The organism is Streptomyces sp. NPDC094034 (genome assembly GCF_040303865.1).
Taxonomy (GTDB): Bacteria; Actinomycetota; Actinomycetes; order Streptomycetales; family Streptomycetaceae; genus Streptomyces.
The window spans coordinates 1-56060 of sequence record NZ_JBEOUD010000002.1; the positions used below are offsets into that span (position 1 = coordinate 1).

A 56060-nucleotide genomic window follows, 5' to 3' on the forward strand; every position below is an offset into this window, starting at 1 on the left:
GGCGCGGATGACGACGACGAACTGATGATCGCCGTTGCCGAACGCTGGCAGGCACTCACCCGCCCCGAAGAGACACAGGAGATCAAGGACGCGCGGGCGGAACTCAAGGCAGCGCAAGCCAAGCTGGACAAGTTCCACGCGGACGATGCCGCAGACTTCTACACGGGCCGCTCCGCGCGCTACCGCATCCCCCACAAGGTCGCTGCGGAAAAACGGCTCGACAACGCCGAAGCGCGCATCCGGGAACTCACCGGAGACACCCGGATCGACGTCTCGTTCGTCGTCAACGGTCACGCGCTGAAGGTGTGGGAGGAAGCAGACCCCGGAATGCGCCAAGACCTCCTGGCACTCGCCATCGACCGTGTGACCGTGACCAAGTCCCCCAAGCAGGGAGGCGCGTTCAAAGGTGATGAGCGCGTGACCATCATTTGGGCAACCCCGGAGGGCGCGGAGCCCGGCGCAGACGAGTTCGAGCAAGCGGCGTAACAGCCCCCTGCGGCCCGAGACAGCCCCGGCTGGTCCCCGTGACCGCCGGGGCTCTCTGCTGCCCGCCCTCGGCCGACGAGCGGCCCAACAGCGGGGCGGGGTGGTGTCAGAGTGACGGTTCCAACCACTTTTTTAGAACACGTAGAAAAAATAGAAGAGAAGAGAGACCGGACCACTGTTCGGCACACCGCCACGAATCGGCACTCCGGGAAACCTCCGCTCTCCACTACGGCTCGGAAGAGAGCACGACGAACCTTCCTGAAAGCCCCTCGGGGCTCCAGGAAACCTCCGCTCTCCACATAGACCGGGAGCGAGAACAGCCCGACCGTCCGACAGGACGCGGGAAACCTCCGCTCTCCACTGATTCCGAGAGCGGGATTACCGCGCACCCACCCAACACGGGGGCAGTCGGCGGACTGAGTGCCCGACTCTCGGAACAAGCGTTGCCCGTGCACCACGCACCCCGCGTTACCGGGGTGGTCGCAGGGGTCGTGAGGCAACGCGCGGGGACCGCACCGCCCATGAGTAACCGCCCCTTGACCGGGGGCGCCGAAAGGGGTTGCCAGCGCGTGCGGTCCCCACCGTGTCCGGCCCCGAGCTGGACGCCAAGCCCGCTGGCCCAACGGCAGAGGTGCGCGGTACCGGCCCCAACTCGGGGATACCGGCCGCAGAGTTCCCCGGTTCGAGTCTGGGGGCGGGCACGCAACAACAGGTAGACGTCCCTCGGGCCTACTCGGCGGGGCGTAGTGCCTCGCGCACGGGGTCCAGCCCTACGCGCCGGATCAGCGGCGCAACGGGAACGCTGAACTTCACTCCGGGGTCGTCGCCAACGTCGAATACCCGTTCCGGGAACAGCCCCTCGCGGGCTTGGACCAACGCGTCCGCGGGGTCTATGTCGAGGATTCGGGCCGCTGTGTCGAGCGGCACCGTGGGCGGTAGTTCGTAGTCCGGCGCGTTGCCGTTCTGGTCTCCGCGCACGGTTAACACGATGTCGCCGAGGGGGTCCATTCCTCCGCTGACGGTGGGCCGTTCATCACTGGTCATGGCGTCAACGCTACTGACCGCGGGGACCACCCGCACCGCACTTGCCGACCCCTTCGGGGGCAGTGACCAGAACTCAGCCCAAGGGGGCGCACATGCGTTGTATTGACTGCACCGAGCCCGCGACCCATCGGGGCCGCTGCAAGACGCACCACGGGGCGTACGAGGGACGGCCGAGTGTCCGTTCCCGACGTGCACGGGGCAGGCGACGGGCGAACCGCCGGGACGCTGCTGCGAGGCTCCGCCGGCGAGTGCAGGAACGGGGCTCGGCCTGGTGCGACTGGTGCTTGGGCGACTTCCCCGCGGACGGGGTGGACGTGGACCATGTACGCCCGCTGTCCCTCGGTGGCGAGGACGTTGACAGCAATGTGCAAGTGCTGTGTCACGGGTGCCACGCGTTGAAGACCCGCACCGAGTTCGGATTGTCAGTGCGAGAACGCGTCGCGTCCCTCGGCGCCGAGATCATCACTCCCGCGCCACCGCGCGAGAACGCGCGGCAGTCCTTCCACCAGGTCTCGCACGTCCGCTTCCGTCAAGTACAGGCTTGAAGGCTGTCCGTCCTCGCTGTGTCCCTCCAAACGGACCGTGTGCCATGGGGTGTAACCGATGCGCGTCAGGTTCCGGGCGGGCTGTTCGGGCTTGGGAGTCATGCCGTCAGAACTACCCCACCCGCCGAAAGGTGACCCCCCATGCCCCGAAAGCCCCGCCCCCCGTGCTCGGTCCCCGGGTGCCCCGAGCTGACCACGGGTGGCCGCTGTGCCAAGCACCAGCGCGAGGCCGAGCAGCAACGCGGTACGGCTGCCGTACAGGGCTACGGGACACGGTGGCAGCGCACGCGTAAGGCGTATCTGTACCGGAATCCGTGGTGTCTGCTGTGCGGTCGCGCGGCTACGGTTGCTGACCATTTCCCTTTGTCTCGGCGTGAGTTGGTGGCGCAAGGGGTGAGCGAGCCGGACGCGTTCAATCGGCTCCGTCCTTTGTGCACGCAGTGTCACAACAAAGAGACCGCTAAGCGGCAACCGGGCGGTTGGGCATCGGCAAATGCGAAGCCAATTCGGTCATAGCGCACGGCTTTACCAGGGGGGTGCCCCCCTTCCCTCCGTCTCTAGAGCGGCAGGGAGGCTAAAAACTCGCGTGGCTCATTGGGCCGTTTCGGTGGGGGTGACTATGCGTAATGCTGCTTTGCTCGACCCCCGAGACCTGAGCCGAATGGAAGTCCAATCGGCCGTTGGTGAAAACGGGGCTCCGTGCATCCTCTGGGCCGGTGCACTTGACGGCGGTGGTTACGCCGTTACGAATCGAAAGGGCCGTCTCTCCAAGGTGCATCGACTCATGTACGAGTCGGTTATGGGTGCCATTCCACGTGGACTCGTCCTGGATCACCTCTGTCGGGTTAGGCACTGTGTAAACCCGGCACACCTAGAGGCGGTATCCAATGCTGAGAACGTCCGGCGAGGAGCCAACACCAAACTGACCATGGCGGACGCTATAGCGATACGCCACGAGTTCACACAGCCCAACTCTCGTACCAAGACAGCGATAGCGGCAGCCTACGGCGTGAGCCGGACAACGATAAGCCTACTGCTGGCGGGTACAACGTGGGTTGCCGAGTGAGACAGAGGGGGACCGCATGGCAATTCCCGGGCAGAAACCCAAGCCCCACATTCAAGCGGTCCGCGAGGGCACGTTCCGCCCCGACCGCAATTCCGAGGGCGCGACGTTCGCCCCGCTGTCCCCTGTCGAGCCGGATTGGTCCGAGCTGCTGCCTGGGGACGGAGCCGAGGACGTGCGGGGAAAGGCCGCGGACGTGTGGGCGAGGACGATTCCCGCCCTGGTGCACTCTGCTGGTCTTACCGACGCGCAGAGAGAAACAGCAATTGAGTATTGCGTGACGGTCGCCCGACTCTGGCAGGCCGAACGCGAGTTGAGCCGTATTGGCCTGGTGGTCGAGACGGAGCGCGGGAAAGTTAAATCTCCGTGGGTGACGATTGCGGGTCAGTACCGGTCGCATTTCCGGTCACTGGTCGGTGAGTTGGGGCTTTCGCCCGCGTCAGCCACGAGGATTACCCCGCCGGAAAGCGGGGGCGACGATGACGGGATCTTTGACTGACGAACTTCCGGTCCCGTATGACGCGCTGCTAGAACTCGGGCTGACCGAGGACGAGATAGCCGACGCTGTGCAGTCGCGTCCGCTCGTCCTCGCCCACCAGGCACCGCAGCGTGAGGGCGCCTATTTCGATGTGCCTGCCGCTCGCCGAGCCATTGCGGCTATCGAGTCCATGAAGCACACGAAAGGCCGATGGGGCGGGACTCGGCTCAAGCTCGCACCGTGGCAAAAGGTCTGGATCATTGCGCCGATCTTTGGATGGCTCTGGTTTGACCCGGAGTTGGGCCGAGCGGTTCGAGTCGCCCGGACGGTGTGGATTGAGGTTCCCCGTAAGGCGGGCAAGAGCACGCTTTCCAGCGGTATCGGCCTGGTGTTGCTGCTCGCTGACCGCGAGATTGGCGCGGAGGTCTACGCGGCAGCCGGCTCCCTGCCACAGGCTGAAAGAGTCTTTGACGACGCTAAGCGTATGGCGCTGACTTCCCGCGCCATTCGGGGCCGCGTTGAAGTGCTGCGCGGGCTCATTCGGGTACCGCGGACCGGTGGTGTCTTCCGGGCCCTTTCGAAAATCGCCGAGACCGCCCACGGTCTGAACGTCTCGGGTGCCATCGTGGATGAAGTCCACGTGCACAAGCGGCGAGACCTTATCGACGCTATCGAGACCGGTACCGGCGCCCGCGATCAACCGTTGGTCGTATTCATCACGACCGCAGATGAAGGCGTCGAAGGCTCGATTTACGACGAGAAACACACGTACACCCGCCGCTGTGCGGACGACGTGATCTCAGACCCCGGGCATTACGGGGTCATATGGGCTGCCGAGGAAGGCGACGACCCTTACACCGAGGAAACGTGGCGTAAGGCTAATCCGGGGTTGGGTGTCTCGCCCTCGCTCGCCTACATGCGCCGTGAGGCTGCCAAAGCCAAATCGACCCCGAGCTATTTCCCGACGTTCTGCCGCTTGAGCCTGAATCGCCGTATGCGCTCGTCCTCGCGGTGGCTGCCGCTTCCGGTGTGGGATGCGAACGCGGGGGCCGTGGACGAGCAGCGGTTCCGCTACCGGCGCGCTTGGGGCGGGGTAGACCTGTCCGCGGTCAGCGACCTTTCGGCGTGGGTGCTCGCTGTCGAGTCCCGCAAACCGGGGGTCGAGTTGGAGTTGGTCAGCCGCTTTTGGCTGCCCGAAGAGCGCATAGACGAGCTACAGGCACAGCTACAGGTACCGCTTAGGCAGTGGGCCGACGATGGTCTGTTGACGCTGACCGAGGGCGACGCAATCGACTACGGCGCGATCGAAAAGCAGATCATCGCGGACTGTCGCCGGCTGGACGTGCAGCGGATTTCGTACGACCGGATGTTTGCCGGGCAGCTCGTCCAGCGTATCGAGCAGAAAACCCGCGGCGTGGACGTGGTTCCGGTCGCACAGACCTATCTAGGAATGAGCCCCGGCAGCAAGGAACTTGAAAGGCTGTTGCGTGAGGGCCGCATACACCACGGCGGTAACCCGATCCTGCGTTGGAACGCGTCGGTAGTTGAGGTGTACCGGGATGGAAACGACAACTTGCGCCCCGTGAAACCCGACCGGGGAAAGTCGAGCGCCCGCATTGACGGTATCGCCGCAACGGTTATGGCGCTGGACGGGTATGTCCGCCGACCGTTCAAACGGCCCCGTGCTGCGAGCGCGTGAGGGGGGAAAGCATGGCGGAAACACCGCTACAAATGACAGAGCGGATGTACAGCAAGCTACAGCGTCGCAGACACCACGCTAAGAAGTGGTCGGATGCGTACGAGGGGGACCGCCCACTGTTGTTCGCGTCGCCGGAATTCAGCACACAATCCGGCGGGCTCTTTGACGAGTTCTCCGACAACTGGTGTGCGGTGGTGCCCGACGCGACGGTTGAACGGCTTATGCCGCTCGCGTTCCGGCTCGATGACGGGACCGTTGACAAGGATGCGGGGACCGCGTGGCGTCGTTCCGAGGCTGATGTAGAGATTGGCCTAGCGCTGCTTGAAGCTCTCATTACGGGGCGCTCGTTCGCGCTGGTCTGGAACAACGCCGATGCCGGTTGAGATCACCTTTCAGCACTCGTCCAATGCCATAGTCGAGTACGTTCCCGGTCGTCGCCGGCTCCGTAAGGCGGGGCTCATGACGTGGCGGGACTGGGATACCGAGTTCGCAACGCTGTTCACCCCGACCATGGTCTACCGGTGGCAGCGTCCGACCCGCGAGGGCGGACAATGGACCGGACGTACCGCGGGGCTTTCGAGGGGCGAGCCGAGCCACATACCAAATCCCCTCGGGGTAGTGCCGTTGGTCGAGCTGCCCAACCGCTCGCGGTTGCACGGGAAGCCCCGCAGCGAGATTTCGACGGTCCTTCCGCTACAGGATGCGGTGAATACCCTTTGGGCTCACCTCATGACCGCGAGCGATGGTCTCGCGCTGCCCGCCCGTGCGGTGCTCGGCATGGATCGGCCCGTCCGGGAAATTGTTGACCCGGAGTCGGGGGAAGTGGTCGGGGAGGAAGATCTACCGCTAGACCAGTTCCGGAAAGACCGCCTTCTGTGGCTTGAGAAACAGGGCGCGTCCATTGCCGAGTTCTCCGCCGCTGACCTACAGAACTATTTGAAGGTCATTGAAGTTGCGGTGCAGCACATCGCCGCGCAGACGCGGACCCCGCCGAGCTATCTAGCGGGGCAGCTCGTCAACGTGAGCCCCGATGGTGTCGCCGCGAGTGAGGCGGGACTAGTTGCAAAGGTGACGGAGAGGCAGCGCCATTTCGGCTCGGCGCTCCGCGAGATCATGCGGCTAGAGGCTTTAGCACAGGGTGAGGCCCGACGCGCGGAAGCTCTCGCGCTCGGCTCGGTGGTCTGGCGTGACCCGCAGTTCCGCAGCGACTCGCAATATTCCGATGCGCTGGTGAAGTTGAAGGCAATCGGGGTGCCGGATGAGGCCCTTTGGGAGCGGATTCCCGGGGTCACTCCGGACGAGATCGAGCGTTGGAAGTCCATGCGCACGGATGCGGTGGGCGCGATCCTCGGCGGGGACGTGTCCGCGCTGTTCGGGGTCAAGCCCGACCAGGCCGAGGACGACGACCAGGCCGACGAGCCCGAGGACGCCGAGGGGGCCGCGTAGTGACCGGTCCGGCCGAGTTGTCCGCGGCCCGGTACACCGAAGTCCAGAGCATTTCCCGGGCCGTTGTGGAAGCGATCCAAGCCCTTTGGCGGGACGTTCCCGCCGACCGGCTCTTGTCTGCGATGACGGGCGAGACCGGTCGTCAGATTCTCGCCGCGGTGACCGCGGGGCAGCTCACGGCAGCACAGGGAGCACAGATGTTCATCGGTGCGTCCATGGCTGCACAGGGGGCGATTGCGGCCCCGCTCGGCGTGCTCGCCCCCGCGGCCCTGGTGGGTATCGCGTCGGACGGTCGCCCCCTCGCCTCGCTGCTGCAACTGCCCGCCATCACCACGGCTCGGGCACTGGCAGCCGGCGAGAGCGCCGAACTCGCGGCCGTTCGCGGGCTTACCCAAATGGCGATGCTGGCGAGCACGCAGATAGCGGACACGTCCCGTACGGCTACGTCCGTCGCCATGGCTGCACACCCGCGCTGTATCTCGTACGTCCGTGTTGTGCGGCTGCCCGCGTGTGTCCGGTGCATCGTGCTGTCCGGTCGTCAGTACAGCTACTCAACCGGGTTCAAGCGGCATCCGCGTTGTGACTGCGGGATGGAGCCGATGACGGATGCCAAGTGGCGAGAGACCAAGACCCCGGAAGCGCTGTTCCGCGAGATGAGCCCCGACGAGCAGCGGAAGCGGCTCGGACCGAACGGGGTCAAGGCACTTGAGCGCGGGGCCGATCTCGGGCAGCTCGTCAACGCGCGCCGAGGAATGGCAACCGCGGTGACCGGTCGGGGCCCGATGAAAGTCACGACCGAGGGCACGACCAAACGCGGACTCGCCGCACGTGCGATGCAAAGCGAGTTCGAGAAAGTGCCCGGCAAGCGGTATCAGCGAGCCAAAGAGGCACGCCTTATGCCCGAGACCATTTTCAAACTCGCGGGTGACAACCGCGAGCACCAAATAGCCATGTTGAAGAAACACGGATACATCGTGTGAATCAGGGGGGACCACAGATGGCAGACGACACGCAGAACACCCCGGGTAACGGCCCGGCGGACGAGCACCAGGGCCTGACCGGTACAGGTCCCGGAACCGCCCCCAAGGTCGAGTCGGGCAAGGGGGCCGAGGGCGACCAGGCCGACGCGGTGAAGACCGCCGAGACCGCCCGAGCGGCTGCCGAGAAGCGAGCGAGCGAGGCAGAGCAGGAGGCGGCGCGGCTCCGCCGTTCGAACGCAGCGACCCGGGGCACCGACCTTGACGCGCTCCGCGACGAGGTGCGGGCGGAGTTCACGGAACAGCTCGTCCGTGCCGAACTCCGCGCGGCTGCTGCGGGCAAGCTCCGCGATCCGGCGGACGCTCTCGCGCTGCTGGACGTTTCGGCCCTCACCGGCTCCGGGGGCGATATCGACGCTGCCGCGGTGGCTGCTGCGGTGGACCAGCTCGTCAAGGACAAGCCGTATCTTGCGACGGCCGACCCGTCCGCCCCCGCTCCGGTGTGGGGCGACGTCGGCGCCGGACAGCGGGAGAGCAACGACAAGCCCGAGCCCGCCACCCCGCTTGACCGGCTCCGCCGCGCGTACGGCTCGTAAGCCCTAGCAGGGTCGATCCTGCACCCATTCCAGGGGACGCACCGAAATGGTGCCGTCCTTTTTTCATGCCCAAAATCAGGAGGAATTCAAGCAATGGCACTGACTCTCGCCGAGGCGGCCAAGCTCTCGACCGACGACCTTCAGCGGGGCGTTATCGAGACGTTCGTACAGGAGTCGAGCATTCTCGACCGCATCCCGCTGCTTACCATCGAGGGAAATTCCTACAGCTACAACGAGGAAGCGACCCTTCCGGGCGTTCAGTTCCGGTCGGTGAACGAGGGATATTCCGAGTCCACTGGCACCGTGAACCAGAAGTCCGAGAGTCTTGTGATTCTCGGCGGTGACGCTGACGTGGATAAGTTTATCGTCAAGACCAGGGGCAACCTGAATGACCAGAGGGCCATTCAGACGCGCATGAAGGTCAAGGCCGCGGCGTACAAGTTCCAGGACGCATTTTTTAACGGTGATATCGCCACCGAGCCCAAGGGCTTTGACGGTCTGCGTAAGCGGCTGGTCGGCGCTCAGGTGATTTCCGCGGGCACCAACGGCGCCCCGATCGTCGGTGACGGCTCGGCGGACTCGCACGCGTTCTTTGACCTGCTCGACCGGCTGATTGCGCAGGTCCCGGGCCTGAACTCGTCTAACGGTGCGCTGTACGCCAACGCTGGTGTCATTGCGCGGGTTAAGTCGGCTGCCCGCCGGATCGGCGGATACGAGATGGTCCGCGAGGCTCTTACCGGAAAGGTGGTCGCCACCTACAACGGTATTCCGCTGCTCGACCCGGGCCAGACTGCCGCGGGCGCGGACATTCTTCCGCAGAGCGAGGCGCAGGGTACTGCAACTGACGCGTCGTCCATTTACGCGGTGCGGTTCGGCCAGGCCGAGGACGACCGCGCGGTGACCGGTCTCACCAACGGCGGAATTCAGGTTGACGACCTGGGCGAACTGGAGACGAAGCCCTCTTACCGCACCCGGATTGAGTTCTACACGGGTCTCGCAGTGTTCGGCGGCCGTGGTGCTGCCCGCCTTAACGGCGTTCTCGCCAAGTAATCCGAAGGGGGATACGGAATGCCACCGCGTAAGCGGGCAGCGTCCGCCCCGAAGATTCCGCACACGGATTCATGCGGTGCCCCGGAAAGGGTCGAGAGCTTTCCCACTCTCGATTCCTCCGGGGCCCCGCGAACCGTACTGCGGTGTCTGGCGTGCGGTGCTCAGACAGTCAAGTGACAAGGGGAGGTAACGCGTAATGGCACTCCCCGCACTGGCGACCGTGGACGAACTCGCGGCGTGGATGCAGCGCGAGCCGGACGAGCTGCCCCAAGGGGCTGCCCTGGTGCTCGACACCGCATCCGCCATCGTCCGGACGGAAGCTCGACAACGCTTCACCCGGGGGACGACGACGGTTGCTCTCGACCCCCGGGAACGGGTGGTCCGGTTGCCCCAACGCCCGGTTATCTCAGTCGAGTTGGTCCGGGCGGGGGCGCGGGTTCTCGACCCGGAGGAGTACCGCGTGTGGCGTGACGAGCTGTGCTTCCCGCTCGCTGTGTTCGGGCCCGTGGTCGTCACCTACACGCACGGGTACGCCGAGGTTCCCGGGGACGTGCGCGCCATCGTGCTCACGCTCGCCGGCCGAGTGCTGACCAACCCGTCCGACCTACGGCAAGAGTCGGTCGGTTCGGTGAACGTGACCTACGCGGCCGAGACGATCGGGGCGAGTCTCGCGCCCATCGAGCGGGACCAGCTCGCCCGGTACCGGCCCCGCGCTGCGGTGGTGGGGCTCCGGTGATGCTTCGGGCATCAGGCAGCTTCCGAGCGTGGGGCGTTCTGCCAGACGTATAGGGCCGCACGACACTCCCGCGTGGTGCATGGCTTCCGGTGCTTTTTCACTTCGCCCTCCAGGCGGGGCATAAACTGCTTCGGGTTGCCCCGCTGAACGTGTCCGCAGTTCTTCGAAAAATGGTAAATCTCCGCGTCATCCGGGTTGCTCGGCCTGACCCACACCAGCGGATCGTTCATCCAGTCCAACAAGAGTGCTTGACGTTCAGGTAGCTCTTTGTCTGATTCTCCCACGGTCAAGACCCGCTCCCATTTCGCGGTTGCCAAGGCGTGATCTCCGCATTCGATGGCGTTTCGCGCTTGCCGCAATAGCTGGTCCCGGTAGTTCGCCATGAACTGTTCCGCATTCTTCCTCTTGTCGGCATGTTCTTCCACAAGTTCTCGAATGCGTGCATCGCGTGGATTCATGGTGAATCACCCTCCCTGGTGATAGGTATGCAGATTAGCCGGGGAGGGATGGCACGAGGAAGCGTTCCGCACAACTGCACACAGCGTTAGGAGTCGCCCATCCACTACACACAGACAGTCGTGGTTCTCCGGGCCCCGTTCCTGGTGGACCGGTACGGCAACACCACGTCGGAACGCGACTGGTCGAGCGCCACCAGGACCACGGTCCGGCGGGTGTCGGTGCAGCCGGATGCGACGAGCGAGGACGACGGGGACCGCCCCGCGGTGACGAGCGGACTACGGCTGATCACACGCCGCGGTGTCGATGTCGACCTGATCCCGGGTGACCGGGTGGTTGTCATGGGCCGGCTACTCGACACCGATGGGGAACCCGCGCGGTATGTCGTCGACGGGCGCCACCACCACACCGAGGCACGGTTGAAGGAGGTGGCGGGGTGAGGTTCCGACCGAACATGCGCGGTATCCGTTCGCTGATGAAGACACCGGAAGCGGGGCGGGAAGTCGAACGCATCGCGGCCCGCATCGCGTCCTCGGCCGAGAGCGCGACAGGGGGCGAGTTCCGCACCGACTCGGCGTTGGGCACTCGCCGTTGGCGTGCTGCGGTCATCGGCGATTACCAGAAGCAAGGAGATGCCGAGGGCACCCGTTCGGCACTGCTGCGGGGCATGGACGGTGCCGGGGATGAATAGACCGGTCGTCGTCATGCCGGATGCGGTAGCGGTCGTGACCGGGTATCTGCGGGACGTTCTCAAAGCCCACGGCCAAACGGTCCCGGTCGTCTCCCGTATCCCCTCTCCACGCCCCTCGGCGTTCGTCCGAGTGCAGCGCATCGGGGGCACACAGCAAACCCCCGTATCGGACCGCCCACGGCTCGATATTCACTGCTGGGCCGAGAGCGAGTCCGCGGCCCATGATCTCGCGGCGCTCACGCGCGCACTGCTCGGTGACATTCCCGGGGTGCGCGACGGAGTGACCGTTTACCGGGTGTCGGAAGTCGGGGGCCCGATGTGGCTGCCCGACGACCAGACCAGCACCCCGCGCTATGCGTTCGCCGTGGAAATCCATATGCGCGGATGTGCACGCTAAGGATTCTTCAGCTCGTATTGCCTTGGGTGCCGTCATCATCTAGCACCGCTTGTGCTATTTCTACGAACCTGATCAACTCTTCGTTAAGGTTGTATCTGAGTTCGCGCCTCCGGTCTCCATATTCATGGCGGCTGTGGTAATCCTGCATATCGTCTTCGTCAATAGGTGCTCGCAGGGCCTCCAAAAGACTCAAATAGCCATAACTCATACGTTCAAGCTTGGTGGCAACATCAGAAACCCGTTTCGGCCCTGACAGCACTAGCTCAATCCATTTTTCATTGAGCGCAAGATGGAGCCTTTTCGCTGTCTCGGCGAATTCATCTCCAGGGTGGAACGACAGACCTTCCGCGTGGTCACGAATGTCCGACACGGCAGAAATGAACTCCTTGTATACCTGGTGCCTTGGCTCTCTGCGTTGACTCCTGTGTTCTGACCGTGCCGTAATTCGCGCGCCTTCGCGCTGAGCCCATCCGGTGGCCAAGGCTGCGCCGATAGTAGCGACTGACCCCGCCAATGCGCCGCACACAGCGGCCAATCCTGCGTCCATGACGCGCAATCTTACAGCCACCCCACGTACGGCGTGGCTGATTCCACCAAATCAACTCCGAAGGGACACCTATGCCTCTTAACGCTAACGCGGTCCGCGTTGCGGTGACCGGTGCGGCTTATGTGGCTCCGCCAAAGGCCACGTTGCCGACCGACGCAATTACCCCGTGGCCCGACACCGCTACCGACATCGGATGGATCTCCGATGACGGCATTACCGAGTCCAACTCCGCGGACACCACGGAAATCAAGGGATGGCAGGGCGGGCAGACCGTCCGAAAGGTCATCAGCTCGTCCGAGATGACTTTTGCGTTCACGGCCATCGAGACGAGCAAAACGGTTCTTGAGCTGTACCACAAGGGCTCGAAGGTGGAAACCACATCCGGTAAGAGCGTGCTTGCCATTAAAGCGCCGGGCCCGGACCGCCGGACATTCGGATTCGACGTCATCGACGGTGACTCGCACATTCGTATTGCGATCCCGGACGGCGAGGTCACCGAGACCGGAAACATTACCTACAAGGGCGACCAGGCAGTTGCCTACGAGCTGACCATTACCGCCTATCCGGGCCCTGACGGAACCGTGGCGATCAAGTACAGCGATGACCCTGCTTGGGGTTCCGCACCCGAGTAGTAATCCCACGGCGAAACGTTCCGTCTACACAGTAAGAGGCACAGCACGTGAGTAATGCATTCGACCTTGACGTTTGGGTCCAGGAAGCCCGCCAGGAACCTTTCCGTTTCACGCTGTCCGGTCTGGTCTTCACCATGCCTGCCGCGGGAGAGCTGGACAAGTCCGTCCTTACCACGGTGAACATCGAATCCCCCTCGGCACGCGATATTGAAACGCTGCTTAAGTCGGGGCTGGGCGACCAGTGGGCACAGTTCGACGCCATTCCCGTACCGCTCGCTGCTCTCGGCGAGCTGTTCCGGCAGTGGCAGAAGCACGAGGGTGCGCCCCTGGGGGAATCCTCGGCCTTGTCCGACTCCTGAGTGAGTATGGCGAGGCCATAGAAGCGGATTTGCAGCGGTATTACGGTATCGATCTGCGCGACCTTTTCCGCCCCGGATCGGGTCTCACCTGGCGCCGGCTGCGGGCCCTGGTGGTAAATTTGCCGACCGAATCGGCATTGGCCCGGACCATAGCGGGTCCCGATTCTGTTTGGACGCTGGAAACGCAGCTACTCGCCGCGGTACACGACCGCTTGAGCGAGGCGAATTGGCAGCGCGGTAACGCGGGCTCGAAATCGCCGAGTCGGCGCCCGCAACCCATTCCCCGACCCGGAGTCCGTTCGGACCGAATCGGCGGTACCGACCGTGACCCGCGCGAAGTCGCCGGGTATCTCGCTGCCTTCCATCCGGAAAGCGGGGGGTGATCCCGGATGGCTGTTGAAGTGGGGATGGGCTATGTGTCCGTCGTCCCCGAAGTTGAAGGGTTCGCGGCCGAGCTGCAAAGGCAGGTCACGGGGCCCGCGGAAAGCGCAGGACAAGAGGGCGGGCAGGCAGCCGGCGAAGGTTTCACCGGCAAAATGGGCGGTCTGCTTAAGGGCGGTCTTGCGGCTATTGGTATCGCTGCTGCGGCGGTGCTGACCAAGGGATTTATGGACGCGCTCGACCAGGGCGCTATTAACGGCGAGATTCAGGCGCAGTTGGGGACGACCCCGGAGGAAGCGGCCCGGTACGGAAAGGCCGCGGGGCAGCTCTATGCCCATGGGGTTACAGACTCGGTGGAGGGAGCGGCCGAGGCTATTTCCGGGGTCATGCGCTCCGGAATCCTTCCGCCCGACGCGACAAACGCGCAGATCGAGGAAATATCCAGCGGTGTAGCAAACCTCAGTAAGACCTTTGAGCTGGATCTAGGCCAGACGAGTAATGCCGTTGGGCAGATGCTCAAGAACGGTCTAGCCAAGGACGGTACAGAAGCGCTCGACATTCTGACCGCCGGAATGCAAAAGATGGGTCCGCGTGCCGATGACATGGCGGACACTATGAATGAGTATTCCACCAAGTTTCGCGACTTGGGGTTGTCCGCCGCAGATGCCATGGGGCTCATGTCCCAAGGAATGCAGGCAGGCGCACGGGATACAGATATCGTCGCCGACGCGCTCAAGGAATTCCAGATCCGGGCGACGGACGGAAGCAAGACCAGCGCGGATGCCTATAGGGCAATCGGGCTGAACGCCGAGGAGATGACCCGCAAGATTGCGGCGGGTGGCCCTGGTGCTCGCGAGGGACTGCGACAGGTCCTAGACGGACTGAAATCCATTAAGGATCCTGCCGAACGCAGCGCCGCGAGCGTCGGGCTTTTCGGTACTCAGAGCGAGGATTTGGGCCAGGCTCTTTATGCGCTCGACCCGAGAACCGCTGTAAAAGCACTCGGTGACACTGCCGGGGCAGCCGACAAAATGGGCGACGCGCTGCACAACAATGCAGGTGCCCGGATCGAGCAGTTCAAACGTTCCCTTCAAGTCGGTCTGTCCAACTTCATTGGCGACAACGTGATTCCCGCGCTGACCTCTTTCGGGGGTTTCGTGGGGAGCACGTTCGGGCCCGCGCTCAGTCAAGGTAAGGAACTCGTCTCCGGTTTTTTCGGAGTTTTCTCCGGCTCGGCGGGCGGGTCTTCTATCAACGCATTCGGGCAGTCGCTCGTTTCTGCGGGAACGACTCTGCGAAACGAATTCCTACCCGGATTGCAGGGGCTCGGATCGACTGCCCAAACGACCGTACTTCCTGCCCTGAAGGGGCTCGGAGACGTTCTGTTCAATCGGCTCGTTCCCGCGTTCATGACGTTCTATACGAGCGCCACGGACGCCGTGGTTCCCATTCTGTCGGCGCTCGGGCGCATTCTGCTGGAGGTCATTCAGCCTGCCGTAATGCGCGTCTATGCGACGGTGGCCGAGAATCTGCAACCGATCTTTGCGGCTCTTTCGGATTTCATATCGAAGCGCGTAGTGCCTGCCGTTCAGATGATCGGCGAGAAACTGCGCGGTGTGGTCGAGAAAGCCCGTCCGCTTATCGAGGTTGTCACGTCTGTTTTGTCGTGGCTGGCTCGTCTCGCGGCTGACATTCTCGGCGTGGTGATCCCGATTATCATTCGTCTCGCAGGACCGGTTCTTTCCCTTCTGTTCTCTGCCCTGGGAACTGTGATCGGCTGGATTGGTGACGCGATTGGCTGGCTGTCCAAGGTGGCAACCAGCCTGCGCGACGGGGGCAAGGCTGTTGGCGATTTTGCGTCAGCAGCTAAGCGCAAGTTCGGCGAATTCATAGAATGGATCCGGGGACTTCCTAAGCGTGTCAAGGATTCGCTAGGCGACTTCGGAGAACTACTCGTCACTAAGGGTGCAGACCTCGCCCGGGGGCTTTGGGAAGGCATCAAGGGCATGGGCGGATGGCTGAAAGAAAAGCTGTTCGGTTGGGCCCGTGAGTACATTCCGGGGCCGATTGCTGATGCTCTCGGGATCAACAGCCCGTCAACTCTGATGCGTGATGAGATCGGCCGTTGGCTGCCCCCCGGTGTTATGGAAGGTGTGGAGGACGCACAGCCCGAGCTAGATGCACGTCTGCGGTCCATGGTCAGAATCCCCGAGATTGACCCCGTACGGTCCGCTGGGCCCGTGCGGGTGCCCGACCATCCCGCGCATCGGGATAGGGCTCTAGAGGCGATTCTGCGGGCTTTGGAGGACGACCAGGGGCGGGAAATCGTAGTGCGTGTCGGAGAGAACGAAATTGCCCGTGCGGTGGAGTCTGGAACTCGTCGTCTCGCAAGGAGGTGAGAGCGGTTGAACATGTGGATCGGATTGCCGGGAACCATGCGGGAGATCGTTGACGGTGCTGCAAGTTTCGACCGGTCACCGGACCTTTCCGTGACGGAGTTCCGAGCCCTTTCCGGAGGTGTCACCACGTGGGCGCCCCCGGTCCAGCCTCGCCGGCTGAAGCTCGGATGGTCCGCCATGGCAGCGGGGGACGTTGCCCACCTTGACCGCCTCGCGCGGCGCATCGACGCTCCGGGCCCGGTCGCCCTGGTGGACCCGCTCGCCCGGAATCTGCTGTCCGGTGCTCAGGGGGCGGGGCTCGGGGCATCGGCGAAGTGGGCATGGTCCGGCAACGACATCATCTTGTACGGCGGGGACTTCGGTGCCCACGTACCGGTCACGGTGTCTGTCGAGAACGTGCCCGCGAGTCTGGGCCCGGACCTGTATTGGCAACACCCGGTGTGGCCCGGGTACCCGGTGACTCCGGGCATGGTCGTCACGTGGTGGGCTCCGGGGTTGGTAGCGAACGGCGCTCCGATTGCTCAACACCGGATGCAGTGGATCGACGCAACGGGAACGACGACCAGTACGGCCACAAGCACCGGTGCCGCGCCGATCGTGCGCACCGTGCCCGCTGGTGTTGCGTTCGTCCGTCCGGCCGTGCGGTTCTCGGCAGTTGGGTTGTGGATACTCGGCGCGTCGATCTTTGCTACGAGCGACGTGTCCGCGGAGCTGGTGCGCGGGGCCCCGGTGACAGTCGGGGAGGGATGCCCCGCTTTCAGCATCACCCGTTACAGCCATGCAGCCTCGCCCGGGGACGGGCGGTATCGGGACATCGGTCTAGAGCTGGTGGAGGTGACTCGGTGAAACCCGCAGACAGCCGGCTGACAGCAGCACTCGCCGAAGGTGAGCGGTCCGCCGCGCAGACGACCAGGCTCGGAGGACGAGACGTCTCAACTCAAGTGCAGACATGGGCACTTGACCAGACATACAGCACCGACCTACCGCCCGCTATGCGCGCGTTCTCTGGGGTGTCGTCCGCAGAGCTGGAACTGTCCCTTGGCGGGACCGGGGACAAGTCAGCTGCCGCTCTCTACGGCCCGTGGGCTCCGAGGGCAACAGGTGACGTGGTCCGTCCCGGACAGTCCGTGACCCATGAATGGGGACTGAACGCGCAGACCCTCGGCACGTTCCGCGGCACAGTCCGTTCGCGTGAGGCTGCATCCGGTGCGGATCAGGTGGCGGTCACCGCGCTGGACGGAGCCGAGCGACTGCGGCACCCGGCCGAACTGCCCCGCCCCGACGGAGCCCTGAGCAGCGCTGCTACATGGGCTTCATGGGTGGCATCCCCGGTGTGGGTGGTTGACCACCTGTTGCGCGGTGCGGGAATCCACACATGCCCGCCCCCGCGAGAGACCAGCATTCTCTACGCGTCGTTGCACGGGGGTGCCAACGCCAACATCGGATATCTGGAATGGATGTACGGGGACCTGTCCAAATGGGGAAAGGCCAACGCCCCATTTGAATCAGGGATCATCGGCGGTCTGGCATCTCCGAGCGTGATCACCTACATTCCCGAGCTGTTGCCGGTCAACCGGCACGCAGACGGTCTCTGGTTTGAATTCTGGACGGACACCCGACAGGGCACCACAAGCAAAGTCGTACGCATCAACACCGAGTTGTGGACGGTCGGAGTTCCCCATTTCGTCACGATGGAAGTGGACTTCATAACCGGGAAGATCACAGCGTGGAGCGGCGCCAACTCAGACCACACGAAGAATCAGGCTCTCCAATGGACATGGAACCCGGTGACCGTTCCGGGCCGCTTCCATATCGGATGGTGGCTCACATGGTCGACCGTAGGGGTTGCCACACTCGCACCCGTCATCACCGGGCCCGATAATATTCCGGCGTACCTGAGCAACGGGGTTTTCAGTACCACTCCTGCACCAGCCGGCCACGTATATCAGGTGACGTTGACCGTGGTGAACACAGTCGCGGAATGCTTTCAGGTGAGCCAACGTGCAGCCAAACCGGCCAGCCTCGCCGAGGTAACGCAATCCGGGACATGGAAACGCACAGCGGGACTCGACCAACCCATGTTTCCTCTACGGTCTGTTCCGGCAGTGACTGGCTCCGCATGGGACGTGATCAACGAGATAGCAAGAGCGACACTGGCCACCGCCGAGTTCAACGCGGACGGTCATTTCCTGTGGCGCAACCACACCCGGTGGACCACCGTACCGACCACGGCGGCGCTGACTGTCAAATCCGCTCGGGAAATCAGCTCTCTGAAGGTGCGAGAGGAAATCGACGCGTGCCGGAATCACTGCCGTGTGCGCTGGGAAGACTGGGCATTTGTCATCTCGGCGGGACCCGAAAGATTCGATGACTCACCCGCCCCCATTGCCATTGCCGGGGGGACCACCCTCACCCGGACAGTCACAATCGGCGAGGACTTCCGGGACCCACGCACCCCGAGGACATCGACAACCGAAACCGTGGGCGGGCCCAACCGGATCACGTTCCGCGTTGGCGCAGGAACGACAACATCCCTGGCACATGGCGCCGTCGACGTACGTGTTACCCGCTCGGGAACCACGGCCACCATCACCGCCCACAACCGCAGCACCACCACACTCTATTACCACGGAGCCTCGCTGATCTCCCTTGTTCAGGCGGAGTACAGCAAACCCGTTCCGTCGAGCTGGACAGCGTGGAACACCGCCAGCCAAAGGCACTACGGCATACAAACGCTGGAACACGACGTAAAGGGATGGGTACAGGATTCCGCCTCCGGGCGGTCCCTCGCCGAGGCACTGCGCGACGCAGGGGCATTCCCCCCACCGCTGTTGCAGTCGGTAGAAGTGCTTCCCGACCCGAGAATTGAACTTGGGGACGTGGTGCGGGTGGTCGACACCACGGGCGCAACACTTGACACTCTTGCGTGGGTCATCGGAAACCGTGTGTCGGGGGACAGCGGAGTCATCAAACAATCACTGACACTGCGGGGAACCCAGACCAACGGATTGCCCGCCGATGCGGGGCTTACTCCGGACCCGCCGACCCGTCCCAATGCGCCCCCGCCATCGTGACAGACCGAGGGGGAGAAATGGACGAGACCGATGAGCCTTTGGGTGTGCGTATCGGGGCCCGTGAAATCTATGACGAAGTAGTGGGGCTCCGGGGCGACGTTCAACGGCTCGGACAACAAGGGGAATCCGTGGACGAGACGCTAGAGGATCACGAGACCCGTATCCGTGGGCTTGAAAGCGAGCGGGGGCGATTCGTTCTTCCCGTCGCGCTGATTACCGCGGTGGCGACTGTCGTTGCTGCGGGACTGACCGTCGCACGCCTCGCCGGCTAGAGCCGAGCGACCGAAAGACTAGCCCCGTTCGGGCTTACTGGGCGGGGCTTTCTCATGCCCAAAACAAGGGGGAACATGTCAGGCATTGACGCCATGCTGTCCGCTGCTGCGGCGGACGTTGGCTATAAGGAAGGCCCCAACAACAAGACCAAGCACGGTGCTTGGTACGGGCTGGATCACAACCCGTGGTGCGACATGGCGGTGAGCTACTGGGCGCACCGAAGCGGGAACGCGGGTGCAGTCGGACGGTTTGCCTACTGCCCGTCGCACGCGAATTGGTTCCGTACTCGCGGTCAGTGGTTCGGCAAGAACGCGGCCGTTAAGCGCGGGGACATCGTGTTCTATTCGTGGGACGGCGGACCTGTTGCCGATCACGTCGGCATCGTCACCGAGAACTCTGCCGCGGGCGCGAGCATTCGCACGATTGAAGGCAACACGTCCTCGGGCAACGCGGGCAGTCAGGGCAACGGGGACGGCTGCTATCGGCGCGTCCGCACACGTTCGCAGGTTCTCGGGTTCGGGCGCCCCGCCTACTCGGGCAGCTCGTCCGGGGGCAGCTCGTCGCCCTCGCGGGCCCGGGTGACCATCGGCGGACTGGCCTACGGCTACGGCGCCAAGGGCGACCACGTAACGCGCGTCGGTCAGGCCCTGGTGAAGCGCGGGTTCGGCAAGCACTACACCGTGGGTCCGGGCCCGACGTGGACGGATGCGGACACGCTCAACTACGGGGCATTTCAGCGGTCGTTGGGTTACACGGGTGCCGACGCGGACGGAGTGCCCGGACCGGACAGCCTCGCGCGGCTGCTCGGCTCGACCCCGGGCAAGCCCGCTCTTGCCCCGTTCCCGGGGACCGCGTGGTTCAAGAAGAACCCGCGCTCTCCGCTGGTCACTGCCATGGGTCGCCGGCTGGTCGCCGAGGGGTGCGGGCGCTACACGTCAGGCCCGGGGCCGCAGTGGACCACGGCGGACCGCAACTCGTACGCGGTGTGGCAGCGAAAGCGCGGGTTCTCCGGGGCCGACGCGGACGGCTGGCCCGGAGCGATGACCTGGGACGCGCTTAAGGTCCCGGCGGTCTGACCACGCCCCGTGACTGTTTACGGCTCGGCGTGGACCAGCTCGGGAATGCAAACGCCCGACCGTTCACAGACAGCAACACAACACACCGAACACACCGACACAACAGGGGGAACCTCTATGCCGTTCATCCACACTCATCCGGCCCGTATCTACGCCGTGGCGGTCGCCGCTCTCGCACTGGTGGCGCACTACGTGCCCGAGCTGCCGAGCGCGCTTGTCCTCGGCCTGGTCGCCGCGGTGCTCGGTACCGGTGAGGCGGTGCAGCGCGCCGAGGACAACAAGACTGCTGCGGCCGGCGAGCACCAGGCCGACGAGCACCAGGGCGACGACCAGGCCGACGCGTGAGCTATCGGCACGTCGCTCTGATGGGCCGAGCGGGGTCGGGGAAGGACTCGGCAGCCGCTCGGCTCGTCTCGGCCTATCAGTTCGTGCGGGTGGCGTTCGCGGACCCGCTCAAGGAATCCGCCCTACGGCTCGACCCCATCGTTGGGGCCGAGGGCACGTCGTACGGGGCGCTTCCGATCCGTCTGTCCGACGTGGTGAAGCGGTACGGGTGGGACCGGGCGAAGAACGGCTATCCAGAGGTGCGCCGGACGTTGCAGCATCTCGGCGAGACCGTGCGCACGGATGACCCTGATTTCTGGCTCCGCATGGCACTGGACAAGATCGGCACTGCCGACCGGTGGTCCCTGCCCGTGGTCGTCTCCGATGTGCGCTACGCGAACGAGGCGGACGCACTGCGCGCCGCGGGGGCCCTCATGGTCCGTATCGAGCGGCCCGGGGCGACTGCTGGGGGCGAGGCTGCCCGCCACGTCTCCGAACTCGACCTAGACGCGTACCCGGCGGACGTGACGATCCCCAACGCGGGCTCACTCGACGACCTTTGCGCGCTGGTGGACACGCTCGCGGTCCGCCGCTGACAGCGGGTGTCGGGGTGGCGAGAGTGACCCCCGATCCTCTTCTTTCTTGTTTTTTCTAGCGTTCCCAAAAAACCGGTTAGAACCGTCACTCTGCCACCCCCTCTACCTCAACCATCCATTCCCGAGGGGGACCAGCCATGCCCGGAACCATCCGGACCATCAAGCGCGGTGGCTCGCGTTTCTACATCCACCCTGAGAGCGCCGAGAAGGTGCCCGGGGTCACTTCCATTGTCGGGATGCTCCCTAAGCCTTTCTTGACGTTCTGGGCTGCTCGCATGACCGCGGTAACGGCGGTTGAGAACCTGGACGCCGTGCGGGCAATCGCCGAGCGCGACCCCGCGGGGGCAATCGACTTTCTACGCAACTCACACACCCGGTACACCAATCTCCGGGCCAAGGTGGGATCTGGCGCACACGACCTGTTTGAACGCATGATCCGCCTTGAGGAGATCGGGCGCGTGCATCCCGACCTTGAGCCCTACCGGCTCGGGTTCGCTGAATTCCTGCTCGCGGTGCGCCCGCAACTCATCCGGGCCGAGGACGTGTGTTGGTCGGACGAGCACGCTTACGCGGGCTCTTTTGACGCGCTGATTCGCGTCCGGCTCGGCGAGGACGGAAAGCCCGACCACGAAAACGGCGAGTGGCACACGCTGTTGGTCGACTGGAAGACCAGTAAGAGCGCATATCCCGACGTTGCGCTACAGCTCTCCGCCTACGCGCACGCGGACCGGATCATCTCGCCCGATGGCACGTCCGAGCCCATGCCCAAGGTGGACGGCGCGGCAGTTCTTCACATCACTCCGGAAGGCTGGGTGTTCAAGCCCGTCCGGATTGACGAAGAGATCTTCAATGTGTTTCTGACGCTGCGGCATGTATTCCAGTGGGACCGCGAGATCAGTAAGACCGTGTTCGGCAGCCCGATTGCGCAGAGCGTCCGCCGGCTGATCACCGGAACACAGCGCCGCGCAAGCTGACCGACCCGTATCACCAAAGACCAGGCGAGCCGAAGTCCTACGGTCCGCCTTTTTTCATGCCCAAAACCAGGGGGGATTAGCCACATGGCTATTCGTATTTTCGAGACCGACCCGTCCGCCAAGCCCAAGGCGACGTTTTCCGATGACACCGTTGGTCGCTTCCACGGCGGTAAGCAGGAGAACGGCATTCCTGTTGCCCTCGCCGAGTGGCGTGTGACGACCGGCGACCCGGAGGTTGCCGACGCCATTTCTCAGCTCATGGGCGGTTCTCCGGTCGAGACCGATTCCACGTCGGAAAATTTCATCGAGATTCTGACCGCTCAGAACAAGGTGACGGTAGTTCTTTCCGGCACGGATGCCATTTCGTCCGATCTCAAGCTGTGGAACGGCTCGGCGCTCATTCACCACTGTGATGGTGTCGAGTTTCTTTCCCCGGACGAGGACAAGGGCAAGCCGTGCCGCTGCCCGGAACTCATGGAGGACCGCAAGGCCGCTGCAAAGGCCAAGCGGGGTCCGGCTCCGTCCATTTCCGTGACGTTCCGTCTCGCCGAGGATTACGACCTTGGCCTTTTCCGTCTCCAGACCGGTTCATGGAAGCTCGCCGAAGTTCTGCACGAGGTGGAGAACGCTCTCGACAAGATCGGCGCCGAGGCCCTGTGTTCCCTGGAACTTGAGCTGGTCGAGTACACCACGAAGAAGGGGCGCGACGTTTCTTACCGAAAGCCGGTAATCCGCGTTCTCAAGTCCTACAACGACGCAATCGCCGAGCCCAAGTTCTAGCCGGTGCGGGGCCCCGGGAATGATTCCTGGGGCCCCTCATTCACGGGGGAAACGCATCCCAATTCTTGAGCTGTGCGCCGGATACGGGGGGATCGGTCGGGCTGTCGAGGCTCTGACCGGGGACAGGATCAAGATCGTGGCGGACATCGACCCGTACGCGTCCTTGATCCTGGCCACCCGCTATCCGCACGCACGCAACATCGGAGACATTACCCAATTCGATTGGGCCACCATCGCGGGAGAGGTGGACATCATTACGGCGGGGTTCCCCTGCCAAGACATATCCAACGCAGGGAAACGGGCGGGCATTCATGGCGAAAGGTCGGGCATCTGGGAAAGCGTCCTCGGGGCCGTTCGCGTTCTTCGACCACGGTTCGTTTTCCTGGAGAACGTATCCGCCATCCGAAACCGGGGCTTGGCGCACGTACTCGCGGGATTGGCCGCGTGCGGGTATGACGCTCGGTGGTGTTGCTTCCGCGCGTCCGCTACTGGAGCCCCCCACATGCGAGATCGGTGGTTCTGCATCGCCACCCCTTCTACCAACTCCACTCGCGTCGGACGCATCCAAGGGACCTGATTTCGCACGGGACGAACGGCAGGGAAGCGGCGGGCAGGATCTTGTAACCGCCGTGGCGCGGCTATTCGACAAGGACCGAGCCGTAAAGCTGTTCAAAACACCGACCGCAAATTTGGGCACCAACGGGGCTCCGCAGCACCCTGATAAACGGCGTGCGGGTGGTCACGGACCGACGCTCGATGATGAGGTTTCATATCTGCTGCCCGTTGACCCGGAGATTGCCGAGGAAACCCCGGGCGCCTTTCATTCCCCGCCGGAATGGTGGGCCGAGTACGCGCCCGCTGTGCACCGCTGGGAAACCCTCATGGGCTCGCCGGCTCCGATACCGGTCGAGTTCGGGCCCCGCGGTGGTCGTCGCCTCGCCTCCGTTTTCGCGGAATGGCTTATGGGATTGCCGCGCGGGTGGATCACGCACATTCCGGGACTCAATCGCTCCCGGCAAATCAAGGCCGCAGGTAACGGCGTCGTCAGCCAACAGGCATTCATGGCCTACCTGCATTTGATGAACTACAAAGAGGAGTAGCCGCAATGGCTAAGCGGGGGGTCGTCACCGATTACGGGGGCGAGGAACTTTACAAGGGGGATCTAGTCGCGTACGCGGCTCGTCAGGGAAACCGGGTTCGGATGGCTGACGCCATTGTGGACAAGGTGACCGCGCGACTGGTGGACGGACGGCTACGGCCGATGCTCCGCATTCGCCCGACTGGAGTGGAATCCGGTTTCACCAAGCGCCGTTCGCTGCGGCGCGAATGGATTTCCGCCGAGCACGTCCGGCTGATCATCCCGGATGCTACCGGCGAACGCGACGCGTAACAGCACGACACAGAAAGGGCCGACCGTACCCGCGGGGTGTGGTCGGCCCTTTCGTATGGGGGGATCAATGCACATCACTATTTCGGCCAAGTCGGCTCCGTCACTCGGTGACGTTCGAGCCCTCGGCCCGGGGGACACGGTGCGGCTGTATCCGGATTACCGGCAGCGCCCCGACTGGATTCGGTATCTCGCTGCTGCGGCCCATGCCATGGCCCGGGGTGCCCGAGTGGACCAGGGGTCGGACCATGGCTAACCCGAACAAGGCCAAGGGGACACAGTGGGAAAGCGCGGTGCGGGACTACCTAAACGCTTTTCTCGGCCTGGTGGACGAGTCCGGCGCATTCCTGAACCCGTTTGACGGGGGCAACGTGCGCCGACCCGCGCAAGAGGGCGCAAAGGACGTGGGAGATATCCACGCGGCCCCGTTCGTGCTGGAAGCGAAGAACACCCGGAGCCCCGCCGTACCGACGTGGATTCGTCAGGCAGAGATTGAAGCGAGGCACGCGGGATTCCCGTATGGAATCGTCGTGCGGAAGGTGCGCGGGTCCTCGGTCGCCATGGGCCGCGTACACGTCTCAGTGCGCATGTGGACCCGGGTGCGGCTCGCCCTCGGCATGCCCGCGGATGAGTTCGCCGCGTTCTACGGCTGGTCGGTCTCGCTCCGCGGGCTCGACACGTCCCGGTGGTACCTGACCACGACCGTGCGGGACTTTGCGCACTTGCTCGCGGACTTCCGCCGACTCGTCCCCGAGGGGGTGAGTACCCGTGCTGTTCGCTGATCTGCTCGGGCGGTTCTCTCAGGTGGCCGAGGAGAGCGACGGGGGTTACTCGGCTCTGTGCCCCGCACACACCGACTCGCGCCCGTCGCTCCGTATTTGGAGGGGTGCGGACAACAAGGTCCGGATGACTTGTCGCGCGGGGTGCGCCACGGCGGACGTGATCTCGGCGGTACGGCTCGGGTGGGGTGATCTGTTCGACGTGAGCGGCCCGGGTGCCACGGTTCCGGCCGAGCGCCCGCAGCTCGTCCCCGTCGCGCACACAGCGGCGCTCGCTGCGTACGTGGACCGGTGCTCGCTCGCCCTCGGAGACTTCGCCGGCCCGTGGTCCGAGCGGGCCCGGAACTACCTGTCCGACCGGTTCGGGCTCGACCTGGCCACGGCCGCAGATCTCGGGATCGGCCTGGACGACGGGCACCAGGGCGCCGACTTCCCCCACCTGTCCCGTGCGTACCGATCGTTCACCCGGGTGACGGTTCCGCTGGTCGGGTTCGACTCGGTGCCGCGCGGCCTACAGGGGCGCGACCTGACCGGACAGTGTCCGGGTCGGTGGGTGTCCCTGCGGAACCCGCGGGGGTACAGGTGGGCCCCGTACGGCGTGATTCGCGGTCAGGGCGGATACGGGACAACCCTGATCACCGAGGGCCCCGGGGACGCACTCACGGCCGTTGCATGCGGCTACGACGCGGTAGCGATCCGGGGCGCGAGTCTCGCCGGCTCGCCCGAGCTGGTGCAGGAACTCGCCGACGGTCTGCGCGGACAGCTCGTCATCCTCGCCGGGGACAACGACCGTGCGGGCAACGGCTTTTCGTCGCGTCTCGCGGAGGGACTGACCACCCACGGGATCACCGCGTACGTACTCGACATCCCGAACCCGGGCGACGACCTGACCGACTGGCGCGAGCGCGACCCGTCCGCGTTCCCCACCGAGCTGCACCGCGCGGTGAAGTCGGCCCGACCGGTGCGCGACACCGCCGAGCGGGAAGCGGCAGCCCGTACCGCCGAACTGACCAACCGGACCGGCGCCGACACCGTGTCCCGCGACCAGGGCGCAGAAGCGGCCGAGATCCTGTCCAAGCTCGTCGGTACGTACGGCGAGAGCGACGCGATGAATGCCCATGCGTTGGTGGCATGGAGCGGGGGCCGTATCCGCTATGCGTCCGGGCTCGGGTTCTACACGTGGAACGGCTCGGTCTGGGTCCGCTCGGACATGCGGGTCCGGCAGGAAATCCACCGCATGGGGGCCGCTCTCGTCCTCGCCGGACAGAACCAGTTGGCGCGCGGATTCACCATGACCAGCCGAATAGATGCGCTGCTGACCGAGTTGCAGTCCGTCCCCAACGTCAGCATCAATGCCACCGACTTTGACGACCGGCCCGACCTGTTGAACTTCCGTAACGGGACCGTCGATTTGCGCACGGGCCGACTCCGCCCACACGACCAGAGCGACCTACTGACATACGGGCTCGATATCCACTACGACCCCGACGCGCAGTGCCCGCGGTGGGAATCCTTCCTCGCCGAGATCTTCCCGGGAATGCCGGAGATGCCCGCTTACATTCAGCGGCTCATCGGCTACGGGATCACCGGCCACACCACGGAACAAGCATTCGGGGTTTTGTGGGGGAAAGGCGCCAACGGTAAATCGGTCCTGGTGGACACCGTTACATCGGTATTCCGTGCCATCACCCGCACGACCCCGTTTAGCACGTTCGAGGAACGCAAGAGCGGTGGTATCCCGAACGATGTTGCGGCGCTCCGCGGCTCACGCCTCGTCATGGCGTCCGAGGGCGAGGCGGGCAAGGCCATGTCGGAATCCATCCTCAAGCGGGTAACCGGTAAGGACATGATCTCGGCAAGGTTCCTGCGCCAAGAGTTCTTCGAGTTCAAACCCTCATTTCTGCTGCTGCTCGCGACGAACCATAAGCCCAAGTTCAAGTCTCAGGACGAGGGGCTTTGGCGACGGGTCAAGCTGCTGCCTTTCAAGCGGTGGTTTGCACCCGCCGAACGTGACCCCGATTTGGACCGAAAGCTACTTGCCGAGTCCGATGGAATCGCCGCATGGGCGGTTGCCGGAGCGGTGGCCTGGTACCGCGAGGGACTGAGAGACCCGCAGGTCATCACGGGTGCATCACAGGAGTACCGCGAGACGTCGGACCCGCTCGCGGGCTTCATTCCGGGCGTTCTCGAATGGGCCGACGAGTCGGTTGTGATGAACGGCAACGACGCATTCAACCATTACCGCGACTGGTGCGAGGCCGAGAACCTGCCCGCAAAGGAACAGTGGACCCGCAGGGCATTTTACGAAGCCATGGAGGAACGCGGGGCGGTCAAGAAGCGGACCAACAAGGGAATCGCGCTCGGCTGTCTCCGCCTCGCCGACGAAAGCCCCGATGCGGTCGGCCCGGGGATATTCGGCAAGTAGGCACCACACCTTAAAGGGGGCTGCTCACCTTCACCGGTGGGCGGCCCCCTATTTTGCTTTCGGGGGGAAGCATGATCACATTTCGGCACGAGATAGCCGGCGAGCCCGTGACAATCCGGGTTCCCGAGAACACCGACGATCTAAACGAATTCTGGAAGTGGCTCTACGAGGTACGGCACCGCGGGCCCGTCGCACTCGACACCGAGACAACAGGGCTCGATGTGTTCAGCCCGACGTTTCGGCTCCGGACAGTGCAATTCGGCGATGCGCACGACGCATGGGTGATCCTGTACGAACGGGGCGGATATTTCGAGTCCTACGCGCGGGATGCGATCCTACGGATTCCGCATCTGTTGATTCACAATGCCTCTTACGACTGGCTTGTGTTGGACCGGCACGGCGGTATTCCGCTGGACGAGCTGACCGCATGGGACCGCACCACGGATACCCGCATCCTGGCGAGCCTGGTAGACCCGCGCCAACCCCAAGAGGGCGGGATAGGAACGGGGCTCAAGCCTCTTTCCGCACACTGGGTGGACGCCGCGGCCCCGGACACGCAATCGGGCCTGACAGCGGTGTTCAGGGGGCTCGGGCTCACGAAGGAAACTGGGTGGGCGGGAATCCCCGCAACCGACCCAACTTACTTGCTCTACGCGGGACTTGACGTTCTGCTGACCGCACGCCTTGAGCCCGTACTACGGCGCGAACTCGCGCGGCTGGACGTGCGCCCCGAGCTGGTGACGTACGAGCACGAGATAGCGAGGCTGTGCGCGGTCATGCAACGCACGGGCCTGGTGCTCGATCTCGACTACACGCACCAGCTCGACCGCCGGCTACGCCAGGACGCACAGCACTACGCCGACCAGGCCGCGCGGTACGGGGTGCTGAACGTCAACTCGAACGCACAACTCGCGGACGCCTTCGCGGGCATGGGCGAGGCACTGACCGAGCACACCGACTCGGGCGCGGTGAAGGTAGACAAGGCGGTCTTGTCCCGCCTCGCGGACCTGTCTCTACAGGGCGAACCCCTTGGGCTCCGCACACCGAACCCGCTCGCCCTCGCGGTGCTCAAGTCCAAGCGGGCAGGGAAGTGGGGGAAGGCGTACGCGCGCACCTTCCTGGACACCGTGGATGCCGCGGGACGCGTGCACCCCTTCATATCCCCGCTCGCTGCCCGCACGGGCCGTATGTCGATCACGCGGCCCGCACTCCAGACGCTTCCGTCCTCGGACGCGATGATCCGGCGCTGTCTCCTCGCAGACGACGGGCACGTGATCATTTCGACGGACTTTTCTGCCGTGGAAATGCGCGTTCTCGCTGCCCTCGCCAATGTCCGCCGGATGAAAGAGGCGATATCCGGGGGCGAAGACTTGCACGACTTCACCGCCCGAATCGTATTCGGGAAGAACTTCACCAAAGCCCACCGCAAGCTAGCTAAAGCAATCGGATTCGGAAAGGTATACGGCGGCGGAGCACAGACGATTTCGAGGCAGTCCGGCGCCCCCATCGAGGACGTACAGCGGGCACTACGGGCATACGACAAGCTGTATCCGGAGATCCGCCGTGCCGCTTCCCGATGGCAGCGTGAGGCATTCCAAACCGGCATGGTCTCGATCTCGGCAACCGGTCGCCGACTGCCTTTGGACCGTGACCGAACCTATGCGGTGACCAATTACATGTGCCAGTCCGCGGCCCGTGACGTGCTGGGGCAATCCATGCTCAACGCCGAGTCCGCCGGTCTGCTCGAACACTGCCGCTTGCCGATCCATGACGAAATCCTCGCGTCGGCTCCGCGCAAGGAAGCGGAAGAGATTGCCCGCGAGTTCGAGCGGTGCATGACTTGGGAACTCTTTGGTGTGCCCATCGAGGCCGAAGCGGAGATAGGTGGCCGGTCGTGGGGCAGCCTGTACGGCGCTAGTTACTGACTGATCGTCACCGAGTTGTACACCAGGCGGTGTCTGTTCCATAACGAAAGCCTCGCACCTCGCTCGGTCAGTCACGCTATGCATCAGCAGGTGTACACCCAGGGCCAATATCACTACTCCACGTATCCGACCGTTACGACTCAAACCCCCTTACCGCAGGTAAGTGTCAATAGATCCACCTATGGGCATTCTGTGTCCATAGCGGCTTTAAAAGTCCATACCTAAGTTCATTGCCATGCAGCGATAACGGCAATGCGCAAGCCCCGTCCTGCTAACCCAGGGCGGGGCATTTTCATGCCTTTTTTATGACGCATTGATTAGGGCAGCGAGTCCTTATGTGACCCCCTCGCGCCCCGTTCCGGGAAACCACCGCTCTCCACAGAGGGCAATGCCACCCGAGTACGGAGCGATGCCCAATGACGCACTTCACTGGCGAAATGATCTCGGCCGCCAAGGCCAACGACCTTTCCGCGATATCTGCCGTGATCGCCGCGACGGACGAACTCATAACGCAGCGAGCGAATAGCTATGCCGTCCGAGCGGGCGGGAGTGTTGACCACGACTTGGCCGAAGACCTCGCGCAAGCGGGACGTATCCGGCTGTGGGAATCCATCGCACTTTTCGACGGCGAGTCTCCGCGTCAGTTCATGGCCTACGTCGATAAGGCGTTGCACTCCGCCATGACCGAGCACCGCCACCAGCTCAAGCGCTCCGGAGTCTCCGCCTCGTGCGCCAAGGATTTTGAAGGCGCCCTGACCCTGGCAGCCGGCGACCCCTACGACGCCGCCCGCATTGCGACCACGGACGTAATGGGTCCGCGGAAGATGACCCGTGACCGCGCCTATGCGGCGCTGCTGTCATGGCTCGGCACGGACTCGCTCGACCGCCCGTTGAACCACGATCTGTACGGCGAGGAAATCACCCTCGGGGACGTGATCTCGGCGGAGAGCGGCGTACCGGTCGATCTGCTCGACCCGCGCGACTACGAGACCACCAGGCGCAAGACCGTTCGCGAGCAAGTGCACCGCGTCTTGGGGAAGTTGAGCGACCGCCAGCGCCACGTACTCAAAGCTGACCACGGCATAGCTCCGGTCGGGCACTACGGGGAGGGACCGGATACGACGCTTGCCGACGACATGGGCGTGACCCCGTATCAGGTCAAGCAAGCCCGGGTGAAGGGGAAGAATCGTTTCTCCGAGCTGTACCGGGCGGGTGCTGCCGCGTGAGCGTCATCCCGACCCGCGAGGGCGGGTCCATTGAGATCACCCGATGCGGCGCCCTGGTGGACATCCACGTTCGGGACAGCTCGGGGCGGACAGTCGCCACCGTGACGCGCCGAGCCGGCGACCCGCTCACTGCTCGTGTTCTTGCTGGGCTCGCTCCCCAGCCGACGCGCCCGATGCCCACCAGGCGCCCAACGCCATCTGGCTAGACACTCCGAGTGCCGTTTGAATCCTCTTCAGATCGGCATGGATCGTGGACAGGCTCACGCCTAGCTCGGTCGCGATGCTCTTCAACGCTGCACCTTCATACATCCGCTGGAGCATGCGTCTAGTCCGTGGAGTGGTGACCCCCGCTGGAGCGGTGGGGGTTTCACCCATCCACGGGACGGCGCGGTCCCACTGCTGCTGGAAGACGTTCACAAGGAACTTCACCAACGAAGGATGTGTGACTTTGACCCCCGGTTTTTTCTCAGATTCCCCCTCGTGATCCGAGATGAAAGCCACGCGATCATCAACAATGATCATCCGCTCAAACGGGGGTATCAGCGTGCGTAGCTGGCCCCCCGCTGCGGAGAAAGCGACAGCGTATGCGCGCTCCTCCTGCCTATTCCTCGCGCTCTCCAGGTAGATTGTCTGCCGCACTATCCCCCTGCGAAGCGATTCGACGTCCAGTTCTATGGACCGCTCCAGAATTGCCGGAGATCGCGGGATCGGATGGGCAACACGGATGATCGTCTCCGCTGCGTGCACCGCGCGCGTTGTCTCGGCAGTCATGCCTACGTGGTCCGTAATTCTCTCGACGCCTCCACCAGTTGCGGCAGGATGCCCGCCGAACTCACCTACAAGGCGGAGCAGTTGATTCGCTCGATGCATTGCGGCGATTGCTTCGGCGTGTGCTGCTTCGACGAATCGCGAGGCTGCCGCATGCATGGTCCCGAGGATGTAACTCCGCTCGATGGGGTCCATGTGGGCGAGCCCAAGCGTGACCAGCTCGTCCATACCCGGCTCGGCCTCGGTCACCCGCTCGCCACGGGCAAGACGCTCCATGAGTGCCCGCGCCGCGTCGCTGACTACCGGTGCCCGATTGATGGCGCTACCTCCTCAATCTGCCTCCATGGTCGTATTGTCATGTGCAAAATTTCCGGTTGCATGATCATGCGGTCCATGGGGGCTTCCGTGGCTGACAGGGGTCATGCAGTCTACAGAGAGTCATGCGGGCATTGCCAAGCGAATATGCCCGCAACAGCTGGTCACAGAAAGTCATCAAAACCGGAGAAGGGGAATCACCTTGCGATCACTCACACGCTTTGCAGTCGCTGTAGCGGGTGCGCTCCTGGTGGCACTCGGGGGCACCGCCACAGCGCACGCCGACTCCATCCAAACCCCACCGACTGCCGCAACATCGGCACCTGTCCCCGGTGACATCGAATGGGGATAGAAGAAGAACAGCAGTGAGGGGCGCGGGCGGCACTAAGAGAGTTGCTGCCCGCCCCTGAGTCCAAAGCAAGGGGGGTAGGACATGCAAGCAAATGTTTCTCTGAGAATTGAGATTTACGTGCGTACTGGCTCGGACCGTTGGGGGTGGCGGGCAGCTGGGCCGACGTATCCAGACACGCGGGATTTCGTCGCCACAGACGCGCAACTCGTTCGCGCACTGCACACGTACTCAGCAATGGCGGCTCGGCTCATGTCCGGCCACATTTCGCGATTCCGGATGGTCGTCCACACGCTCTGTACCGGCCGGCTGGTAGGACACTACGAATGGACGCGGTCCGCCGAGACCGGCCGTATGGTCCCCGCCGCGGAACCGTGGACGCATTGGGACGAAGCAGACCGGGCAGCGGCATAAGCCGGACATGGGATGGGGCGTGTGGCTGGACGACAGGGCACCGGGCCAGACGCCACCCCGCGGGCACACTGCCTGATCACGGCGCCTGATCACGACAGAGCCCCGCCCTCTTGCGCAAGAGGGGCGGGGCCTTGGTCTGACGCGCGCGCGGTACCACATCAGATGGTGTCGAGCGTGCCTGCCTTGATGCCCGCCACGAACGAGGCGAACGCACCAGCCTGAACGTTCAGGGTGGGACCGCTCGGGTTCTTGGAGTCGCGGATGGGGACCACGCCGTGCGAGCTGGCGAGGTTGGCGGCCACTTCGATGCACTGGCCGCCGTTGTCGCTGTATGAGGACTTGGACCATCGGAGGGGTTCGGTCATCACGGGATGCCCTTTCGTAACTGGCTGATCACGGCGATAGATTCCGCCGGTGAGTGCGATTCCGCCTGTAGCTGATGGTAGGCGCTCAGCATGGGCAGAACGAATGTGTTGTCCCGTTCGAGGTGCCCCCGTTGAGCGGACTCCGCGTACGACAAGAGCGAGCGGTCCGACAACGTCAGTACCGTTATGGGCAAGTTGAACGGTCTGCGGTCTCCCATGTCGAACGGGGCCACCTGAAGCACGCTGTTCGGTAGCGCCGCGAACTCAACCAGCCGCGCCAACTGGGCTTCCATGATGTCCGGTCCCCCGATGGGACGGCGGATACAGCTTTCGTCCAGCACCACAAAGATCCACGGTGGGGGCGTCCGGACGAGCGCCGCTTGTCGCTCCGCAACCAGCGCCACACGCTCGCTGGCCTGATCGGCCGTGACCGCCCCCCGCTTGACGGCGCTCCCGGCGAGCACGGATGCATACTCCGGTGTCTGGAGGAGACCAGGGATGACGCCCACTTCGTAGAGCCGGATTTCCGCTGCCCGCCCCTCGTACCCGACGTACTCCGGGAACCCTTCCAGCAACGAGCCATGCCGCATGTCGCGCCACTCGCGCTCGAACGAATCGGCCGTATCCCCTGTGTCGAACACAAGGTCAAGCTTGCGCGAGAACGCGAGGGTTGGCGGTTTCCGGGCAGTTTCAATAGCCGAAATATGCTGACTGGAATATTCCACCTTCCCGGCTAGGTCTTCCTGGCTCCAGCCGCGATCCTCCCGCAACCTGCGCACACGGGCGCCAAAGGCCGCTCGTGGGCTGCTCTCCGGGTTCAGTTCCCTGCGGTTGACCATGCTGCCTTCAACCCCTCCTTCGGTTCTGGCTAGTTGAAGGGAATCTGACTCTAGGCCACGCTTGGTCGCCTTGGTAGTGATCCCGCTACGGAGAGGAGCGGACGTGCCCCGGAAGCGGACGCCCCCCAAGCCCAGTGACGCGGACCAGCTGCACGCGCTGATAGCAGCCGGCGGAGTCTGGGGCTTGGCCCCGGCATGGGTTCCTCGTGGCGGGTACACGCTGCCAACACGCCTTGTGCTGCGGCGTGTCGAAACCGGGCTTCTGATCGCATCCGTTCCGAGGATCGGCGAGAAGTGGTGACCCTGCTGAAAGGAGATTGGCACGTGGATTACGAACATGTGGGCCCGGAGTACTGGGCCAACAGCGACCGCGAGAACGCTGAGGAAGTGGGATCGAAGTTCGTTAACGCGCTACGGCGGGTGGGGGTCGATTTCGACTCCATCGGCATTGAGACGCCATGCGGAAACTGTGAGCAACCGGACTATCGAATCTCACTCGGATGGATCTCGCTTGACGAGGCCAGCCAAATGACGAATACAGTCAACGCAGCACTTGACGAACTGAACCAGTACCGGCGAGCACGCCGTGTTCTTGGCGGGCACCCCGAGTGAGTGCCGCTGGGGTATCAGGCACCCTTCCGGGCGACGTAGTGACCGTGCACCGGATGCGCGGGGGCGCCCGTACCCAGGGATCAATGGCCACCTATGAACCTCCGTTCCTGCCGGACGTAGCCGGATTGGATATCCTCCCCGGTCTTCTGCCCGGTATCCCGGCAGGAACGGAGCACCACCACCGCCATTGGCCAGGACTCCCTAATGGCGGGGTCTGATCCCGTGTGACGAACGGGGCGGGATCAGACACAACCCCTTGTAGCTCAGTGGTAGAGCCCCAGAGGCCGCGTTCCGCAACCCGCCTCCCCTCTGGATAACTCCGGTTCGAATCCGGGCAAGGGGACTCCCGCCCCGACCACATGCCATTCCTGGGGAGGTATCGGTAAGTGGTCGGGGTGGGTTCGCAAGTCAGAGCACCACTCGAAGAAGAGGAGTGTTGACATGACAGCAGTAGCAGTGGAGCGGGAAACCGCTCGGGGGCTGGTCAGTGACCAGTTCTTCGCGCGGCTCAGTAAGCGCGTGATGACGAATAACGTCATCGCGCCGGAGTTGGCCGACCGCATCACGGAACAGGCGCTTGCGTACCTGGCCACAGCCGCACAGAAGCCTAAGGACGCACCCACCCTGTACATGAGCCCGATGGTGGATCTGGGCTGGCACGCGTTCATGGAGTACACGAAGCAGTACGACGAGTTTTTCGTGTCCCACGGCTGGCCCAAGGTGCACCACCGCCCGTGCGACGGCTACGGCGGTGAGGTGTATCCGCCAGCGGAGACCGTACTCCCCCTCACTGTCCAGGCAATCGAGCGGGCGGGCTACAACCCCGACCCTGAACTCTGGGACGCCAACCGAGTTGACTGCGGGGACACCTGCGGTGACGACGGCGGCGGCGGCAACCCGCCTGACTGTGGGCACTCGCACTAGATCTTCGCGTCGCTGAGGCGTCGCCCCCCACCGGTACCGTGGTGGGGGTCGACGCTGGCAACAAGGAGAGAATCTATGGCAAAAGATGAAGCCGGGCAGGGACGCGTAACCGTATTTCAGTTGTTGCACGACTGGCCCGATAGCTACTGCGTCATGGCGTTCACGACCACGGGGCATTTCGGAGATACGGCAGTTCTCGGGGTTATCTCGGTACCGGAAAACCCGTTTGAACCTGGTGATTTGTTTGCTGTAGCGGGTAGGCATGACCCGTCCAGGCTTTACGGCAATGCGCACGCGCACGCCCGGGGCGCGTGGCTCGCTTGTCTGGGGTTCTCGGCTCGACTCACGCCAAAGCCAGAAACTCTTGACCTACCGGATACAGCATGGTCGCTGGGCATGGTGCAGCGCGTTGAACTCGAAAAGCCACTGTACGGGCACAGTGTGGTCGTGGCTGGCCGTATGACACTCGCAGACCCAGAGCTGATGGAAAGGGCCCGGGGACTTCTTCCGACCCCGGCAGAGGGTCGGTACGGCCCCGTAAAGCACTGACCAAGGGACCCCAGAGGCCCCGTCCGTCTGTGCCGCGTGGCAGACGGGCGGGGCTTTCCTGTCCTCAACGGGTCCCGCTCTCCGCTCAGTCGCCCAACGGCGATGTGCACCGGGGCCGGCTAGCGGGACCCGTCCAGGGGCGATCCTAGATGCCGCTCTCGCGGCCCTGGTCCGCGCTCGGGTCCCGGACGAACGTGCCACGGCCCCACTCGGTCTCGACAAGACCACGTTCGCGGAGCACCCGCACCGCCCGCCGGGCAGTCTCCCGAGCTACACCGTGCCGCTCGCACAGTTCGGACTCTGACGGGATGCGCTCACCGGGCTGGATTCTGCCCGCCTCGATATCCACGGTCAGCGCGTCCAGGACCCGCATATACGGGGCTCGCGGGCGGTGCGGGTCGGGCGGGCTCTCAGGCATAGGGAGAGCGTAGACAAGCGGCCAAAGATGGGCGACTTAGACGGGCAGGCGAGTTAGACGGGTAGACGAGTTAGGCGAGTTGGCATTACCGTCCTACCTGAAAACAAGAACGCCCCGGTAGACCGCTTCGGACCGGTCTGCCGGGGCTGATCGAGACAGCCCGGAGGAGCTGAAACGACTTATGCGCGATCTTATCGCCCGAGCCCTTACGTGGATGCTGCGGCTGATGCTGCCCGCTCAAGGGCGCCACGGCGCAACGGCCACCCCGACGACTCCCGAGCCCGCTCACGTAAACCCGTGGGGCACACCGTGGCCGACCCCGACCCCCAAGCGCGTTGACGACCTGTACGCGCCGCTTGACGGGGAAGAGATCCGACTCGTCCGTCCGTACGCGCTCACCGAATTCACGATGGAACTCGGCGTGATCCATGAGCGGCGCCGGGCTGCCGAACTCGCCACGCTCGGCGTGGACTACCCGTATGCGTACGAGGGCGACCACTTCACTCAGTACGCGTCGGCTGCTGCGGGGGTAACGGCATGACCCGCGACGAGCTGATAGCCGCGCTCACCGCCGAACCGAGCCCCACTCTGTCCGGCGCCCGTTGCTGCCGTTGCCGACGGTGGACGTACGCGCCTGTTCAGGTCCGGTACATCGAGCGACAGAGCGGCCCGGGATTCACCCTCTACGCGTGCCCGAGTCACGCCGTGGCGCTCGGTGCGGGCCCAACCCCCGATGACGTCGTGCGCAACCCGTAGGCGCGCGTACAGCCCCGCCCGACCACCTACTGGGCGGGGCCCCTCCCTCTCAATCCCCAAGGAGTAGAGCAATGGCATGCGCCATGCCGAAAGGCGGTTCCTGTAGTGGCTGTGAAGAGTGCGACCCGTCAATGTTCCTGCCCGCCCAACAGCCGTACTTCGGCCAGGGTGAACCCGGCGGAGACTTGGACCCGCACGAACAACCCGATGGACACCCGCACTAAGTCATAGCGGGGCGCGTAGCCCCTAGCGGAAAGCGACCAGCCCCGTTCGGCCAAGTGTCGGGCGGGGCTTCTGTGTGCCCGAGTTGTGTACGTGATGTGGGACTCGCGTGATAGGCATTGACGATCTTGTTGCGCCACCAGGGGAGGGAAACCGCGTGAAGCGGAAAACGTGGATCATCACGGGAGTTGCAGTGCTCGCGTTCGGCGGGGTGCTGTCGCTGTTCGAGGACGAGCCGGACAAGGCAACGGCCGAACCCAAACCGTCCGCTTCGGCGCCCGACAAGCCCGACGAGAAACCGAGTGCGGAGCCGTCCAAGCCGTCCGGTATTCCGTCGCCCAACGAGGTACAGACCGGGACCCTGATCCTTGCTCTGTATGCCGTGGAGCCCGGTCTAGTGGCAGATGAAGACAGGGCCGTTGACCGGGCTCGGAACGTCTGCCTAGACATCACGGGTGGCAAGGATGCGGGGACTGTCCAGAGCAACGCCAAAGCCCGGTTCGAGGGTGGCGACGTGCCGAGCCTCACGGACGACCAGGCGGCCGAGATCGTGTCCGCTGTGAAGTCGTCGTTCTGCGACTGACCAGACAGCAGACCAGCCCCGTTCGGCCACGCGCCGAGCGGGGCTTTTTCATGCCCTGACCTGGTGATTTCCCAACTCCCAGGGTGTACGGTCTACCCCCGGGCCGCCCCCCTCAAAGCAGCACTTGCGGTGGAGGGTTGGGAGTCAAGGGTGAAGCGCAGCGCAATCGGCGCAGCCGACGCGACGAAGGAGCGCCCTTGACGCCCAACCCGCAACCGCGACACTGAAACCTAGGGGCGGCCCCCACCCGCCATCAAACGCCCCGGCCCACCCCGACTACCCCTCGGCCCTCACCCGACGTCGACCCCCGACATCAACCCCCACTACCCCTCCCCCCGAACCTCCACCACCGTCGCCCCCCGCGCCGGAGACGACGCCACCCGTGCCGTGCGGCAGGTGCCTGAGGCGTGCAGGGCCTCCGCGACCTCCTTCGCCGCGTCCGGGTCCTTCGTCAGGAAGGCCGTCGTCGGGCCCGAGCCCGAGACCAGGGCTGCCAGGGCGCCCGCCGCCGTGCCCGCCGCGAGGGTGTCGGCGAGAGAGGGGCGGAGAGTGAGGGCCGCGGGTTGGAGGTCGTTGGACAGGGCGCCGGCCAGGGCGGTGGCGTCGCCCGTGCGGAGCGCTTCCAGGAGGGCGGGGTCGGCGGACGGAGCGGGGACCGGCGTGCCCTCCGTCCGGCGGTCGAACTCGCGGAACACTGTCGGCGTGGACAGGCCGCCGTCGGCGACGGCGAACACCCAGTGGAAGTCGCCGCCCACATCGAGCGGGGTGAGCTGTTCGCCACGGCCGGTGCCCAGGGCCGCGCCGCCGATCAGGCTGAAGGGGACGTCGCTGCCCAACTCGGCGCAGATGGCGAGGAGTTCGTCCCGCGCGGAGCCCAGCGACCAGAGGGTGTCGCAGGCCAGCAGCGCGCCCGCGCCGTCCGCACTGCCGCCGGCCATGCCGCCCGCGACGGGGATGTCCTTGGCGATATGGATATGGACGCGCGGGTCGATGCCGTGGCGTTCCGCCAGCGCCAGCGCCGCGCGGGCCGCCAGGTTGGTGCGGTCGAGGGGGACCTGTGCCGCGTCGGGCCCCGTGCAGGTGATGCGCAGTTCGTCGGCCGGGGTGACGGTGATCTCGTCGTACAGACCCACGGCGAGGAAGACATTCGCCAGGTCGTGAAAGCCGTCGGGACGGGCCGCGCCCACCGCCAGCTGTACGTTCACCTTCGCGGGCACCCGTACCCGTACCCACTCGGTCGCGCTCACGCGCCCGCCCCCTTCGACTCCGCGATCCGTGACTCGACGGTCCGCGCCTCCGCGATCCGCGCGAATTCCTCGACTGTCAGTGCCTCGCCGCGTGCCTGCGGCGAGACGCCCGCCGCGACGAGCGCCGCCTCCGCCGCCGGGGCGGAGCCCGCCCAGCCGGCCAGCGCCGCGCGCAGCGTCTTGCGGCGCTGCGCGAAGGCCGCGTCGACGACCGCGAAGACCTCGGCCCTGGAGGCCGTCGTCTTCACCGGCTCGCTCCTGCGTACCAGCGAGACAAGTCCGGAGTCCACATTGGGCGCGGGCCAGAAGACCGTACGGCCGATGGCGCCGGCCCGCTTGACGTCCGCGTACCAGTTGGCCTTCACGGACGGCACCCCGTACACCTTGCTGCCGGGCGCGGCGGCCAGCCGGTCGGCGACCTCCGCCTGGACCATCACCAGCGTCCGCTCGATGGTCGGGAAGCGTTCCAGCATGTGCAGCAGCACGGGGACGGCCACGTTGTACGGGAGGTTGGCGACCAGCGCGGTCGGCGCCGGGCCCGGCAGTTCCTCGACGCGCATCGCGTCGGAGTGTACGAGCGAGAAGCGTCCGGCGCGCCCCGGCATCCTCGCCTCGATCGTCGCGGGCAGCGCGCCCGCCAGGACGTCGTCGATCTCCACGGCCGTCACCCGGTCCGCCGCCTCCAGCAGCGCCAGCGTCAGCGAGCCGAGTCCGGGGCCGATCTCCACGACGACATCGTCCGGGCGCACCTCGGCGGTGCGGACGATCCTGCGGACGGTGTTGGCGTCGATGACGAAGTTCTGTCCGCGCTGTTTGGTCGGGCGTACGCCCAGCGCCGCGGCCAGTTCGCGAATGTCCGCGGGGCCCAGCAGGCCATCGGGGGCGCCGGGCGCGGCGGCGTGGGGCTCGGGGGCGTCGGGCTCAGTGGTGCTCACCCGGTCAGCCTACGGCCGCAGTGGGGCCAGGGACTCGCCCCCCGCTGCACGTAGAGCTTCTTCGCGCGGTACGTCTGCTCCTCGGCCGGCGCGTCCTGCGGCCGTCCGCGGCCGCCGAGCGCGTGCCAGGTGCCGGTGTCGAACTGGTACAGCCCGCCGTAGTTCCCCGACGCGTCGACGGCCCCCGGCCGGCCGCCCGACTCGCAGGCGGCGAGCCCGGCCCAGTTGAGCCCGTCCGCACCGGCCACGGAGGCGGGCGCCGTCTTCGTGCCCACCCTCACCCGCTGGATGACCGCCCGGCGCACCACCTCTTCGTGGATCTTCCGCGGCTTCTTCTTGACGCCGTTGACCGTGCGCAGGGCGTAGGTGACCCGGCGCACGCCCGGCCGGCCCTGCTGGTCGACCACCTCCGTCCCGCGGAAGAGGCCGGGGTCCGCGGTCCGCACGGTGTCGTACGGGATGGGCTCGTCGCGTACCTGTTCACCGGCGGTGATCCGCATCACGGTGATCGTCGACCCGTCACGCGGGAAGGTGTCCAGCGGTACGGACGTGGTGTCCTGCCCGCGCAGTGCGAGACCGGCCTGCGCCAGGGCCTCGGCGACGGTCGCCGCGTTGGTACGGATCGTGTGTTCGCGGCCGTCCGCCATGAAGGTCACGGTCCGCTCGGTCCGTACGTCCAGGGCCAGTCCGGTACGGGAGATCGCGGCCGAGCGGGAGACGGAGAGGAACGCGCCCTCCGCGCGCACCCCGAGCTGGCGCAGCGCTCCTTCGACGGTGCGGGCCGTCGTCCACACCTGGCGCCGGTGTCCGTCGAGGGTGAGCAGGACGGGCCGCCCGTAGCGGACGACGACCTCGTCGCCGTCGGCGAGCTCCGCGCCGGGCGCAGGGGCGACGATGTCGTGCGCGCCGACCGTCACGCCCTCGTGCGCGAGCAGGTCCTCCACCTCTCCGGCGAAGGTGTGCAGGGTGCGCGGCTCGCTGCCGTCGACGGTGAGTTCCACGGCCTTGTCGTTGACGACGAACGCGGAGGTGCCGCCGGCGAGGAAGGCGACGACGAGCGCCTGCGGGACGAGCCGGCGCAGCGCCTCGGGGGAGGGGGAGGCGGTGGAGGCTGCGGAGGCGGCGGGCCTGGCCTGAGCGATCGCGGGCGGGGCGGCCCCGAACGGCACGGCCTCGGGCGGGGCGGCCCCGGACGGCACTGCCTTGGACGGCACTGCCCCGGACGGGGTGGCTCGCCGGGCGGGTTTACGGCGGCCCAGCCCGCCCCGTGCCGCACGGTGACTGCCCTGCGCATTGCTCACGACGCCTCACGAGATCCGGTCCGGTCCGCCGCGGCCCTGACGCACACGGCCGCGGTGCCCCCGGAGACTAATGGAGGCTTCGTCACTCTCCAAAGCGACTCGACTACGCCGCGTGCCGACGCTACCCTGTGCCCTCCCGCCAGGACCCCCGGTCCGTTATGCGTCAGTAACCGAACGCACGCGCCGTATTGCGGGAGACCGCCTCGGCCATGGCGTCCTCACCGATCCCCCGCACCTCGGCCATCGCGCGGAGCGTGACCGGAATGAGATAAGGCGCATTGGGCCGACCGCGGTACGGCGCCGGCGTCAGAAAGGGCGCGTCCGTCTCGACGAGAACCAGCTCCAATGGCGCTACTGTGAGCGCGTCACGCAACGGCTGAGCGTTTTTGAATGTGACATTGCCCGCAAAAGACATGTAATAGCCGGCGGCGGCACATATCTCGGCCATTTCCGCATCACCGGAATAGCAATGGAACACCGTGCGTTCCGGAGCGCCTTCTTCCGCGAGAATACGCAGCACATCGGCGTGCGCCTCGCGATCGTGGATCACGAGCGCCTTGCCATGGCGTTTGGCGATCTCGATATGGGCGCGGAAGGAACGCTCCTGGGCGGCCATGCCCTCGGGTCCGGTACGGAAGTGATCGAGCCCCGTCTCGCCGACGGCCCGTACCGGCTCCAGCGCGGCCAGCCGGTCGATCTCGGCCAGCGCGTCGTCGAGAGCGGTGTCGCCGCCGCCCTCACGGGCCCCCTGCCGCGACCAGCCGTCGGGGTCGCCGTGCACGATGCGGGGCGCTTCGTTGGGGTGCAGCGCGACCGCCGCGTGGACGTTCTCGTACGCCGCCGCCGTCTGCGCGGCCCAGCGCGAGCCCTTGATGTCGCACCCCACCTGGACCACCGTCGTCACACCGACCGAAGCAGCCTTGGCGAGACCGTCCTCGACCGTGCCGTCCTGCATGTCCAGGTGGGTGTGCGCGTCCGCGACCGGCACCCGAAGGGGTTCGGGCAGCGGGGGCGGGGCTTGTTTCGAACTCATGGGCGCGATCCTACGAGGGCCGCGCCCGGGAGATCACCCGCGGTGGTACGGCCGACGCGGGCAGCTCACCCTCGGTGCGGGGCCGGGGTGGCTCACCCTCGGTGCTGCGCGGGGTGGCTCACCCACGGTGTTGCGCGGGCGGTCACCCTCGGTGCTGATGGTGCTGGAAGGGGTGCAGGAGGTCGGAGAGGTGCCAGTGGTGCTGCCTGGCCGCCTTGCCCGCCCCAGCCCCCGCCCCCGTCGCCGTCTCTGTAGCCGTCCCTGTCGCCTCGGACGCCCCGTCCTCCCCCGACGGGGCGGCTCCGGCGGGTATCTCCCCGCCCGCCTGCGCCGGTATCTCCTCGGCCGCCGCGGCGCGCTTGGTCTTCGCCGGGTGGTGCCGCTCCGCCATGAGCGCCCGTACCGAAGAGACCTGGCCGGAACGCATGATGCGGACGACATGCCCCCCGCAGTTGACGCAGTTCGGGCTGGACAGCGGGGAAGGTACCCGCACGCCCTCGGACTTGTAGACGACGTAATTGTGGCCCGAGCCGTCGACGTGGTGCTCTATGTCGTACGCCTGCTCCCAGCCGTGCCCACAACGCATACAACAAAAGGCATATGCCTCGTGGGCAACGGCGGTACCCGTGATCTCACTCATGCCAGCTCCTCTCCACTGACCAAGTGGACGCCTTTGACAGCGGGAGCGCATCAGCCCTGTCGATTAATGGATTGGTCTTGGCCTTCTCATGCCCAAAGGGCGCGGCACGCGGTCTGTGCTTTACATTTCACGAAATTCCTTTGCCGTCCGCGGGGGACGTGCGCTCAGCGGCCGTTCCGGCTGCCGTACGCGCGGCGTTCTTCGCGGCCACGACCGCGTCGAACACCTCGCGCTTGGGCAGGCCCGCCTCGGCGGCGACGGCCGCGATGGCCTCCTTGCGCCGCTCCCCCGCCTCCTCTCGCACCCGTACCCGCCGCACCAGTTCCTCGGGGTCGAGCTCTCCGGCCGTCCGCTCCGGGGCGCCATCCACGACCACGGTGATCTCTCCCCGTACGCCCTCGGCCGCCCAGGCCGCCAGCTCGCCGAGACCGCCGCGCCGCACCTCTTCGTATGTCTTGGTCAGTTCGCGGCAGACGGCCGCCCTGCGGTCGGCGCCGAAGACCTCGGCCATCGCGGCGAGGGTGTCGTCCAGGCGGTGCGGCGCCTCGAAGTAGACGAGCGTGCGCCGCTCGTCCGCGGCCTCCCGCAGCCGGCCGAGCCGCTCGCCCGCCTTGCGCGGCAGGAAACCCTCGAAGCAGAAACGGTCCACCGGCAGCCCGGAGAGCGCCAGCGCGGTCAGCACGGCCGACGGGCCCGGCACGGCCGTGACCTTGATGTCCCGCTCGACCGCCGCCGCGACCAGCCGGTAGCCGGGGTCGGAGACGGACGGCATGCCCGCGTCCGTGACCAGCAGCACCCGCGCCCCGCCCGTCAGCGCCTCGACCAGCTCCGGCGTCCGCGCGGACTCATTGCCCTCGAAGTACGACACGACCCGGCCGCGGGTCTGCACACCGAGCGCCTGGGTGAGCCTGCGCAGCCGCCGCGTGTCCTCCGCGGCGATCACATCGGCGGTCTCCAGTTCGGTGGAGAGCCGGGGCGGCGCGTCCGTGACATCACCGATGGGCGTCCCTGCGAGTACCAGCGTTCCAATCACATCCGCCATCCTCGCAGGGCGCGAGGCGCCCCACTCACAGCGGCGTTCCCTACGATGGCGCGGTGACCAGTACTGCGCCAGAAGCCCTGCACGGGCACGACGCCGGCGACAAGCCGCCCTCATGGCCTCAGCGGCTGCGCCGATTCGGCCATGTGCCCCGGCCGGTGACCGGGCTGCGCGAGCGGCTGGTGCCGCCGTACACCCGGCCCTCGGAGCGGCTGTGGGCCGTGCTCGGCGTGCCTCCACGGCTCGCGGACCGGATGATCCGCTGGTCCGCGTGGGGCGGGCCGCTGCTCGTGGCGCTGGTCGCCGGGGTGCTGAGGTTCTGGAACCTGGGCAGCCCCAAGGCGGTGATATTCGATGAGACGTATTACGCGAAGGACGCGTGGGCGCTCATCAACCAGGGGTACGAGGGCAGCTGGCCCAAGGACATCGACAAGTCGATTCTGCGGGATCCGTCGTCGGTCCCGGTGCCGACCGATCCCGGCTATGTGGTGCATCCGCCGGTGGGCAAGTGGGTCATCGGTCTCGGCGAGCACTTCTTCGGGTTCAACCCCTTCGGCTGGCGCTTCATGGTGGCGGTGCTCGGCACCCTGTCGGTGCTGATGCTGTGCCGGATCGGGCGGCGGCTGTTCCGTTCCACATTCCTGGGGTGCCTGGCGGGCGCGCTGCTCGCGGTGGACGGCCTGCACTTCGTGATGAGCCGTACGGCCCTGCTCGACCTCGTGCTGATGTTCTTCGTGCTGGCCGCCTTCGGCTGTCTGCTGATCGACCGCGACTGGGCACGGCGGAAACTGGCGGCGGCGCTCCCGGTGGACGAGGACGGCGTGCTGCGCCCGGACAGGGACGTCGCGGAGAATCTGCGGCTCGGCTGGCGGCCCTGGCGGATCGCGGCCGGACTGATGCTGGGCCTGGCGTTCGCGACGAAGTGGAACGGGCTCTACATCCTGGCCGCCTTCGGGATCATGTGTGTGGTGTGGGACCTGGGCGCGCGCCGGACGGCGGGCGGGGGGCCGTTCTGGGGGGTGTTCCGGCGCGATCTGGTGCCGGCCTTCTTCTCGACGGTCCCGGTCGCGATCCTCACGTACATCGCCTCATGGACCGGCTGGATCGTCACCGACAAGGGCTACTTCAGGAACTGGGCCGAGACGGCGGGCAAGGGCGGCAGCTGGACCTGGCTGCCCGACTGGCTGCGCAGCCTCTGGCACTACGAGAACGAGGTCTACAGCTTCCACGTCAATCTGACGTCGGGCCACACCTACCAGTCGAACCCGTGGAGCTGGATCGTCCTGGGCCGCCCGGTCTCCTACTTCTACGAGGACCCGGCGGCCGGCACCGACGGCTGCCCGGCGTCCACGGCCGGCAAATGCGCCCGCGAGGTGCTGGCGATCGGTACCCCGCTGCTGTGGTGGGCGGGGGCCTTCGCGCTCTGCTACGTCCTGTACCGCTGGTTCTTCCGCCGCGACTGGCGCGCGGGCGCGATCGCCTGCGCGGTGGCGGCGGGCTGGGTGCCGTGGTTCCTGTACCAGGAGCGGACGATCTTCCTCTTCTACGCGGTCGTCTTCGTCCCGTTCCTCTGTCTCGCGGTGACGATGATGATCGGCGCGATCGTGGGACCGGCGGGTTCCGACGAGAGACGCAGAACGATCGGCGCGGTCGGTGCCGGGGTGCTGGTCCTGCTGATCATCTGGAACTTCATCTACTTCTGGCCGCTGTACACGGGCACGGCGATCCCACTGGACTCGTGGCGCAACCGGATGTGGCTCGACACCTGGGTCTGACCACGCCGGACAGAAGACACCTGGCGGGAGACGCCTGACGGGAGACGCCTGACGGGAGACGCCTGACGGGAGACGCCTGACAGGGGATATCGGACAGGGGACATCGGACGGGAGACGTCGGACAGGAGACAAGGAAACGACCAGGAAACGATGCGGGAACGGTGACGGCAAGGGGGCGCGTCAGTCCGATAACGCTCGTCGGTGCTCGCCCCCTGTGACACACCGGTCCCGTAGAGTCCACACGACATCCCCTTGAACACGTTCAGATGTTCCGGGGGCTCCTGGGGAGGGGGACTGCACTCATGCGCAGTGGAGCCAAGATCGCCGTCATAGGCGGGGTGTTCGCCGTGTTCGCCGGCGGCGTCGGGTACGGCGCGTACAACGTGTACGACGGGCTCACCGGCGGCAGCGGATCCCCGGCCGGCGACTCCACCACGACGGCCGAGGTCAAGACCGGACCGCTGAGCGCCGCCGAGGTCGACAAGGCCGCGAAGGACTTCCTGACGGGGTGGGCGAAGGGGGACGAGGCGGCCACCGTCGCCCAGCTGACCAACGACCCCACCACCGCCGAGGCCGTCATCGGCGGCTACCGCGACGAGGCCCATGTCACCGACGCGGTGATCACGCCGGGGCAGGCGGTCGGCGCCAAGGTCCCGTTCACCGTCAAGGCCACCGTCTCGTTCGACGGGAAGACCAAGCCCCTGTCGTACGCCTCGGAACTGACCGTGGTGCGCGGGCTGACCACCGGGCGCCCGCTGGTCGACTGGGCGCCCTCGGTGATCCATCCGAAGCTGACGAAGGACACCCGCCTCGTCACCAACGAGGCCTCCGCTCCCCCGATCAAGGCCGTCGACCGTGACGGCGTCGAGCTGACGAAGGAGAAGTACCCCTCGCTCCGGCCGATTCTGGACGAGCTGCGCAAGCGGTACGGCGACGACGCGGGCGGCACGCCCGGCGTCGAGCTGGTGCTGAGGAGCGACACCGAGAGCGTGCCGGACCAAACGCTGCTCACGCTCTCCAAGGGCGCGCCCGGCGAACTGACGACCACGCTGGACGCGAGCGTGCAGGCCGCCGCCGAGCGGGCGGTGAAGAAGTACAGCGAGGCGTCGGTCGCCGCCGTCAAGCCCAGTACGGGCGAGATCCTGGCCGTCGCCAACAACCGCGAGGACGGCTGGAACGCGGCGATGCTCGGCAGACAGGCGCCGGGCTCCACGATGAAGATCGTGACCGCGGCGATGCTGCTGGAGAAGGGTCTCGTGGCCGCCGACCGGGCGGCCGAGTGTCCCAAGGAAGCGATGTACCAGGGCCGTACGTTCACGAACCTGGACGGATTCTCCATCGCGGGCGGCACGTTCACCCAGAGCTTCGCCCGCTCCTGCAACACCGCCTTCATCAAGCTGATCGACGACACCAAGGACGACGCGGCGCTGAAGGCCGAGACCGAGGAGGTCTTCGGCATCGGCCTCGACAACTGGAAGACGGGTGTCGCGTCCTTCGACGGCAGCGTGCCGGCCGCGACCGGCGGTGAGGCGGCGGCGCAGTACATCGGGCAGGGCACGGTCCAGATGAACGTCCTCAACATGGCGTCCATCACCGCGACCGCCAAGAACGGCTCGTTCAAGCAGCCCGTCATCGTGCCGCGTTCGCTGGACGACCGGCAACTGGCCACCGCCGCGCGCTCGCTGCCGTACAACGTGGCGAGCCAGCTGCGCGGCATGATGCGGGTCACGGCCACGAGCGGTACGGCGGCGAACGCGATGTCCGGGCTCGGCGGCGACAAGGGCGCGAAGACCGGTTCCGCGGAGGTCGACGGCCAGGCCACCTCCAACAGCTGGTTCACGGGCTATCAGAACGACCTCGCCGCCGCGGCGGTCGTCCAGGCGGGCGGCCATGGCGGCGACGCGGCGGGACCGGTGGTGGCGTCGGTGCTGGCCGCCGGGTGAGAGCGGGGGGACGGCGGGGCGCCGGAGCTCTCCCCCGAGGGCATGTGCCCCGCCTCCGCGCGGCCCTTGGTCCGGACGGGCCCCTTTGGCAACACTCGCCGGACAGCTCCTGACAGATCCCCTTTTATCCGTCAGCTCGTGATCTCCTTTCGTCACGGAGGTATCAATGTGATGAATGGACAATCACACGAGGACACGGACCATCACGACACGACCGACAGTGACAGCGACCGGAACCAGAACCGGGACCAAAACCGGGACCAGGACCGGGACCAGGACACGGCCAACCGATCCGAGACACCCCGGCGTCTCCTGCTGACCACGGCCGCGCTCGCGCCGCTGCTGGCCGGGATCGGCACCACCGTCGCCCGCGCCCAGTCCCCGGATCCGGCCCCCGCCGACGCCGCGGTGAAGGGCGGCGGTCACCCGCACGAGCCGCTCCAGCCGGTGACCACCACCCCGGCCGACTGGCGGCAGGTCGCGCGGGAGCTGGGCCGGCAGGGCGCCATGGCGGGCGACGAGGCGTACAACACCCACTTCCCGCGCGGGGACCTCGATGTCGTCTCCTACGGAGTCCGGGTCTCGCCCCAACTCGCCCTGGGCTCACACGTGGCGTTCGTCCGCTACACCGACGGCAGCGTGCTGGCCATGGGCGATCTCACGGTGACCGAGGGCGAGCTCCATGAGGTGACGGATGTCCTCCAGGCGCACGGCATCGAGCAGACCGCGCTGCACAAGCATCTGCTCGCCCACTCCCCCGACGTCTGGTGGACCCATGTCCACGCGCATGGACGGGACCCGGTGGCCATCGCCCGCGGTCTGCGCGCGGCGCTCGACCGCACCGCGACCCCGCCCCCGAATCCGCGGCCGTCGAAGCCCCTCGACCTGGACACCGAGGGCATCGACGCCGCGCTGGGAATGAAGGGCTCGGACGACGGCGGGGTCTACAAGGCGACCTTCGCGCGCCGTGAGGTCATCGTCGAGAGAGGCATGGCGCTGCCCCGCGGCCTGGGCGCGATCTCGGCGTTCATCTTCCAGCCGCTCGGCGCCGGCAAGGCCGCGCTGAACGGCGATGTCGTGATGGTCGCCGAGGAGGTCCAGCACGTCATCAAGATTCTGCGGCGCGGCGGGATCGGTCTGGTCGAGCTGCACAACCACAGCCTGAGGGACGAGCCCCGCCTGTTCTTCATCCACCTGTGGGCCGTGGACGACGCCGTCGAACTGGCCAGGACCCTCCGCAAGGCGGTGGACGCCACGAACGTCGTCTCGGTCCGGCGCGGCGAGCACGGGGGATAGCGGGGCCCGCCCGCACGCCCGCAGGCCCGCACGCCCGCACGCCCGCAGGCCCGCAGGCCCGCACGCGGAACGGGACGGGGTGGGGCAGGTCGCACGGCGGCGCCCCAAAGCCCCACCCCGTCCCGTCCCGCCGCGCCCCGTCCCGCCGCGCCCCGTCCCGCCGCGCCCCGGTTCCCTCCCGCGCCTCGCCTTCTACGCCTCGCCCGCGATCGCTCTCCGCAGCCCCAGATTGCTCGTCAGGATCCCGCCGTCGACCGGCAGCGTCACCCCCGTGATCCAGGAGGCGTCGGCAGAGGCCAGAAACGCGACCGCCGCCGCGACATCGGCCGGCGTGCCCACGCGCCCCATCGGGTAGTGGGCCGCCGCACGCTCCAGTTCCGCCTCGCGGCCCGACCAGGCACCGGTGTGGATCGTGCCCGGCTCCACGAGGTTGACGCGGACGCCGCGCGGGGCGGCGTGGCCCGCCAGCGTACGGGTCAGACCGGCGAGGCCCGCCTTGGCCGCGCTGTAGGCGTGGTTGCCGAAGTCCTGTGCGCCGTTGACGGAGCCGATCGAGACGATCGCGCCCCGGCCCGAGGCCGCCAGATGCGGAAGCGCCGCACGGGCGCAGCGGAAGGCGCCCGTCAGGGTGATGTCGAGGTCCAGCGCCCAGACCTCGTCCGGCTCGTCCTCGAACAGCGGCGCGTCCCGCGTGCAGGAGTAGGCGTTGTTCACCAGCACGTCCAGCGAGCCGAAGGTCTCGGCCGCGTACGCCACCGCCGCCTCCACCGACGCCCGGTCGGCCACATCGCAGCCGAGCGCGACCGCGCCGGGGATGGACTCCGCCACCGTCACCGCCCGCTTCTCGTCCAGGTCCGTCACCAGGACGCGTGCGCCCTCCTCCGCCAGTCTGCGCGCGGTGGCCTCGCCGATCCCCCGGCCCGCTCCGGTGATCAGAACTCCGTGTCCGTCAAATCGCTTCATCCGGCGATGATGTCGCCGACCGCACGGCGCGCACCAGAGCCTGTGCGCGGGGGTCGGCCGTCACGCCCTTGCGCATCCCATTGGTCACATACCCCATCGCGATGCCCGACTCGGGATCGGCGAAGCCCAGCGAGCCGCCGCGCCCCGGGTGTCCGAAGGAGCCGGGGCCGAGCAGCGGGGCGGCCGGGCCGTGCAGCATGAAGCCCAGACCGAAGCGGGTGGCGACGACCAGTACCCGGTCGGGACCCGCCGACTCCTCCGTACGCGCGAGCGTCAGCGTCGCGGGCGCGAACAGCCGGTGGCCGTCGACGGGGCCGATCATCGCGGCGTAGCAGCGGGCCAGCGCGCGGGCGGTCGAGATGCCCCCGGAGGCGGGGAGTTCGGCGGCGCGGTAGGCAGGGGCGTTCTCGTCGGGGCGCGGTTCGATGACGCCGAACGCACGCCGCGTCAGGGACTCCGCGTCGCGGTACGCCTCCGACACGGACCGCTTGGGCCGCAGTCTGAGCGCGCCGCCGACCGCCGTCGGCTCCTCGACCGGGCCGATCCGGCCGACCCGGTGGGCCTCCTCGGCGGGCAGCCCGACCCAGAAGTCCAGCCCGAGCGGCCGGGCGATCTCCTCGGCGATCCACCGGCCCACGCTCCGGCCGGTGACCCGCCTGACCAGTTCGGCGATCAGCCAGCTGTAGGTGTGCGCGTGATAGCCGTGGCCGGTGCCCGGCTCCCACTCCGGCCGCTGGGCGGCCAGGGCCCGCGCGCCCGACTCCCCGTCGATGGCCTCGGCCGGGGTGAGCGACCGGTCGAGCACCGGCACCCCGGCGCGGTGCGACAGGAGATGGCGTACGAGCACCCGTTCCTTGCCGGCGGCCTTGAACTCCGGCCAGTACGTGCCGACCGGGGCGTCGAGATCGATCTGCCCGCGCTGGTGCAGCAGCAGCGGTACGGCGGCGGCGACGCCCTTCGTGGCGGAACGGACGACCTGCGCCGTGTCGACGGCCCAGGGGGCCGCGTCCGCGCCCCCGTCCCCCGTCTCCTGCCCGTGGACATCACGGGTGCCCGCCCACAGATCGACGACCTTGCGCCCGTCCCGGTACACGGCGACGGCCGCGCCCTGTTCTCCCAGCCGCTCGAAGTTCCGTACGAACGCGTCCCTGACCGGCTCGAAGCCCGCCTCCACCGTGCCCTGGACGTCCACGCCCGCTCTCCCGCCCCGTCGGTACCCACGCCTCGTACCGCTCGTCGTCCCGCCACGCCCCGGCGGCGCGACCTCTCTATGGTGCAACGTGTCCCGGCGACACGGAACGCGGGTCGAAACCGAACGGCAGCTCCAGCCTGTGCGCGCCCATCAGCTGCTCGTCGCCGAGGAGCCGCCCGGTGGGCCCGTCCGCCACGATGACGCCCTCGCTCAGGATCACCGCACGCGGACAGAGTTCGAGAGCGTACGGCAGATCGTGCGTCACCATCAGTACGGTGATGTCCAGCGCCCGCAGGATGTCGGCCAGTTCGCGCCGGGACGCCGGGTCGAGATTGGACGAGGGCTCGTCGAGTACGAGGATCTCCGGCTCCATCGCGAGGACGGTCGCCACCGCGACCCGGCGGCGCTGCCCGAAGGAGAGATGGTGCGGCGGCCGGTCCGCGTACTGCGCCATCCCGACCTGGTCGAGCGCCGCGGTGACCCGGGCCGCCAGCTCGGGGCCGCGCAGCCCGGAGGCCGCCGGGCCGAACGCCACGTCCTCGCGCACCGTCGGCATGAACAGCTGGTCGTCCGGGTCCTGGAAGACGATGCCGACCCGGCGGCGGATCTCGGCCAGATTCCGCTTCGCCACCGGCACCCCGGCGACCGCGACCGAACCGGCCCCGGCGGTGAGGATGCCGTTGAGATGCAGGACGAGCGTGGTCTTGCCCGCGCCGTTGGGCCCGAGCAGCGCCACACGTTCACCGCGTCCGACGGTCAGATCGACACCGAAGAGGGCCTGATGGCCGTCGGGGTAGGCGTACGCGAGCCCGCTGACCTCAAGGGAGGCGGGCACGCCGGGGACGGAGTGCTCGGTCATAGGGTCCAGCCAAGCAGACAGACGGCGAGCGCCGACACGGGGAGGGCTGCCGCGTAGGTCCACTGCGTCCGGGACGCGGTCACCTCGTCGATGACCGGCATGGTGCCCGCGTATCCCCTGCTGACCATCGCCAGATGCACCCGCTCACCGCGCTCGTAGGAGCGGATGAAGAGCGCGCCCGCGGACTTGGCGAGGACGCCCCAGTGCCGGACGCCCCGGGCCTCGAAGCCGCGTGAGCGCCGGGCGATGGACATCCGCCGCATCTCGTCGGTGATGACATCGCCGTAACGGATCATGAAGGAGGCGATCTGCACCAGCAGCGGCGGCAGCCGCAGCCGTTGGAGACCGAGGAGCAGGGAGCGCAGCTCGGTCGTGGAGGCGAGGATCACGGACGCGGCGACGCCCAGCGTCCCTTTCGCGAGGACGTTCCAGGCGCCCCAGAGCCCGGGCACGCTCAACGACAGCCCCAGGAACTGGACGTGGTCGCCGGGCACCACGAAGGGCATGAGGAACGCGAAGGCCACGAACGGGATCTCGATCAGCAGCCGGCGCAGCAGCACACCGGCGGGGATACGCGCGATCCCCGTGACGGCCGCGAGCAGCACGGCGTACAGCGCGAACGCCCAGACCGCCTCGCGCGGCGTCGAGACCACGACGAGCACGAAGCAGAAGACGGCGGCCAGTTTGCAGTGCGGGGGCAGCGCGTGGACCGGCGAGTGTCCGTGCCGGTAGAGCGCCTGGGCATGACCCGAGCCCATGTCAGACGTTCCCGCCGGCCGGCGCGGGTTCCGCCGCCGTACGGCGCCGTCGCACCGCCCAGAAGACGCCACTGCCGACGACCACGGTCGCGCCCACCCCGATCACTCCGGCGAGCCCGCCGGAGATCCGGGCGTCGTCGACATCTTTGACGCCGTAGTCGGCGAGCGGGGAGTCGGCGGTGTGGTGCGGCTCGGTCTTGCGGTCGATGCCCTGGTCGGCGGCGACCTTCTCCAGTCCGTCGGGGCTGGCGGAGGCGTAGAAGGAGACGAATCCGGCGAGGACGAGCGCGGTGACCAGCCCGGTCGCCCAGACCTTGCGGGTGGAGCGCGCGGCCGTCGGCGCGGGCTCGGACGCGGGGGCGGCGTCGACCAGTTCGCCGCCCACGCGCAGCTTCAGCGGCGCGGACAGCCCCCGGGCGCCGTACACGAGGTCGGGCCGTACGGCGATGACCGCGCCGACCGTCAGCGCGGTGATCGCGGCCTCGCCGATCCCGATGAGCACATGCACCCCGACCATCCCGGTCAGCACCTTGCCGATCGGGATGTCGGTCGTCCCGCCGATCCAGTAGAAGAGGGTGAAGCCGAGGGCGGCGGCCGGTACGGAGACCAGCGCCGCCACGAAGGACGCGACGGTCACCGAACGGCGCGTCCGGGGCAGGAGCTTCACCAGGGTGCGGAAGAGCGCGTAGGCGACGACGGTCGTCACCACGGCCATGTCGGTGATGTTCACCCCGAGCGCGGTGAGTCCGCCGTCCGCGAAGAGGATGCCCTGCATCAGCAGGACGACGGAGATACAGAGAACCCCGGTATAGGGGCCGACGAGTATGGCGGCCAGCGCCCCGCCCAGCAGATGCCCGCTCGTTCCGGCGGCCACCGGGAAGTTGAGCATCTGTACGGCGAAGATGAACGCGGCGACGAGTCCGGCGAGCGGCGCGGTGCGCTCGTCCAGCTCACGGCGCGCGCCGCGCAGGCTGACCGCGACGGCGCCCGCGGCGACGGCACCGGTGGCGGCCGAGACGGGCAGATCGATGAATCCGTCGGGGACATGCATGGCGGGGCTCCGCTTCCTGCTCGTACGGCGCGGTATCGAGTCGCTCGATGATGGGCACTTCTTGCGAGACATTCGCAAGAGCAGGTGACATGCAAGGTGGCGGGACGGTGTTCCGCAAGTGCCCGATCGGCAAAGCCATGGCCAAGCATGGACAAATCCGGCATATTTTGTATGATTAGAAGCTAAATGTCCGGTTAGTCAAGGAGGCAGCTCCCGATTCCGCCCAGCACAGCAGCCACAAGCAGCCGTCGCAGCTAACCGAGGAGCCAGTCGATGTCACCCGTCATCGAGCAGCCCGCCACCGCGCGTCTCATCACGGACGCCCCCCACCCCAAGACCGTCTCTGTCACGCTCCGCTATGACGGCGCCGATCCGCTCGCCATACGTATCGTCTTCCCGCCCGAGGTCTCCCTCGACGATGGCGACGTCATCTGGGCCTTCGCCCGCGACCTTCTCGAATCCGGCCTGCGGCTGCCCTCGGGTGAGGGCGATGTCCAGGTATGGCCCTGCGGCCGGGCCCAGGTCGTGCTGGAGTTCCACTCGCCGGACGGAGTGGCCGTGGTCCAGCTGGACACCGCGCCGCTGCGCCGGTTCCTGGACAGCTCGTACGCGATGGTGCCGGTCGGCCAGGAGCGGCACGACATCGAGGTCGAGACCGAGCTGAGCAAGCTCCTCCACAGGACCTGAACGGCAGGACGCGAAACGCAGGCGGCCCGGCCGCCACCCCTCAGGGCGTACGGCCGGGCCGCGTACCACGCGCCGGCCTGCCGTCCCCACGGCCGTCGGCGCGATCCGGGGCCACGCACCGCTCATGTCGCGGCCCCGGTGCACAGGGGATCAGACGCGTACGAGCTCACGCTCCGCGCCGGGACCGCCGTCCGGGCCCTGCGACGCGTCGTCCACGAGCCGCTGCCGCAGCGCCTCGCCCTCCACGTCCACGTTGGGCAGCGCCTTGTCCAGCCAGCGCGGCAGCCACCACGCCTTGTCGCCGAGCAGTGCGAGCACCGCGGGCACGATCGCCATCCGGACCACGAACGCGTCGAAGAAGACCGCGATGGCGAGTCCGAAGCCGATCATCTTGATCATCGACTCGCTGGAGCCGATGAAGCCGGCGAAGACCGCGATCATGATCACCGCGGCGGCCGAGACCACCCGCGTGCCGTGCCGGAACCCGGTGACGATCGCCTCGCCGGGCCGCTCCCCGTGCACATACGCCTCCCGCATCCGGGTGACGAGGAAGACCTCGTAGTCCATGGCGAGACCGAAGACCACACCCACCATGAAGATCGGCATCATCGACATCACCGGGCCGGTCTGCTCGACCCCGAGCAGACCGCCGAGCCAGCCCCACTGGAAGACCGCGACGACCGCGCCGAGGGCGGCGACCACGGAGAGCAGGAAGCCGAGGGCGGCCTTGAGCGGTACGAGCACGGAGCGGAAGACGACCATCAGCAGCAGAAAGGCGAGTCCGACGACGAGCGCGAGATACGGCAGCAGCGCGTCGTTCATCTTCTGCGAGAAGTCGATGTTCATCGCGGTGGAACCGGTGACCAGGACCTGGGCACCGCTGTCCGTCCTGATCTGCCCGCCGGTGTCCCGGATGGAGTGGACCAGGTCCTCCGTCTTCACCGAGGAGGGGCGGTCCTCGGGGATCACCGTGATGGTCGCGGTGTCGCCCGCCTTGTTGAGGGTGGACGGGGTGACGACGGCGACGCCGTCCAGCTTCTTCACCGTGTCCGACAGCTCGGTGGCCGCCGCCTTGGCGTTGTCATTGGCCTTGCCGTCCACGACGACCATCAGCGGCCCGTTGAAGCCGGGGCCGAAGCCGTCGGAGAGCAGGTCGTACGCCTTGCGCTGGGTGGTGCTCGGCGGCTGCGAACCGTCGTCGCCCAGACCCAGTTCCAGCGAGGTGGCCGGGATGGCGATGGCCCCGAGCCCCAGCACGGCCGTGACCAGGACCGCGACCGGACGGCGCAGCACGAGGCGCGCCCAGCGCGTGCCCATGTTCGGCTTCCCGGCCTCCGCGCCGCCCGCCGCCTTGGCGTCCAGGGCCGCACGGGCCTTGCGGCCGTGCACCCGCTTGCCCGCGAAAC

59 protein-coding genes, 1 tRNA gene and 1 pseudogene (1 of these 61 running past the window's edge) are annotated in these 56060 nt (G+C 66.5%); 41 read left to right on the plus strand and 20 right to left on the minus strand.

Annotated elements, in window-relative coordinates:
• The coding region (locus ABTZ59_RS02525; protein WP_351389027.1) for a hypothetical protein at positions 1–486 on the plus strand (486 nt) is incomplete at its 5' end.
• Positions 487–1215: 729 nt separating this feature from the next.
• On the opposite strand, the gene ABTZ59_RS02530 is transcribed toward ABTZ59_RS02525, so the two are convergent.
• A complete protein-coding gene (locus ABTZ59_RS02530; RefSeq protein ID WP_351389030.1) occupies positions 1216–1530 on the minus strand; it encodes a hypothetical protein in 315 nt (104 codons plus the stop codon).
• A 92-nt stretch (positions 1531–1622) separates the two neighbouring features.
• Here ABTZ59_RS02530 and ABTZ59_RS02535 point away from each other — a divergent pair.
• Positions 1623–1925: pseudogene (locus ABTZ59_RS02535) on the plus strand (HNH endonuclease); the annotation flags it as partial.
• 27 nt (positions 1926–1952) lie between these two features.
• Here the strand turns inward: ABTZ59_RS02535 and ABTZ59_RS02540 are convergent.
• Positions 1953–2177 (minus strand): hypothetical protein, encoded by a 225-nt coding sequence (locus tag ABTZ59_RS02540; protein WP_351390157.1) that lies wholly within the window; start codon positions 2175–2177, stop codon positions 1953–1955.
• 559 nt (positions 2178–2736) lie between these two features.
• Here ABTZ59_RS02540 and ABTZ59_RS02545 point away from each other — a divergent pair.
• The 9 genes from ABTZ59_RS02545 (at position 2737) to ABTZ59_RS02585 (ending at position 10120) form a co-directional block, all read left to right on the plus strand.
• On the plus strand, positions 2737–3141 hold the full coding sequence (locus tag ABTZ59_RS02545) for an HNH endonuclease signature motif containing protein (RefSeq protein WP_351389033.1): 405 nt from the start codon (positions 2737–2739) through the stop codon (positions 3139–3141).
• A 16-nt stretch (positions 3142–3157) separates the two neighbouring features.
• Positions 3158–3637 carry a P27 family phage terminase small subunit gene (locus tag ABTZ59_RS02550; RefSeq protein ID WP_351389036.1) on the plus strand — a complete coding sequence of 160 codons (480 nt, stop codon included), beginning with the start codon at positions 3158–3160 and terminating at the stop codon, positions 3635–3637.
• Positions 3630–5315 (plus strand): terminase large subunit, encoded by a 1686-nt coding sequence (locus ABTZ59_RS02555; RefSeq protein WP_351389039.1) that lies wholly within the window; start codon positions 3630–3632, stop codon positions 5313–5315. Before ABTZ59_RS02550 ends, ABTZ59_RS02555 begins: the two co-directional genes overlap by 8 nt.
• Positions 5316–5326: 11 nt before the next feature.
• Positions 5327–5698 carry a hypothetical protein gene (locus ABTZ59_RS02560; protein WP_351389044.1) on the plus strand — a complete coding sequence of 124 codons (372 nt, stop codon included), beginning with the start codon at positions 5327–5329 and terminating at the stop codon, positions 5696–5698.
• Positions 5688–6761 carry a phage portal protein gene (locus ABTZ59_RS02565; RefSeq protein ID WP_503001845.1) on the plus strand — a complete coding sequence of 358 codons (1074 nt, stop codon included), beginning with the start codon at positions 5688–5690 and terminating at the stop codon, positions 6759–6761. Before ABTZ59_RS02560 ends, ABTZ59_RS02565 begins: the two co-directional genes overlap by 11 nt.
• Positions 6761–7741, plus strand: coding sequence for a VG15 protein (locus ABTZ59_RS02570; RefSeq protein ID WP_351389047.1), 981 nt, complete (start codon positions 6761–6763; stop codon positions 7739–7741). The genes ABTZ59_RS02565 and ABTZ59_RS02570 overlap by 1 nt, the downstream gene beginning before the upstream one ends.
• 17 nt (positions 7742–7758) lie before the next feature.
• On the plus strand, positions 7759–8334 hold the full coding sequence (locus tag ABTZ59_RS02575; RefSeq protein WP_351389050.1) for a hypothetical protein: 576 nt from the start codon (positions 7759–7761) through the stop codon (positions 8332–8334).
• Positions 8335–8427: 93 nt separating this feature from the next.
• The gene (locus tag ABTZ59_RS02580) at positions 8428–9384 is read left to right on the plus strand and encodes a major capsid protein (protein ID WP_351389054.1); all 957 of its coding nucleotides are present in this window, start codon (positions 8428–8430) and stop codon (positions 9382–9384) included.
• A gap of 196 nt (positions 9385–9580) precedes the next feature.
• Positions 9581–10120 carry a hypothetical protein gene (locus ABTZ59_RS02585; protein ID WP_351389057.1) on the plus strand — a complete coding sequence of 180 codons (540 nt, stop codon included), beginning with the start codon at positions 9581–9583 and terminating at the stop codon, positions 10118–10120.
• Between the two features lie 11 nt (positions 10121–10131).
• Here the strand turns inward: ABTZ59_RS02585 and ABTZ59_RS02590 are convergent, their stop codons facing one another.
• Positions 10132–10578: a hypothetical protein gene (locus tag ABTZ59_RS02590; protein WP_351389060.1), complete on the minus strand. Its 447-nt coding sequence runs from the start codon at positions 10576–10578 to the stop codon at positions 10132–10134.
• A 120-nt stretch (positions 10579–10698) separates the two neighbouring features.
• On the opposite strand from ABTZ59_RS02590, the gene ABTZ59_RS02595 reads away from it, so the two are divergent.
• From ABTZ59_RS02595 to ABTZ59_RS02605, 3 genes are read left to right on the plus strand one after another with little or no spacing between them, the layout of a single operon-like run.
• Complete coding sequence (locus ABTZ59_RS02595) at positions 10699–11016, plus strand: hypothetical protein (RefSeq protein ID WP_351389063.1); 318 nt, start codon at positions 10699–10701, stop codon at positions 11014–11016.
• Positions 11017–11030: 14 nt separating this feature from the next.
• Positions 11031–11267, plus strand: coding sequence for a hypothetical protein (locus tag ABTZ59_RS02600; RefSeq protein ID WP_351389066.1), 237 nt, complete (start codon positions 11031–11033; stop codon positions 11265–11267).
• Positions 11260–11664 (plus strand): hypothetical protein, encoded by a 405-nt coding sequence (locus tag ABTZ59_RS02605; protein ID WP_351389069.1) that lies wholly within the window; start codon positions 11260–11262, stop codon positions 11662–11664. Before ABTZ59_RS02600 ends, ABTZ59_RS02605 begins: the two co-directional genes overlap by 8 nt.
• A gap of 7 nt (positions 11665–11671) precedes the next feature.
• Here the strand turns inward: ABTZ59_RS02605 and ABTZ59_RS02610 are convergent, their stop codons facing one another.
• Positions 11672–12034, minus strand: a complete 363-nt coding sequence (locus tag ABTZ59_RS02610; RefSeq protein ID WP_351389073.1) for a hypothetical protein — start codon at positions 12032–12034, stop codon at positions 11672–11674.
• A gap of 248 nt (positions 12035–12282) precedes the next feature.
• Between ABTZ59_RS02610 and ABTZ59_RS02615 the strand changes: the two genes are divergently transcribed.
• The 18 genes from ABTZ59_RS02615 (at position 12283) to ABTZ59_RS02700 (ending at position 30821) form a co-directional block, all read left to right on the plus strand.
• A complete protein-coding gene (locus ABTZ59_RS02615) occupies positions 12283–12843 on the plus strand; it encodes a phage tail tube protein (RefSeq protein ID WP_351389076.1) in 561 nt (186 codons plus the stop codon).
• A 47-nt stretch (positions 12844–12890) separates the two neighbouring features.
• Positions 12891–13202: a hypothetical protein gene (locus ABTZ59_RS02620; protein ID WP_351389079.1), complete on the plus strand. Its 312-nt coding sequence runs from the start codon at positions 12891–12893 to the stop codon at positions 13200–13202.
• 389 nt (positions 13203–13591) lie between these two features.
• Positions 13592–15982, plus strand: a complete 2391-nt coding sequence (locus ABTZ59_RS02625; RefSeq protein WP_351389083.1) for a phage tail tape measure protein — start codon at positions 13592–13594, stop codon at positions 15980–15982.
• Between the two features lie 6 nt (positions 15983–15988).
• Complete coding sequence (locus ABTZ59_RS02630; protein ID WP_351389087.1) at positions 15989–16828, plus strand: hypothetical protein; 840 nt, start codon at positions 15989–15991, stop codon at positions 16826–16828.
• 281 nt (positions 16829–17109) lie between these two features.
• Positions 17110–19056 (plus strand): hypothetical protein, encoded by a 1947-nt coding sequence (locus tag ABTZ59_RS02635; protein WP_351389090.1) that lies wholly within the window; start codon positions 17110–17112, stop codon positions 19054–19056.
• A gap of 17 nt (positions 19057–19073) precedes the next feature.
• Positions 19074–19328 carry a hypothetical protein gene (locus ABTZ59_RS02640; RefSeq protein ID WP_351389093.1) on the plus strand — a complete coding sequence of 85 codons (255 nt, stop codon included), beginning with the start codon at positions 19074–19076 and terminating at the stop codon, positions 19326–19328.
• Between the two features lie 75 nt (positions 19329–19403).
• Positions 19404–20405, plus strand: coding sequence for a peptidoglycan-binding protein (locus ABTZ59_RS02645; RefSeq protein ID WP_351389096.1), 1002 nt, complete (start codon positions 19404–19406; stop codon positions 20403–20405).
• Between the two features lie 117 nt (positions 20406–20522).
• On the plus strand, positions 20523–20750 hold the full coding sequence (locus tag ABTZ59_RS02650; RefSeq protein ID WP_351389099.1) for a hypothetical protein: 228 nt from the start codon (positions 20523–20525) through the stop codon (positions 20748–20750).
• Positions 20747–21325: a deoxynucleotide monophosphate kinase family protein gene (locus tag ABTZ59_RS02655; protein WP_351389102.1), complete on the plus strand. Its 579-nt coding sequence runs from the start codon at positions 20747–20749 to the stop codon at positions 21323–21325. The genes ABTZ59_RS02650 and ABTZ59_RS02655 overlap by 4 nt, the downstream gene beginning before the upstream one ends.
• Before the next feature lie 137 nt (positions 21326–21462).
• Positions 21463–22299 carry a hypothetical protein gene (locus tag ABTZ59_RS02660; protein ID WP_351389105.1) on the plus strand — a complete coding sequence of 279 codons (837 nt, stop codon included), beginning with the start codon at positions 21463–21465 and terminating at the stop codon, positions 22297–22299.
• A gap of 84 nt (positions 22300–22383) precedes the next feature.
• Positions 22384–23079 (plus strand): recombination directionality factor, encoded by a 696-nt coding sequence (locus tag ABTZ59_RS02665; RefSeq protein ID WP_351389107.1) that lies wholly within the window; start codon positions 22384–22386, stop codon positions 23077–23079.
• Between the two features lie 19 nt (positions 23080–23098).
• Positions 23099–23656, plus strand: coding sequence for a DNA cytosine methyltransferase (locus tag ABTZ59_RS02670; RefSeq protein WP_351389110.1), 558 nt, complete (start codon positions 23099–23101; stop codon positions 23654–23656).
• Between the two features lie 52 nt (positions 23657–23708).
• Positions 23709–24179, plus strand: coding sequence for a DNA (cytosine-5-)-methyltransferase (locus tag ABTZ59_RS02675; protein WP_351389113.1), 471 nt, complete (start codon positions 23709–23711; stop codon positions 24177–24179).
• A 101-nt stretch (positions 24180–24280) separates the two neighbouring features.
• On the plus strand, positions 24281–24469 hold the full coding sequence (locus ABTZ59_RS02680; protein WP_351389116.1) for a hypothetical protein: 189 nt from the start codon (positions 24281–24283) through the stop codon (positions 24467–24469).
• 245 nt (positions 24470–24714) lie between these two features.
• Positions 24715–25248, plus strand: a complete 534-nt coding sequence (locus tag ABTZ59_RS02685) for a hypothetical protein (protein ID WP_351389119.1) — start codon at positions 24715–24717, stop codon at positions 25246–25248.
• Positions 25249–25843: 595 nt separating this feature from the next.
• Complete coding sequence (locus ABTZ59_RS02690) at positions 25844–27670, plus strand: phage/plasmid primase, P4 family (protein ID WP_351389122.1); 1827 nt, start codon at positions 25844–25846, stop codon at positions 27668–27670.
• Positions 27671–27741: 71 nt separating this feature from the next.
• On the plus strand, positions 27742–29595 hold the full coding sequence (locus tag ABTZ59_RS02695; protein WP_351389126.1) for a DNA polymerase: 1854 nt from the start codon (positions 27742–27744) through the stop codon (positions 29593–29595).
• 416 nt (positions 29596–30011) lie between these two features.
• Complete coding sequence (locus tag ABTZ59_RS02700; RefSeq protein WP_351389129.1) at positions 30012–30821, plus strand: sigma-70 family RNA polymerase sigma factor; 810 nt, start codon at positions 30012–30014, stop codon at positions 30819–30821.
• A gap of 126 nt (positions 30822–30947) precedes the next feature.
• Here the strand turns inward: ABTZ59_RS02700 and ABTZ59_RS02705 are convergent, their stop codons facing one another.
• From ABTZ59_RS02705 to ABTZ59_RS02715, 3 genes are all read right to left on the minus strand, one after another.
• On the minus strand, positions 30948–31838 hold the full coding sequence (locus ABTZ59_RS02705; protein ID WP_351389132.1) for a LuxR C-terminal-related transcriptional regulator: 891 nt from the start codon (positions 31836–31838) through the stop codon (positions 30948–30950).
• Between the two features lie 987 nt (positions 31839–32825).
• Entirely contained in the window at positions 32826–33032 is a 207-nt protein-coding gene (locus ABTZ59_RS02710) for a DUF397 domain-containing protein (protein WP_503001858.1), read from the minus strand.
• Positions 33032–33871 (minus strand): helix-turn-helix domain-containing protein, encoded by an 840-nt coding sequence (locus tag ABTZ59_RS02715; RefSeq protein WP_351389138.1) that lies wholly within the window; start codon positions 33869–33871, stop codon positions 33032–33034. Before ABTZ59_RS02715 ends, ABTZ59_RS02710 begins: the two co-directional genes overlap by 1 nt.
• Positions 33872–34165: 294 nt before the next feature.
• Between ABTZ59_RS02715 and ABTZ59_RS02720 the strand changes: the two genes are divergently transcribed.
• The 3 genes from ABTZ59_RS02720 to ABTZ59_RS02730 all read left to right on the plus strand — a co-directional run bounded on the left by ABTZ59_RS02720 (position 34166) and on the right by ABTZ59_RS02730 (position 35407).
• Positions 34166–34483: a hypothetical protein gene (locus ABTZ59_RS02720; RefSeq protein ID WP_351389140.1), complete on the plus strand. Its 318-nt coding sequence runs from the start codon at positions 34166–34168 to the stop codon at positions 34481–34483.
• Between the two features lie 252 nt (positions 34484–34735).
• Positions 34736–34826: transfer RNA gene (locus ABTZ59_RS02725), tRNA-OTHER, on the plus strand.
• A 98-nt stretch (positions 34827–34924) separates the two neighbouring features.
• On the plus strand, positions 34925–35407 hold the full coding sequence (locus ABTZ59_RS02730; RefSeq protein ID WP_351389142.1) for a hypothetical protein: 483 nt from the start codon (positions 34925–34927) through the stop codon (positions 35405–35407).
• A 694-nt stretch (positions 35408–36101) separates the two neighbouring features.
• Here ABTZ59_RS02730 and ABTZ59_RS02735 read toward each other — a convergent pair.
• On the minus strand, positions 36102–36374 hold the full coding sequence (locus ABTZ59_RS02735) for a GntR family transcriptional regulator (RefSeq protein WP_351389145.1): 273 nt from the start codon (positions 36372–36374) through the stop codon (positions 36102–36104).
• 181 nt (positions 36375–36555) lie between these two features.
• On the opposite strand from ABTZ59_RS02735, the gene ABTZ59_RS02740 reads away from it, so the two are divergent.
• Both ABTZ59_RS02740 and ABTZ59_RS02745 read left to right on the plus strand, forming a co-directional pair.
• Positions 36556–36915 (plus strand): hypothetical protein, encoded by a 360-nt coding sequence (locus ABTZ59_RS02740; protein WP_351389148.1) that lies wholly within the window; start codon positions 36556–36558, stop codon positions 36913–36915.
• Between the two features lie 594 nt (positions 36916–37509).
• Positions 37510–37935 carry a DUF732 domain-containing protein gene (locus ABTZ59_RS02745; protein WP_351389151.1) on the plus strand — a complete coding sequence of 142 codons (426 nt, stop codon included), beginning with the start codon at positions 37510–37512 and terminating at the stop codon, positions 37933–37935.
• A gap of 323 nt (positions 37936–38258) precedes the next feature.
• Here ABTZ59_RS02745 and ABTZ59_RS02750 read toward each other — a convergent pair whose 3' ends face one another.
• From ABTZ59_RS02750 to rsmI, 6 genes are all read right to left on the minus strand, one after another.
• Positions 38259–39182, minus strand: coding sequence for a 4-(cytidine 5'-diphospho)-2-C-methyl-D-erythritol kinase (locus ABTZ59_RS02750; RefSeq protein ID WP_351389154.1), 924 nt, complete (start codon positions 39180–39182; stop codon positions 38259–38261).
• Entirely contained in the window at positions 39179–40117 is a 939-nt protein-coding gene (gene rsmA / locus ABTZ59_RS02755) for a 16S rRNA (adenine(1518)-N(6)/adenine(1519)-N(6))-dimethyltransferase RsmA (protein ID WP_351389157.1), read from the minus strand. Before rsmA ends, ABTZ59_RS02750 begins: the two co-directional genes overlap by 4 nt.
• Positions 40114–41316 carry a resuscitation-promoting factor gene (locus tag ABTZ59_RS02760; RefSeq protein WP_503001988.1) on the minus strand — a complete coding sequence of 401 codons (1203 nt, stop codon included), beginning with the start codon at positions 41314–41316 and terminating at the stop codon, positions 40114–40116. The genes rsmA and ABTZ59_RS02760 overlap by 4 nt, the downstream gene beginning before the upstream one ends.
• A 265-nt stretch (positions 41317–41581) precedes the next feature.
• Positions 41582–42451, minus strand: coding sequence for a TatD family hydrolase (locus ABTZ59_RS02765; protein ID WP_351389164.1), 870 nt, complete (start codon positions 42449–42451; stop codon positions 41582–41584).
• Between the two features lie 142 nt (positions 42452–42593).
• Positions 42594–43091, minus strand: a complete 498-nt coding sequence (locus tag ABTZ59_RS02770; RefSeq protein ID WP_351389167.1) for a hypothetical protein — start codon at positions 43089–43091, stop codon at positions 42594–42596.
• A gap of 127 nt (positions 43092–43218) precedes the next feature.
• A complete protein-coding gene (gene rsmI, locus ABTZ59_RS02775; protein WP_351390081.1) occupies positions 43219–44124 on the minus strand; it encodes a 16S rRNA (cytidine(1402)-2'-O)-methyltransferase in 906 nt (301 codons plus the stop codon).
• Between the two features lie 62 nt (positions 44125–44186).
• Here rsmI and ABTZ59_RS02780 point away from each other — a divergent pair, with 62 nt between their 5' ends.
• From ABTZ59_RS02780 to ABTZ59_RS02790, 3 genes are all read left to right on the plus strand, one after another.
• On the plus strand, positions 44187–45905 hold the full coding sequence (locus ABTZ59_RS02780; protein ID WP_351389170.1) for a dolichyl-phosphate-mannose--protein mannosyltransferase: 1719 nt from the start codon (positions 44187–44189) through the stop codon (positions 45903–45905).
• Between the two features lie 302 nt (positions 45906–46207).
• Positions 46208–47848, plus strand: a complete 1641-nt coding sequence (locus ABTZ59_RS02785; RefSeq protein WP_351389175.1) for a penicillin-binding transpeptidase domain-containing protein — start codon at positions 46208–46210, stop codon at positions 47846–47848.
• Between the two features lie 171 nt (positions 47849–48019).
• Positions 48020–49144 (plus strand): DUF1259 domain-containing protein, encoded by a 1125-nt coding sequence (locus ABTZ59_RS02790; protein ID WP_351389179.1) that lies wholly within the window; start codon positions 48020–48022, stop codon positions 49142–49144.
• A 192-nt stretch (positions 49145–49336) separates the two neighbouring features.
• Here the strand turns inward: ABTZ59_RS02790 and ABTZ59_RS02795 are convergent, their stop codons facing one another.
• The 5 genes from ABTZ59_RS02795 to ABTZ59_RS02815 form a co-directional block, all read right to left on the minus strand.
• Positions 49337–50107, minus strand: coding sequence for an SDR family NAD(P)-dependent oxidoreductase (locus ABTZ59_RS02795; RefSeq protein ID WP_351389182.1), 771 nt, complete (start codon positions 50105–50107; stop codon positions 49337–49339).
• On the minus strand, positions 50094–51299 hold the full coding sequence (locus tag ABTZ59_RS02800) for a serine hydrolase domain-containing protein (RefSeq protein ID WP_351389185.1): 1206 nt from the start codon (positions 51297–51299) through the stop codon (positions 50094–50096). Before ABTZ59_RS02800 ends, ABTZ59_RS02795 begins: the two co-directional genes overlap by 14 nt.
• 76 nt (positions 51300–51375) lie before the next feature.
• A complete protein-coding gene (locus ABTZ59_RS02805; protein ID WP_351389195.1) occupies positions 51376–52158 on the minus strand; it encodes an energy-coupling factor ABC transporter ATP-binding protein in 783 nt (260 codons plus the stop codon).
• A complete protein-coding gene (cbiQ, locus tag ABTZ59_RS02810; protein ID WP_351389198.1) occupies positions 52155–52916 on the minus strand; it encodes a cobalt ECF transporter T component CbiQ in 762 nt (253 codons plus the stop codon). Before cbiQ ends, ABTZ59_RS02805 begins: the two co-directional genes overlap by 4 nt.
• Before the next feature lies 1 nt (position 52917).
• A complete protein-coding gene (locus tag ABTZ59_RS02815) occupies positions 52918–53967 on the minus strand; it encodes an energy-coupling factor ABC transporter permease (protein ID WP_351389203.1) in 1050 nt (349 codons plus the stop codon).
• A 273-nt stretch (positions 53968–54240) separates the two neighbouring features.
• Between ABTZ59_RS02815 and ABTZ59_RS02820 the strand changes: the two genes are divergently transcribed.
• Positions 54241–54654: an SsgA family sporulation/cell division regulator gene (locus ABTZ59_RS02820; protein ID WP_351389208.1), complete on the plus strand. Its 414-nt coding sequence runs from the start codon at positions 54241–54243 to the stop codon at positions 54652–54654.
• Positions 54655–54804: 150 nt separating this feature from the next.
• Here ABTZ59_RS02820 and ABTZ59_RS02825 read toward each other — a convergent pair whose 3' ends face one another.
• Positions 54805–56060: the 3' portion of an MMPL family transporter gene (locus ABTZ59_RS02825; RefSeq protein WP_351389212.1), read on the minus strand. It continues 982 nt past the right edge of the window; 1256 of the gene's 2238 nt are visible here — the last part of the coding sequence; the start codon falls outside the window, past its right edge; the stop codon is at positions 54805–54807.

Bases quoted from the DNA above. Each gene is read 5' to 3' on its own strand.
- ABTZ59_RS02530 (WP_351389030.1), bottom strand. From the start codon at position 1,530: ATGACCAGTGATGAACGGCCCACCGTCAGCGGAGGAATGGACCCCCTC.
- ABTZ59_RS02540 (WP_351390157.1), bottom strand. From the start codon at position 2,177: ATGACTCCCAAGCCCGAACAGCCCGCCCGGAACCTGACGCGCATCGGT.
- ABTZ59_RS02545 (WP_351389033.1), top strand. From the start codon at position 2,737: ATGGAAGTCCAATCGGCCGTTGGTGAAAACGGGGCTCCGTGCATCCTC.
- ABTZ59_RS02550 (WP_351389036.1), top strand. From the start codon at position 3,158: ATGGCAATTCCCGGGCAGAAACCCAAGCCCCACATTCAAGCGGTCCGC.
- ABTZ59_RS02560 (WP_351389044.1), top strand. From the start codon at position 5,327: ATGGCGGAAACACCGCTACAAATGACAGAGCGGATGTACAGCAAGCTA.
- ABTZ59_RS02565 (WP_503001845.1), top strand. From the start codon at position 5,688: ATGCCGGTTGAGATCACCTTTCAGCACTCGTCCAATGCCATAGTCGAG.
- ABTZ59_RS02575 (WP_351389050.1), top strand. From the start codon at position 7,759: ATGGCAGACGACACGCAGAACACCCCGGGTAACGGCCCGGCGGACGAG.
- ABTZ59_RS02580 (WP_351389054.1), top strand. From the start codon at position 8,428: ATGGCACTGACTCTCGCCGAGGCGGCCAAGCTCTCGACCGACGACCTT.
- ABTZ59_RS02585 (WP_351389057.1), top strand. From the start codon at position 9,581: ATGGCACTCCCCGCACTGGCGACCGTGGACGAACTCGCGGCGTGGATG.
- ABTZ59_RS02590 (WP_351389060.1), bottom strand. From the start codon at position 10,578: ATGAATCCACGCGATGCACGCATTCGAGAACTTGTGGAAGAACATGCC.
- ABTZ59_RS02600 (WP_351389066.1), top strand. From the start codon at position 11,031: ATGCGCGGTATCCGTTCGCTGATGAAGACACCGGAAGCGGGGCGGGAA.
- ABTZ59_RS02605 (WP_351389069.1), top strand. From the start codon at position 11,260: ATGAATAGACCGGTCGTCGTCATGCCGGATGCGGTAGCGGTCGTGACC.
- ABTZ59_RS02615 (WP_351389076.1), top strand. From the start codon at position 12,283: ATGCCTCTTAACGCTAACGCGGTCCGCGTTGCGGTGACCGGTGCGGCT.
- ABTZ59_RS02625 (WP_351389083.1), top strand. From the start codon at position 13,592: ATGGCTGTTGAAGTGGGGATGGGCTATGTGTCCGTCGTCCCCGAAGTT.
- ABTZ59_RS02640 (WP_351389093.1), top strand. From the start codon at position 19,074: ATGGACGAGACCGATGAGCCTTTGGGTGTGCGTATCGGGGCCCGTGAA.
- ABTZ59_RS02645 (WP_351389096.1), top strand. From the start codon at position 19,404: ATGTCAGGCATTGACGCCATGCTGTCCGCTGCTGCGGCGGACGTTGGC.
- ABTZ59_RS02650 (WP_351389099.1), top strand. From the start codon at position 20,523: ATGCCGTTCATCCACACTCATCCGGCCCGTATCTACGCCGTGGCGGTC.
- ABTZ59_RS02660 (WP_351389105.1), top strand. From the start codon at position 21,463: ATGCCCGGAACCATCCGGACCATCAAGCGCGGTGGCTCGCGTTTCTAC.
- ABTZ59_RS02665 (WP_351389107.1), top strand. From the start codon at position 22,384: ATGGCTATTCGTATTTTCGAGACCGACCCGTCCGCCAAGCCCAAGGCG.
- ABTZ59_RS02670 (WP_351389110.1), top strand. From the start codon at position 23,099: ATGATTCCTGGGGCCCCTCATTCACGGGGGAAACGCATCCCAATTCTT.
- ABTZ59_RS02680 (WP_351389116.1), top strand. From the start codon at position 24,281: ATGGCTGACGCCATTGTGGACAAGGTGACCGCGCGACTGGTGGACGGA.
- ABTZ59_RS02685 (WP_351389119.1), top strand. From the start codon at position 24,715: ATGGCTAACCCGAACAAGGCCAAGGGGACACAGTGGGAAAGCGCGGTG.
- ABTZ59_RS02695 (WP_351389126.1), top strand. From the start codon at position 27,742: ATGATCACATTTCGGCACGAGATAGCCGGCGAGCCCGTGACAATCCGG.
- ABTZ59_RS02700 (WP_351389129.1), top strand. From the start codon at position 30,012: ATGACGCACTTCACTGGCGAAATGATCTCGGCCGCCAAGGCCAACGAC.
- ABTZ59_RS02710 (WP_503001858.1), bottom strand. From the start codon at position 33,032: ATGACCGAACCCCTCCGATGGTCCAAGTCCTCATACAGCGACAACGGC.
- ABTZ59_RS02715 (WP_351389138.1), bottom strand. From the start codon at position 33,871: ATGGTCAACCGCAGGGAACTGAACCCGGAGAGCAGCCCACGAGCGGCC.
- ABTZ59_RS02730 (WP_351389142.1), top strand. From the start codon at position 34,925: ATGACAGCAGTAGCAGTGGAGCGGGAAACCGCTCGGGGGCTGGTCAGT.
- ABTZ59_RS02735 (WP_351389145.1), bottom strand. From the start codon at position 36,374: ATGCCTGAGAGCCCGCCCGACCCGCACCGCCCGCGAGCCCCGTATATG.
- ABTZ59_RS02740 (WP_351389148.1), top strand. From the start codon at position 36,556: ATGCGCGATCTTATCGCCCGAGCCCTTACGTGGATGCTGCGGCTGATG.
- ABTZ59_RS02765 (WP_351389164.1), bottom strand. From the start codon at position 42,451: ATGAGTTCGAAACAAGCCCCGCCCCCGCTGCCCGAACCCCTTCGGGTG.
- ABTZ59_RS02770 (WP_351389167.1), bottom strand. From the start codon at position 43,091: ATGAGTGAGATCACGGGTACCGCCGTTGCCCACGAGGCATATGCCTTT.
- ABTZ59_RS02785 (WP_351389175.1), top strand. From the start codon at position 46,208: ATGCGCAGTGGAGCCAAGATCGCCGTCATAGGCGGGGTGTTCGCCGTG.
- ABTZ59_RS02790 (WP_351389179.1), top strand. From the start codon at position 48,020: ATGAATGGACAATCACACGAGGACACGGACCATCACGACACGACCGAC.
- ABTZ59_RS02795 (WP_351389182.1), bottom strand. From the start codon at position 50,107: ATGAAGCGATTTGACGGACACGGAGTTCTGATCACCGGAGCGGGCCGG.
- ABTZ59_RS02805 (WP_351389195.1), bottom strand. From the start codon at position 52,158: ATGACCGAGCACTCCGTCCCCGGCGTGCCCGCCTCCCTTGAGGTCAGC.
- cbiQ (WP_351389198.1), bottom strand. From the start codon at position 52,916: ATGGGCTCGGGTCATGCCCAGGCGCTCTACCGGCACGGACACTCGCCG.
- ABTZ59_RS02815 (WP_351389203.1), bottom strand. From the start codon at position 53,967: ATGCATGTCCCCGACGGATTCATCGATCTGCCCGTCTCGGCCGCCACC.
- ABTZ59_RS02820 (WP_351389208.1), top strand. From the start codon at position 54,241: ATGTCACCCGTCATCGAGCAGCCCGCCACCGCGCGTCTCATCACGGAC.